Source organism: Streptomyces tibetensis, assembly GCF_007655005.1.
Lineage (GTDB): Bacteria > Actinomycetota > Actinomycetes > Streptomycetales > Streptomycetaceae > Streptomyces > Streptomyces tibetensis.
The window spans coordinates 1-57671 of record NZ_SZVW01000004.1; the positions used below are offsets into that span (position 1 = coordinate 1).

The window sequence follows — 57671 nt, forward strand, 5'->3', positions numbered from 1 at the left end:
CGGGCCTGATCCCCGGTCAGCGGGGTTTGTCTTTGCGGCTGTTGGGCCGTTCCGACGTGTCCAACCTTAGCGCGCCCTCTCGGCGATTCCCAAATCGACGCCGTTGGAGTCGATCAGGCCGTCGAGTCCCAATTCGAATTGAATTCGGACGTGCCGAAATCAATCCCATCGGGAGGTCGAGCTGGTGGTTGGGTGCCGCTGCTGCGGCGGATGTGCTGCCGAAGAACCGTTACGGCTCCGTGGCAACCCGAAGAACTTTACGGATCCGCCAGGGGGGTGTCAAGCGGCCCTGTCAAGATCTTTTCGGCCCCGGGGTCAGTCCAGGTCGGTGAGGCGTCCGCCGGCGTCCGGCTGGGCGTGCTCGACCCGGCGCAGCAGACGCGTGAGCACTTCGCCCAGCGCCGTGCGCTCGTCGGGTGACAGGTCCTGGAGCAGGTCCTCCTCGAAGACCGTCGCCAGGCGCATTGCCTCCAGCCACTTCTCTCGCCCCTCGGATGTCAGCTCCACGATGACTCGGACACGGTTCGACTCGTCTCGCTCACGGGTCACCAGAGATTCGGCGACCATGCGGTCGATCCGGTGGGTCATCGCGGCCGGGGTGAGGCCGAGGCGCTTGGCGAGGTCGCTGGGGCCCAGGCGGTAGGGGGCCCCGGAGAGGACGAGGGCCTTGAGGACCTCCCACTCCGTGTTGCTGATGCCGAGGGTCGAGGTCTGCCGGCCGTAGGCGACGTTCATACGGCGGTTCAGGCGGGAGAGGGCCGAGACGATCTGCTCGACCTGCGGGTCGAGGTCCTGGAACTCGCGCTGGTACGCGGCGATCTGCTCTTCGAGGGTCGGCTCGCTGGGGCCGGGGGTGTCGCCCATGTGCGCAGTATCGCACGCTCGTTCTTTGCCTTGAAGTTCTTGGGTATGTACTCTTTAGGTTCGAACTTTAGTTTCGAAGTCTTCACTCCTAACTAGTGAGAGAGGTGAACGTGACCAGGGCGATGGGCGCCGCGATGCGCCGGATTCACGTGGGTAACGCACTCAGCGCGTTCGGGCTCGGCTTCACGGTCCCGTACCTGTACGTCTATGTGGCGCAGGTGCGAGGGCTGGGGGCCATGACGGCGGGTCTCGTACTCGCCGTCTTCGCTGTGGCCGCGCTGGTCGTGCTGCCGTTCGCCGGGCGGGCCATCGTCCGGCGCGGCCCGCTGCCGGTGCTGCTCGCCGCCCTGGTCACCGCCGCTCTGGGTGCCCTCAGTCTGGGGATCGCGAGCAGTGCGGCTGCCGTGCTGGTCTCGGCCTCCCTGCTGGGGGCCGGTCAGGCCGTGATGCAGCCGGCCCTCGCGACGATGATCGTCGACTGCTCCTCGGCGGAGACGCGGTCGCGTGCCTTCGCCATGCAGTTCTTCCTGCAGAACCTCGGGCTCGGTGTCGGTGGCCTCATCGGCGGTCACCTCGTCGACACCACGAGCGCGGCCTCCTTCACGCTGCTCTTCGCGATCGAGGCGGCGATGTTCCTGCTGCTGGTCGTGGTGATGGCGACGGTGCGGATGCCGCACGCGCCGCGGATCGGGGACGCGCCCACGGCCGCGGGACGGAGCAGCTGGAAGCAGTTGCTGGGCAACCGGGCCATGGTGCAGCTGTGTGTGCTGGGCTTCGTGCTGTTCTTCGCCTGCTACGGGCAGTTCGAGTCGGGGCTGAGTGCGTACGGGGTCGAGGCGGCCGGGATCTCGACGTCCGCGCTCGGGACCGCGCTCGCCGCCAACACGATGATGATCGTCGTCGCGCAGTTCGCCGTGCTGCGGTTCGTGGAGCGGCGCCGGCGGTCGCGGGTGATCGCCGCTGTCGGGCTGATCTGGGCCGTGGCGTGGGTCGTCGCCGGGTACGCGGGGCTCGGGCACGGGAGCCAGGAGATGGCGACGGCGGCGTTCGTCTCGACGTACGCACTGTTCGGGCTGGGTGAGGCGATGCTGTCGCCGACCGTGGCCCCGCTGGTCGCGGATCTCGCGCCGGAGGGGATGGCCGGGCAGTACAACTCCGCGTTCGCCCTGGTCAAGCAGCTCGCGCTGGCCGTCGGGCCGGCGGTGGGCGGGCCGCTGGGGGCCTCGCTGCACGCGCCGTACATCGTGGCGTTCCTGGTGTTCTCGCTGGGGATCACCGTCCTGGCTGTGCGGTTGGGGCGGCAGCTGACCGATGTGCAGGATCAGCCATCGCTCGGGAAGAGCCGGGTCGTGGCGCGGGGCGGGGCTCCTGTCTCCGCGGACGTCTGATCCACGTCCCCTCTATGTGACCCGCGGGCGCGGCAGGGCGAACTCGCACCAGACCGCCTTGCCGCCGCCGGGTGTGCGGCGGCAGCCCCAGTTCGACGCGATCGTGGCCACGATCGCGATGCCCCGGCCCGATTCGTCGCCCGGTTCCGCGCGGCGGCGTCTGGGGAGGTGGTCGTCGCCGTCGGTGACCTCGATGATCAGGCGTCTGTCCGTGCGGCGCAGGCGCAGCCGCATCGGCGGGGTGCCGTGCTGGAGGGAGTTGGCGACCAGTTCGCTGGTGGCCAGCACGCCCAGGTCGTGCAGGTCGGCGGGGAAGCGCCAGCTGGTCAGGACGCCGGAGGCGAAGGCACGCGCGCGGGGGGCCGCCTCCACTCCGCCCAGCAGTTCCAGGGCGGCGTTGCGGAAGAGCTCGCTGTCCGCTCCCGTGCGGGCGGGGTGCTGGAGGACCAGGACGGCCACGTCGTCGTCGTGGTCGGGGGTCACTCCCGCGGAGCGGACCAGGCGGTCGCAGACGACCTGGGGGGTGCCGGTGGCGCCGGACAGGGCGCGTTCCAGGGCGGCGATGCCCTCGTCCAGGTCCGCGTCGCGCCGCTCGACCAGGCCGTCCGTGTAGAGGACGGCCGTGGAGCCGGGGGCAAGGGGGATCGAGCCCGAGGCGTGCATCCATCCGCCGGTGCCGAGCGGGGGGCCGGTGGGTTCCTCGGCGCGCAGGACCGTGCCGTTCTCGTCGCGGACGAGGATCGGGAGGTGGCCCGCCGAGGAGTAGATCAGCTTGCCCTCGTTCGGGTCGTGGATGGCGTACGCGCACGTGGCGATCTGGTTGGCGTCGATCTCGGATGCCAGACCGTCCAGGAGCTGGAGGATCTCGTGCGGGGGGAGGTCGAGGCGCGCGTAGGCGCGGACCGCCGTGCGCAGCTGGCCCATGACCGCCGCAGCGCGGACGCCTCTGCCCATGACGTCGCCGATGACCAGGGCCGTGCGGCCGCCGCCCAGGGTGATGACGTCGTACCAGTCGCCGCCGACCGCGGCTTCCGTGCCGCCTGGGTGGTAGGTGGCGGCGATGCGCAGGTCGTCCGGTTGTTCGAGTTCCTGCGGGAGCAGTGAGCGCTGGAGGGTGACGGCCGTTTCGCGCTGGCGGCGTTCGCTGGCGCGCAGGCGCTCCGCGGCTTCGGCGTGGTCGGTGACGTCGGTGGCGAAGACGAGGACGCCGCGGCCGTCGCTGCCGCCCTTGCCGTCGCCCTGGGCGACCGGGGTGCACGTGAAGCTGTAGGAGCGGCCGTCGGGGGCCTTGCGGGACTTGACCGTGCGCGATTTGCCGCTGCGCTGGACCTGGTCCAGGAGGGGGAACAGACCGAGGGCGTCCAGCTCGGGAAGGGCCTCTCGGGCGCGTTCACCCAGGGGGCGGACGCCGAATGCGGTCGTGTAGGCGTCGTTGACGTAGGCGATGCGGTGGTCGGGGCCGTGGACCAGGGCGACGAGGGACGGGACGCGGTCGAGGACCTCACGCACCCGCAGTTCGTCGACGGCGGGAACGGACGGTGTCTCGTCGGTCAGTTGTTCGGCGCGGGCGGCGGGTACGGAGCCTTCCCCCCGCCGGTCCGGGGAGGCCGTCTGCTCGGTCCGCGCTGCGGCGCGGCGCTGCGTTCCGGGGAGCCGGGCGCTCCAGCGCGTGAAGTTCACGAATCCTTGCCTCGTGTAGTGGTCGGCGGCCGGCACCGGAACCGGCCGGGGCCCCGGGGGCCCGCACCGGGGCGAGTGGTGGCGTACCCGCGGTGGTGGACCAGTCTGGCAGGGCGCGGACCGGACCAACATCCGTCAGACGCCGGGCCGGCCGCTGGAGTTCCTGGGTCCGGTCAGGACGACCCCTTCGGGTTGTGCGGGGGGTCTTGAGAAGGCTTTCCACCGGCCGCGAGTTCGAACTCAGCCCGGGGGTGTTCGAGTGAACCCAGGGAGACGATCTCCCGTTTGAACAGGCCGGCCAGCGTCCATTCGGCCAGCACCCGCGCCTTGCGGTTGAAGGTGGGCACACGGCTGAGGTGGTAGGCGCGGTGCATGAACCAGGCGGGATAGCCCTTGAGCTTGCGTCCGTAGACGTGGGCGACGCCCTTGTGCAGGCCCAGTGAGGCGACCGAACCGGCGTAGGCGTGTTCGTAGGTCTCCAGTGGTTCGCCGCGCAGGGAGTGCACGATGTTGTCGGCGAGGACCTTGGCCTGGCGGACCGCGTGCTGGGCGTTGGGGGCGCAGTCGCGGCCCGGTTCTGCGGCGGTGACGTCGGGGACGGCGGCGGCGTCTCCCGCGGCCCACGCGTGCGTGGTGCCGTCGACCGTCAGTTCCGGCGTGCACTTCAGACGTCCGCGGCCGTTGCGGGGCAGGTCGGAGGCGGCGAGCACCGGGTGGGGTTTCACGCCGGCCGTCCAGACGACCGTACGGGTGGGGAAGCGGGCACCGTCGCTGAGGACGGCGACCCGGTCGGCGCAGGACTCCAGGCGCGTGTGGAGGCGGACGTCGATGTTGCGGCGGCGCAGCTCGGTGACGGTGTAGCGGCCCATCTCCTCGCCGACCTCGGGCAGGATGCGGTCCGAGGCCTCGACGAGGATCCACTTCATGTCCTCGGGCTGGACGTTGTGGTAGTAGCGCGCGGCGTAGCGGGCCATGTCCTCCAGTTCGCCGAGCGCCTCCACGCCCGCGAAGCCGCCGCCGACGAAGACGAAGGTGAGGGCGGCGTCGCGGATGGCGGGGTCGCGGGTGGAGGAGGCGATGTCCATCTGCTCGATGACGTGGTTGCGCAGGCCGATGGCCTCCTCGACGGTCTTGAAGCCGATGCCGTGGTCGGCCAGGCCGGGGATCGGCAGGGTGCGCGAGACGGAGCCGGGGGCGAGGACGAGCTGGTCGTAGGACAGTCGCTGTGCGCCCGTGCCCTCCTCCGCGGTGGCGAGGGTGGTGATGCTGGCGGTGCGTTTGGCGTGGTCGACGGCGGTGGCCTCGCCGATCAGGACCCGGCACCGGTCGAGGACGCGGCGCAGCGGTACGACGACGTGGCGAGGGGAGATGGCGCCCGCGGCGGCCTCGGGGAGGAACGGCTGGTAGGTCATGTACGGGTCGGGGGTGACGACGGTGATCTCCACCTCGCCCCGGTCCAGCTCCCGTTTCAGTCTGCGCTGCAGGCGCAGGGCCGTGTACATCCCGACGTAGCCACCACCGACAACGAGAATGCGCGCACGTTCCTTCACCATCCCATGACGCACCCGTCGCTTGCGTTTGTCCACAGCCTCGACGAATTGTGTGACCGGAGCGGGAGAGCGCGCGGAGTTGGCCGGATTAGTGACCTGTGGCGCATTCGCACAGGTCAGGATGGGTGGTGCAGGAAGCGCGCGGGGGCACATTCAGGACGTATGCGGCCCGTACTCCGATCGGTGGGCGCTCTGTGCGGAACGTGCCCCTTCTGAATTGACTCCCTCTCAACTATGTTCGTGTGTCGACGGGGTGTAGGGGGATGCGCTCACCGGGGTCCGCGACGGGCGGGCCGCGAATCGGGCCGGTTCCCGCGTCCCGGCATCGTATGGCGGGGAGTCTCCGGGGGGAGACGTCATTACCGGGGGAATACTTATGCATGTTCAGGACTCTCATTGGTCGCCCGCGTCCGCAGTCGCGGCGGGCGGTATGACGATGAGCGCGGCGGGCAGCGGACGCGACGCGTCGCGGACGACACCGCTGCGTGTGGACGCACAGCGCAATCTGGAGCACGTACTGCGCGCGGCGCGCGAGGTCTTCGGCGAGCTGGGGTACGGCGCGCCGATGGAGGACGTGGCGCGGCGCGCGCGGGTCGGTGTGGGCACGGTGTACCGGCGGTTCCCGAGCAAGGACGTCCTGGTGCGTCGGATAGCCGAGGAGGAGACCTCCCGGCTGACCGACCAGGCGCGTGCGGCGCTCGGGCAGGAGGACGAACCGTGGTCGGCGCTGTCGCGCTTCCTGCGGACGTCGGTGGCCTCCGGCGCGGGGCGGCTGCTGCCGCCGCAGGTGCTGCGGGTCTCCGTCGAGGACGGTGCCGGTGGCCCGCGGGTGCCGCAGCAGCGGACCCAGCCGGGCACGACAGAGCTGCGACTGGTGCCTGACCAGCCCGTCGCGGTCGCTGCGGTACCGGCGGTGGCGGCCGAGGACGACGCCGGGACGGCGGCGCTGCTCGAGGTCGTGGGCCGGCTCGTGGACCGGGCGCGTGCGGCCGGTGAGCTGCGGGCGGACGTGTCGGTGTCGGACGTGCTGCTGGTGATCGCCACGGCCGCGCCCTCACTGCCGGACGCCGCTCAGCAGGCGGCCGCGTCGGCCCGGCTGCTGGACATCCTGCTGGAGGGCCTGCGCTCGCGACCGGCCTGAGCCATTGAGACCCGGGGCGAACAGGGCCCCGGGTCGGGTGGAGCTTCGGGGCTCGGGCGGCACGTCCGGGCCCGGAAGCCCAGGTCGAGTGGAGCTTCGGGGCTCGGGCGGCACGTCCGGGCCCAGAAATCAGGTCTGGTGGAGCTTCCGGGCTCCGGCGGCACGTCCGGGCCGGGAGCGAACCCGGAGCGGAGTGGGAGAGAAGCGCGAGAGCCTTCCCCGAATGAGTGACCGCCAGTACTGCCGTGCGATAAGTCCCCACGGATGGGTGATGGTCCGAACTTCGGGCTTCCGACCATAAGCCCATATGGCACGCTGGCCCGGTGGTCTGGACGGGTTGGACGGCTGCCGGGGGCTTTCCGCGATGAGCGTTGACGGGCGGGACGAGTCGAGCGGCAGCGGACACGGCGACGCGGCCGGCGGTCCGGTCCCGCCGAAGGTGCCGAGTCAGGGCGGGCGCGCGAGCGTGCCGCCCGCCGGGCACCCGGCCGACGGCTCGGTCCCGGCCCAGCGCGACAGGCGCGAGGACGGCGCACTGCCGCCGCACGAGGTTCCGCCGTCCGACGCCGGCCTCATCGACCGTATGCGCGCGGGCGACGACACGGCGTACGAGGAGCTGTACCGGCGCCATGCGCAAGCCGTGCGCCGGTACGCCCGCACCTGCTGCCGTGACGCCCACACGGCGGAGGACCTGACCGCCGAGGTCTTCGCCCGCATGCTCCAGGCCGTGCGCGGCGGCGCGGGCCCCACGCACGCCGTGCGCGCCTACCTGCTCACCTCCGTCCGGCGCGTCGCCGCCTCCTGGACGAGGTCGGCACGGCGCGAGCAGCTCGTCGACGACTTCGCGGTGTTCGCCGCCCAGTCCGCGCACGGGCCCGACGTGTCCGGCGACGACACGCTCGAACTGGGCGCGGACGTCCGGGCGATGCACGAGGCAGAGCAGTCCATGGCCATGCGGGCCTTCCGGTCGCTGCCGGAGCGCTGGCAGGCCGTGCTGTGGCACACGGAGATCGAGGACGAGTCCCCCAGCGAGGTCGCCACGCTGTTCGGGCTGGACGCCAACGGCACCCGCGTACTCGCCAGCCGGGCCCGCGAGGGGCTCAAGCAGGCCTACCTCCAGGCCCACGTCAGCGCCACGCTCACCGCCGACCGGGACTGCGCGCGCTACGCCGACCAGCTCGGCACCTACGCCCGCGGGCGATTGCGCACCCGCGCCGAGCGGGGGCTGCGCAAGCACCTGGACGAATGCGCGAAGTGCCGGCTGGCCGCGCTGCAGATCGAGGAAGTGGCCGGCGGTATTCCGGCCGTCGTGCCGGTCGCCGTCATCGGCTGGTTCGGGGCCGCCGGTTACGCGAAGGCCGCCGGGCTCATCGCCGGCGGTGCGGGAGCGGCCGGTGCGGCGGGGGCGGCAGCGGCGGCGGGCGGCTCGGCCGGTGGGGCAGCCGCATCCGGTGGCGGTTCGGCCGGTTCGGTTGCCGCAACCGGCGGTGGTTCGGCCGGTGGGGCTGGTGCGGCGGGTGGCGGTTCGGCCGGTGGCGGAGGTGGGGCGGTCTCCGAGGGGGTCGGCGCGCCGGTGAAGGCCGGTATCGCGGCCGGTGTGGTCGCCGTGGGTGTGGTGGCGGCGGTCGTGATGGCACTGGCCGGCAACGAGAAGCCGAAGGCAGAGGCCCAGGCCGACCCCTCACCCCCTCCGCCGTCGTCGGTGGTGCGCCCGGGTGAGCCCACACCCACGCCCTCGCCCTCCTCCGTACAACCCGGACCGGGGCCGCGGCCGCCGGGGATCACGCCCGCGCGTGCCGAGACGCCCGCGCCGACACCGAGCCCCAGAACCAGCCCGAGTCCGGACCCGGAAGCGGCCCCGACACCCACCCGGACGCCCGCTCCACCGCCCGCGTCTCCGAAGCCGACTCCGCCCCCTGCCCCCACACCGACGCCCACTCCCCCGCAGCCCCCGCCACCCCCGCCCGCCCCGGTCCTCTACCAGTGGAGCGAACTGTCGTACGACGTCAGCGGCGACGGGACGAAGCCCGAGATGCGGATCGGTTCGAGCAGCTGGGTCTGGCAGCGGTCCGGCCTGTCGGTCGGCGGCCGGCGCTACGCCCACGGCGTCACCGTGCACGGCCGCTCGTCCGTCACGATCGACCTCAACCGCGCCTGCTCGTCGTACGACGCGCTCGTGGGAGTGGACGACATGACGTTGAGGCTCGGCAAGGTGCACTTCTCCGTCTACGCCGACGGGGCCCGGCTGTGGCGGTCCCCGCTGGTCGAGGGCGGTGATCCGGCCGTGTCCGTCCATGTGAACCTCACCGGCCGCAGTACGGTCCGGCTGGTGGTGGAACCGCGCAGCGCCTTCGACGACCTGATGCCGGTGGACTGGGCGGAGTCCCGGTTCACCTGCGGCTGACGGTACGACTGCGGCTGGCGCCGCGGCTTCGGCTTCGGCTTCGGCTTCGGCTTCGGCTTCGGCTTCGGCTTCGGCTTCGGCTTCGGCTTCGGCTTCGGCTTCGGCTTCGGCTGCGGCTTCGGCTTCGGCTTCGGCTTCGGCTGACGTTACGTCGGCTCACGGCACGTCGGCTCACGGCACCCGGTCGGGGGCATGCGTGCGGCACGCCTCCTCCAGTTCGCGCAGCACGTCGTCCGCGGTGAGAACCGTGCCCCGGGCGCGCTCCGCCTCGCACCGGGCGCTCCCCAGAGCCGCACGCGTGGCGGCTTCGGCCCGTTCCGCCGGGGCGCGCTCCGGAATGGAGCGCGGGCGGCCCGACCGCCAGTGGTCGCCGGCGCCGAGCAGCCGGGCCGCGCGCGCAAAGTCGCCGACATCGGCCAGCAGTTTCGCCGCGCCGTCCACGACCGTGGCCCGGACCACGTCCGAGCACCGCTTGTCCACGGCTTCGTGGAAGGCGGCGGTGACCTTGGCCAGAGCGGACCGCGGGCCGGACTCCTGCGCGCTGATCACGGCGTCGAGCAGGAGCAGCATCACCATGAACTGGGGTGGCGGGGTGCCGGGGGCGGTGTTGGCGCGGGCCTCCTCGCACCACGCGCGCGCCCGTTCGGTGTGGCCGTCCTCGAGGGCCATCTGGGTGCGCATCAGCAGGACGTACGCCTTGGAGTCCCGCACTCCGTACCGCTCGGCGGCGGCGGTGGCCTCGTCCAGCGAGGACAGCGCGGACACCCGGTCGCCCGCACGGTAGGCGATCTCGGCGAGCCGGGCGATGAGGAACGGCGACTCGGCGTAGGCGCCCACCTCGTAGGCGAGCCTCAGCGCCTCCTCGTACTCCCCCTTGGCCTCCTCGAAACGGCTGCGCACCATGGCGGCCTCGCCCGCCGCGCTGCACACCTGGGCGCGCAGCCAGCGGTCGCCCGCGCGGCGGCTGAGGACCCGCAGTTCCGCGAGGTCGTCGTCGACGCCTTCCAGGGCGCCGGGTCCGTCGACGACCGTGTGCGCGCGGAACATCAGGGCGACGGAGATCTCCCAGTCACCGCCGTACGCACGGCAGTTGTCGACGGCGGCGTCCAGGACGGTCCGGACCTCGCTCGGGTCGCCCAGGAAGGAGGAGAGGATCGGGCAGACCAGTCCCGGGATACGGGCCGCGTGCGGGCCGCCTTCCCGGTAGTGGTCCCACACCCGCTCGATGTAGGGCAGCCGCTCGGCGGCGAACGTCTTCATGGGCGCGACCTCGGTCATGAAGAACAGATGCAGCAGGCGCACGTCCATCCGCAGGGCGTGCAGCGGATGCCCCGCCTCCCCGTCCGGCGCGGCGAGGAAGTGGTCGAGATGGCCGGCCTCCGGCTCGGCGCCGGGCGGTATACGGCCCGCGGTGTCCAGGGCCACACCGAGGCGCAGGGTCCGCTCGAGCCACTCCATGCCCTCGTGCCGGTAGTTGCGCAGCCACCAGAACCAGCCCATGGCCAGGGCGAGAGCGGCGGCCTCCGCCTCTTCCCCGGCGGCGAGGGCCCGGTCGAGGGCCGCGCGGATGTTGTCCAGCTCGCTCTCCAGGCGGGAGATCCAAGGCAGTTGGCCGGCGGAGCGCAGCTGCGGATCGGCCCGCTCGGCGAGCGCACGCGCCCAGGCGCGGTGCCGGAGTTCGGCGGTGGTGCGCAGCCGCGGGGTGTCGGCGGCGCGCTCGACGGCGTACTCGTGGATGGTCTCCAGCATTCGGTACCGCATGCCGGAGGAGCCGTCGTCCGGGCCGGGGGCCGCCACGACGAGGGACTTGTCGACGAGGGCCCCGATCAGCTCGGCGGCGGGGCCGGAGCACACGGCCTCGGCTGCCGTGAGGTCCCAGCCGCCCGCGAACACGGACACCTCGCGCAGCATCGTCCGCTCGGCGTCGTCGAGGAGGTCCCACGACCAGTCGACGACGGCGCGCAGGGTCTGCTGGCGGGGCAGGGCCGTACGACTCCCGGAGGTGAGGAGGCGGAAGCGGTCGTCGAGGCGGTCGGCGATCTGCCGGGGTGTGAGCAGCCGGAGCCGCGCCGCCGCCAGTTCGATGGCGAGCGGCAGCCCGTCCAGCCGCCGGCAGATCTCCGCCACCGCCTGCTCGTCGCGGAGCACGGCCTGCGCGTCGGGACGGACGGCGGTGGCTCGCTCCGCGAACAGCCGGCGGGCGTGGTCGGGGCGCAGGGGCTCGACCGGGCGGACCGACTCGCCCGGGACACCCAGGGGTTCGCGGCTGGTGGCCAGGATCGTGAGCCCTGGGCAGCGGGTCAGCAGGGTCTCCGCGAGGTGGGCGGCGGCGCCGATGACATGTTCGCAGTTGTCAAGGATCAGAAGGAGGCTGCGCGGCGCGCAGAACTCCACGAGCAGCTCGACCGGGTCGTCCTGCACGGCCGTGAGCTCGCTGGTCATGAGCACGGTCTCGCGCAGACCGAGCGCGCTGACCACTGCTCCCGGCACCGCCTCGGGCCGGTCGAGCGGGGCGAGCTCGGCCAGCCATGCCTGCGGGAGCCCGGCGGCGGCTTCCTCGGCGAGGCGGGTCTTGCCAGAGCCGCCCGGTCCGGTGAGGGTGACGAGTCGGGCCCTGTGCATGTCGGAACGGATGGCGTCGATCTCGGGTTCCCGGCCGACGAAAGAGGTCAGACGCGGGCGGATGGCCCCCGGCCGGGTGCGCTCGCGCTCCGGCGGCGCGGGCGGGCGCTTGTCGTCCTTCGTGGCGGAGTCGAGCAGTTCGGCGTGGAGGGCCCGCAGCCGGGGCCCGGGGTCGGTGCCGAGGCCTTCGGCCAGGGCGCGGCGGGCGGTCTCGTACGCGGCGAGGGCGTCGGCCTCCCGTCCGGTGTCGCGCAGGGCCCGGATGAGGAGGGCGTGCAGCGGCTCGTCGTAGGGGTGTACGGCGGTCAGTTCGCGCAGTTCGGGTACGACGTCCGGCCCGCGTCCCAGCCGTAGCCGGGCCTCCGCTCTGGCCCGGGTCGCCTCCAGGCGGCTGGCCTCCGGGCGGGTGGCAGCGGAGCGGTCGGGGAGGTCGGCGAGGGCCGGGCCGTGCCAGAGGGCGAGGGCGGCGTCGAGGTGCCGTTCCGCGAGGGCGGGGTCGTCGTCGGTCAGGGCGTCGATGCCCTGCTGGACGAGCCGTTCGAAGACGAAGAGGTCGATGTCGTCCTTGCCGGCCGCGAGTCGGTAGCCGCCCGTCTCGGAGGTGACGGCGCCCTTGCCGAGAACCCTGCGGAGACGGCCGACGAGGGCCTGGAGGGCGGCGGGGGCGTCCTGGGGCGGGTCCTCAGCCCAGACCTCGTCGATCAGCGCCCGGGGAGTGACGACGCGGGAGGGGCGCAGGGCGAGGGCGGTGAGCAGGGCGCGGAGGCGGGGGCCGCCGATGGGTACGGCCGAGCCGTGCTCGTCCTCTGCCGTGGTGACGCCCAGGATTCTGTACCGCACGGGGTCATTGTCGCCGGGGTGGTGGTGAGGGGCGGAAGGTTTTCGGTGCGGGGCGTTGCTCGGGGGTGTGCGCGCGGGTCCACGCACCAGCGCTACACCCGCCGCGGGTGTGTGCGCAGGTCCACGCACCAGCGCTACACCCGCCGCCCTCCACCGGCCCCCGCCCCCAACGCCCCCCGCTGTGGTGCGATCCCCGCCGGGACGGCCCGCTGCCGCGCCGGTGTGCCCGTCCAGCAGGTGCCGCGGCGGGCCAGGAGGCGGCGCAGCCACAGCTCCAGGGAGACCAGGTCCGCGAGGCCGTCCAGGGGCAGGGGTTCGCCCGCCGCCGCGCCGCGCAACGCCTTGCGGACCACACGGGCCTCGACCAGGCCCGCCTCCGCCAGCAGCGGGGTGTCGAACAGGGCGACCAGGGAGTCCGCCGCCACGCGCAGCCCCGTGCGCTCCGCGGCCGCAGCCGTCGCCTGGGTCGGAGCGCCCCAGCCGGGCGGCAGTTCGCGGACCCCGGCCCCTTCCAGCACCGTACGCAGGATCGCCGCCCGCGACCCCGGCCGCACCCGCAGCGCCTCGGGCAGGGCCCGGGCCGCGCGGACGACCTGGTTGTCGAGGAACGGCGCGTGCAGCCGCTGGAAGCGGACCTCCGCCGCCTGTTCCAGCACCCGCAGGTCCGCCGCATGGCGTCCCAGCGCCGCACGCGCGCGGAAGTCTCCCGGCCGCTGTCCCGGCCCGACCAGCTCCGACCGGTGGGTGGACGCCTGAAGGCGAACCGATACTTCAGCGAGCGCCTCACCGGTCAGCCAGCGCGCCGCCGGCCCGGGTCTTCCCCAGGTCAGCGCGGCGAGCGACGCGTCCAGCGCACCGCCGGGCGCGTCGAGGCCGTCGTCGGAGCGGGGATCGAGCAGCCGCTCGGCGAGGGCCTCGAGCCCCGACCGGTACGGCGTACGGGACAACCGCCGCGCCGCCGCGTACACGCGCGCGGGCACCAGCACCGACCCGTCGGCCTTGGCGAGGGCGGCGACGGGCCGTACGAGATGCCGCCGCCGGCGGTCCATCAGCAGGTCGGCGAGGCGGGCGGGATGGGCGTCCAGGACCTGGCGCGCGCCGTAGCCCGTGAAGTGGTCCGCGCTGCCGGCCGCCAGCCGGGCCCGATGGCGCGCCGCCGACACCAGGCACGGACCGGGTTCGTCCGTCAGGGGCCCGTCCAGGTCGGCGTAAGGGAGGGCCTCCTCGCCGCCCGCCACGACGACGTGGTGCAGCCGCGGGTTCGCGGCCAGCGCGCCCGCCCGCTCCAGTTCCGCCTCCCGGCCGCCGACGGCGAGGTCGTTGAACGTGACGGCCACCAGCCGCTCCCCCGCCCCCGTGCGGTGCCCCAGCACCGTGCCGGGCATCCCGGGCAGGCCCGCGGCCAGCAGCGCCAGTGCCCCGGAGGCGGGCCCGCCGGACAGGTCCGCGCCGATTCCCGGCACCGGCATCCCGCGCGCGGCCCGCCGCTCGGCGGGCCCCATGCCGGGCACCGGACCGGGGTCGATGTCGGCGCCGGGGACGTGCCGCGGCGCGGACAGCCGCGTCCGCACGGCCTCCACGAGCGCCTCGCGCACCGCGTCGACCGCGCTGTCGGGATCCGCCGGGGGCGCCGCCACGGCCAGCGAGGCGACCGGCTCGTACCCGGCGATCTCGCGCGCCCCGGCGCGCAGGATGAGGGCGTGCCCGGGCGGAATGCGCTTCACGCCGTCGTACGGCGTGGAGTCGTGCAGCGCGGCCGGCACGTCAGGAGCCGCCAGCAGCGCGGCGAGATGCCCGAAGTCGAGGTTGGCCTCGATGAGGTCGGCCAGCGGCAGCGCGGCGGTCGCGTACGCCGTACCGCCGGCCCAGGGCGTGTGGAACACCGGCCGCGCGCCCGCGAGATCACCGCAGACGGTGATCCGCCTGCCGACCTGGACGATCGCGGTGTAGCTGCCGGGCCAGGCGGTCAGGTGCCGAAGTGCGCCGCCGCGCGCGGCGAACAGCGCGACGCGCAGCTGCTCGTCGGTGGCGCCGCAGATGCCGAGGACGGCGATCCTGGTCCGGTCGTCGGCCTTCACGACCCGCACCTCGTCGGGGCGCCAGTCGCCGACCGCCCACAGCGGATCGGGGTCGCCCCACAGGAGTTGGGACCCCACCGGGTGCAGCGTCTCACCCTCGCTGCCGGTCGCCCCCGCCGAACCGGCAGCGACGGCTCCCGCGGCGGTGCTGCTCCATCCCACCAACCACCGCATCGCCGCCTCCACAGGCTGTGGACAACCAGTGCACCGTACGAACCGGTTCACCATGCTGCCATGAAGGAGGCGTTCCAGAGGGTGCCGACGCCGCTTGCGCTCCGCCGAATGCGCCCCGGCGGAGCCACCCGCACGGTCGCGAACACCCCGAACACCCGCACGCGACAAGAAGATCCGGGCGGAAAGCCGGACGAACCGACGGCTGCCCGCACGGAAGACGAAACGGAAGACGAAACGGGAGACGGGACGAAAGGCCGGACGGAGATCACGACGTACCAGACGCCGAAGGAAGACACTCGAGGCGCCGGAAGGAGCGGAGCAGAACGAAGAAGCGGCGAAGAATCAAGGCACGCCAGCGACATGTCTGCAGTCATACTGCGACGCGAATGCGCCCCCGGAACGCGCCCTAATCACGCCCGACGCGCCCTCAACTGCCATGGTCGGAGCCCTGATTGCCCGCGACCGGCGGGGGCGATTTTCGGCCAAATCGGAGTCACGCGAGCAGCCTCGAACACTCTCCGTACAGGCGTGGCACCCTGTCATCCGGTCGCGCAGTCCGGGAGACGGAGCACGCCTCCCGGACCGTTCCGCCGCCCGCGGGGATGTAGGCGGCGGTGTCCCCCAGCCCACTGGATCCAGTACAGCGGGCCGACCCACGCAATGACCATGGAACCGCTCCCGCGATGGCCGGAGAAGAGCGCACGGGCAGGCGCACGGCCACACAGCGGGAGCACGTCGCAACAGCCCGTATCTGAACCGCACTTCAGTACGGACCACAATCCCGCCAACCGGAACAATGCCCCTTAACGCTTGGGATGCGGCGAACTACGCTGGGTTTACGAATGCCGCGTGGTTATGCCAGTGCGGCAGCCGTCTGTGTCGAGGGGTGGCTCATGTCCAGGGAGCAACGCGGGCCGAACGAAAAACTCGGCGCCGTTCTCGCCCTCGCGGGAATCTCCAACGCGGGCCTCGCGCGGCGCGTCAACGACCTCGGCGCCCAGCGCGGTCTGACGCTTCGCTATGACAAGACGTCGGTGGCGCGCTGGGTGTCGAAGGGCATGGTGCCGCAGGGTGCCGCCCCGCACCTCATCGCCGCCGCCATCGGCCAGAAACTCGGCCGCCCGGTGCCGCTGCACGAGATCGGCCTGGCGGACGCGGACCCCGCGCCCGAGGTCGGCCTCGCCTTCCCGCGCGACGTCGGCCAGGCGGTGCGATCCGCGACCGACCTGTACCGCCTCGACCTCGCCGGCCGCCGGGCCGGCTCCGGCGGCATCTGGCAGTCGCTGGCGGGATCGTTCGCGGTGAGCGCATACGCAACGCCCGCCTCACGATGGCTGATAACCCCGGCCGACAGTTCGGTCGCGCGTGACGTGGGCCCCGGCGAGGGCTCCGGTGCACCGCTCAAAGTCGGCCACAGCGATGTGCAGAAGCTGCGGGAGGCCGCCGAGGACGCGCGGCGCTGGGACTCCAAGTACGGCGGCGGCGACTGGCGTTCGTCGATGGTCCCCGAATGCTTAAGGGTGGAGGCGGCCCCCCTACTGCTCGGCTCGTACTCCGACGAGGTCGGCCGGGCCCTCTTCGGCGCTTCCGCCGAACTCACCCGCCTGGCGGGCTGGATGGCCTTCGACACGGGCCAGCAGGAAGCGGCCCAGCGCTACTACATCCAGGCCCTGCGCCTGGCCCGGGCGGCGGCGGACGTCCCCCTCGGGGGCTACGTGCTGGCCACCATGTCCCTCCAGGCCACCTACCGCGGCTTCGGCGACGAGGGCGTGGACCTCGCCCAGGCCGCCCTGGAACGCAACCGGGGTCTGGCGACGGCCCGCACCATGAGCTTCTTCCGCCTCGTCGAGGCTCGCGCGCACGCACGCGCGAACGACGCCCAGGCGGCCGGCGGCGCCCTGAAGGCGGCCGAGAGCTGGCTGGAGCGCGCCCGCCCCGGCGACAACGACCCGAGCTGGCTCGGCTTCTACTCCTACGACCGTTTCGCCGCCGACGCCGCCGAGTGCTACCGCGACCTCAAGGCGCCCCGCCAGGTCCGCCGCTTCACCGAACAGGCCCTGTCGCAGCCCACGGAGGAGTTCGTCCGCTCGCACGGTCTGCGCCTGGTCGTCTCCGCGGTCGCCGAACTGGAGTCGGGCAACCTCGACGCGGCGTGCGAGCAGGGAGTACGGGCGGTGGAGGTCGCCGGACGGATCTCCTCGGCCCGTACCACCGAGTACGTGAAGGACCTCCTGCACCGGCTGGAACCGTACGGCGACGAGCCACGGGTGGTGGAGCTCCGTGAGCGTGCACGACCGCTGCTGATGACTCCCGCCTGAGCGTGTGCCGGGTCGCTGTGATCGTGCGGCCGGGGGCCGGTCGTGGCTGATCGCGCAGTTCCCCGCGCCCTCGGAGAGCGACGGCCCTCCCGGCGTTTGAAGCCGCTGTCAGTGGCGCAGTGCACTATCGGTAGCGGGAGGTGGTGCAGGTGCGGATGGCGTACGACTGTGACGTGCTGGTGATCGGCGGCGGCATCGTCGGTCTGTCGACGGCGTACGCGATCACCCGCGCCGCACCGGGCACACGTGTCACCGTCCTGGAGAAGGAGCCGGGCCCGGCCCGCCACCAGACCGGTCGCAACAGCGGCGTCATCCACAGCGGCATCTACTACCGCCCCGGCTCCCTCAAGGCCCGCTACGCGGTGCGGGGCGCGGCGGAGATGGTCAAGTTCTGCGCCGAGTACGGCATCCCGCACGCGGTCACCGGCAAGCTGATCGTCGCCACCGACCGCTCGGAGCTGCCCCGCCTGCACGCGCTCGTGCAGCGCGGCCGGAACAACGGGATTCCGGTGCGGGAGCTGGGCGCGTCCCAGATCGAGGAGTACGAGCCCGAGGTGCGCGGGCTCGCCGCGATACACGTCGGGACGACCGGCATCTGCGACTTCGTCGCCGTCGCTCGCCAGCTGGCCCACGGCTCGGGCGCGGAGATCCGCTACGGCACCCGGGTCGTGCGCGTCGACCGGCGCCCCGAGCGGGGAGTCGCCGTGCTCACGGCCGCGGGGGACGTCGTGCGCGGGCGGGTCCTGGTGAACTGCGCGGGGCTGCGGTGCGACGAGATCGCCCGGCTCACCGGGGACGACCCGGACGTCCGGATCGTGCCGTTCCGGGGCGAGTACTACGAGCTGGCCCGGCCGGAGCTGGTGCGCGGCCTGGTCTACCCCGTGCCCGACCCCGCGTTCCCCTTCCTCGGGGTGCATCTCACACGGGGCATCGACGGGGGCGTCCATGTCGGGCCGAACGCGGTTCCGGCCCTGGCCCGCGAGGGATACGGCTGGGGCACGGTGAGCCTGCGCGAGCTGGGCTCGACCCTGACCTGGCCAGGCTCCTGGCAGATAGCCCGCCGCCACTGGCGGTACGGGGCGGGTGAGCTGCGCCGCTCCCTGTCCAAGAGGGCGTTCACACAGGCGGTGGGCAGGCTGCTGCCCGGGGTGTGTGAGGACGACCTGGTCCCGACGGCCGCGGGTGTGCGCGCACAGGCGGTCCTCCGCGACGGAACCCTGGTCGACGACTTCCTGATCCGCGAGGGCGCTCGCACGGTGCACGTCCTGAACGCACCGTCTCCTGCGGCCACCGCGTCCCTGCCGATCGGCCGGGAGGTGGCTCGCAGGGCACTGAGCGCACTGTGAGACCTGCGAGGCTCGGCGTTCCTGCCGGCGCCGAGTGGGTCCGCAACCCGGCGGCACGGGGCACCCGGCGTTGCTGCTGAGGCCGGGTGGGTCCGACCCGGCGGATCGCGACACCCGGCGTTGCTGCCGCAGGCCGAGTGGGTCCGCAACCCCGCGGATCGGGACACCCGGCATTGCTGCCGAGGCCGAGTGGGTCCGCAACCCCGCGGATCGGGACACCCGGCATTGCTGCCGAGGCCGAGTGGATCCGCAACCCCGCGGATCGGGACACCCGGCATTGCTGCCGAGGCCGAGTGGGTCCGCAACCCCGCGGATCGGGACCCCCGGCGTTGCTGCCGAGGCCGAGTGGGTCCGCAACCCGGCGGCAGGACTGCCCGCAGCCAGGGCGGCCGGCGTGGCCCGCAGCCGCGCGAGACGACGCCCGAACGGCGCGCCTGCGGCGCGAGCCACGACGCTCCCGCGGCCGCCGTCGTACGGAAGGGGACGTGTCGGGGGGTGTCCGCCCGCAGCGGTTGGCGCGTCGACGCCAGTCAGTCGGTAAAAGGGTCCATCGCGCCGTTCCGAGGACGGACACCCCCCGGCGCGGCCCCGACCCACCACCGGCCGACGCGCCACCACCGGCCGACGCGCCACCGGCCCCGACCCACCACCGGCGCCGACGCGCCACACCGCAGCCGTAAAATCAGAGGCACTGTGTCTGACTCCGCGAACACCCCCGAAGACCCGAACCCGCACACGGACCCGCACACGGACCGGCAGCCGCACACGAACCCGCAGCCGCACCCGCACCCGGACCCGCACACCCCCGGCGTCTCCGTCCGCAGCACCCGGGCCAAGGGAGAGCCGCGCTTCCCCGACGGGCCGAAGGCCGATCCCGCCGGTTCGCACTTCGAGCGGCGGATCCGCAGTTTCCAGCCCCGTCGCAGCCGTGTCACCGCCGGTCAGGCGGACGCGCTGCAGCGCCTGTGGCCCAAGTGGGGCCTCGACATCGACGGCAGCCGCACCCTCGACCTGCCCGAGCTGTTCGGCAACGACAACCCCGTCGTCCTGGAGATCGGCTTCGGCATGGGCGAGGCCACCGCCCAGATGGCCGCGGCCGACCCCGCCACGAACATCCTCGCGGTCGACGTCCACACCCCCGGCCAGGGCAACCTGCTCAACCTCGCCGACCGCAACGGCCTGTCCAACATCCGCGTCGGCAACGGCGACGCGATCATCCTCCTGCGCGAGATGCTCGCCCCGGACTCCCTCGGCGGCCTCCGCGTCTACTTCCCCGACCCCTGGCCCAAGAAGCGGCACCACAAGCGCAGGATCATCCAGCCCGACTTCCTCACCCTCGCCGCCACCCGGCTCCGGCCCGGCGCGCTCGTCCACTGCGCCACCGACTGGGAGCCGTACGCCGAGCAGATGCTCGACGTTCTCACCACGCACCCCGACTTCGAGAACACACAGGCGGACGGCGGTTTCGCGCCGCGCCCCGACTTCCGTCCGCTGACCCGTTTCGAGGGCCAGGGACTGGACAAGGGACATGTCGTGAACGACCTCCTCTTCCGCCGCGTACAGCACGTGGACCAGCCCCCCGCCGGCGCCTGACCACCCCTGGCACCTTTCCCGCCTGCGGACAGCGCCCATCCGTCGTTAGGGTCAATTCCGTGGCCACCAGCCCCCCGCATCCGTCGTACCCGAGCGGTCCCACCGACGGCGTCCCCTTCGCCGGCCCAGGCACGGCCGGCTCCCTGCGGCACGCCCACTGGTGGCAGCGCGCCTGGGTGCGCTACGGCGCGCTGAGCACGCTCCTCGCAATATCCGGCCTGGTCATCCTCGCCCTGGTCCGTGAGGAGACCGGCACAGAGGGGTTCCTGGTCGGGCTGGGGCTGGCCGTCCTGCCGGTCCCTCTGCTGATCGCCGCGTTCCGCTGGCTGGACCGCGTCGAGCCCGGCCCCTGGCGGAACCTGGTGTTCTGCTTCGCCTGGGGCGCCTGCGCGGCGGCGCTCATAGCGATCGTCGCCAACAGCTTCGCGACGAGATGGATAGCGACGGCGACGGCGGACCCGTCCAGCGCGGACACCCTCGGCGCGACCGTGATAGCGCCGGTGGTCGAGGAGTCGGCCAAGGCGGCGGCCGTGCTCCTGGTCTTCCTCTTCCGGCGCCGCGACTTCACCGGCATCGTCGACGGCGTCGTCATAGCCGGTGTGACGGCCACCGGCTTCGCCTTCACCGAGAACATCCTCTACCTGGGCACCGCGTTCGGCACCGACCAGCTCACCGGCGGCACCGGCATCGCCTCCGTCACGGCGGCGACCTTCTTCGTGCGCATCATCATGTCGCCGTTCGCGCATCCGCTGTTCACGGTCCTCACCGGCATCGGCTTCGGCCTCTCCGCGATCTCGGCGGCCCGCCGGCCCGTCCGCCGGATCGTCTTCCCGCTGTCCGGGCTGCTGCTCGCGATGGGCATGCACGCGATGTGGAACGGCTCCTCGGCGTTCGGCGAGTACGGGTTCTTCGCCGTGTACGCGGCGTTCATGGTGCCGATCTTCGGGCTGCTGACCTGGCTGGTGATCTGGACGCGGCAGCGGGAGCTGAAGACCGTACGGGCGGAGCTGCCCGCCTACGCCGTGGCCGGCTGGCTGACCCCGGCCGAGCCGTACGCGCTCGGCTCGATGCGGGCCCGGCGGATCGCCCGCCAGTACGCCCGTCGCCACGCGGGCAGGGCGGCGGCCCGGGAGGTGGCCCGGTACGAGGCGTACGCGACGTCCCTGGCGTTCCTGCGGCACCGGGCCCGGCGGGGCGGCGCCCGGGCGGACTTCGCCGTGCGGGAGCGGGAGCTGCTCGGCGAACTGTGGCGACGCCGGGAGGTGTCCCGCCCCGCGCTGGACCACGCGGCCCGGATCACCGCCCCACCGGTCCCGGTGGTGGCCCCGCCCTGGCCGGTCCACGGGGTGTACGGGTACGGCTACGGCCACCAGCCGACGCCGTACCCCGCGTACAACCCGTACCGCACCTAGGCCCCGAACCGCACCCCGCAGAGCCAACCGACGCTCAAACCGAGACCCGCGTCAGCCGCTCAAACGCTCAAACCGAGCCCCACGTCAGCCGCTCAAACGCTCAAACCGAGGCCCGCGTCAGCTGCTCGACCTCGGCCTCCGAGAGCGTCAGCTCGCCCACGCCGACCAGTGCGGGCAGCTGCTCCACCGTCCGTGCGGAAGCGATCGGCGCCGCGACGGTGGGCTGGGCGGCGAGCCAGGCGAGAGCCACCGTGGCCACGGGCGCGTCGTGCGCCCCGGCGATCTCGTCGAGGGCGGCGAGCACCCGCTGCCCCCGCTCGGTCTCCAGATGCTTGGCGGCACCGCTCGCCCGCGCGCTCTCGACGGTCGTACCGGGCCGGTACTTGCCCGTGAGGAAGCCGGACGCGAGCGCGTAGTACGGAACGGCCGCGAGGCCGGCCCGCTCGGCGAGATCCTGGAGCTCACCCTCGTACGTGTCGCGGGAGACCAGGTTGTAGTGCGGCTGGAGAGCCACGTACCGGGCGAGCCCCTCGCGGTCGGAGAACTCCAGGGACTCCCGCAGCCGCTCGGCGGAGATGTTGGAGGCGGCGATGTGCCGCACCTTCCCGGCCTTCACAAGGCTGTCGAGCGCGCCGATGATCTCCTCGACGGGCACGTCGGGCTGGTCGAAGTGGGTGTAGTAGAGGTCGATGTAGTCGGTGCGCAGGCGCCGCAGGGAGGCGTCGGCGGCGGCCGTGATGTTGGCGGCGGACAGTCCTTGGAAGTCGGGGTGCTGGCTGACCTTCGTGGCGACGACGACGTCGGAGCGGTTGCCGCGGGCCTCGAGCCACTTGCCGAGGATGGTCTCGGATTCCCCGCCCCGGTTGCCGTCGACCCACGCCGAGTAGACGTCGGCGGTGTCGACGAAGTTGCCGCCGGCGGCGGTGTAGGCGTCGAGCACGGCGAACGACTGGTCCTCGTCGGCGGTCCAGCCGAAGACGTTGCCGCCGAGGGCGAGCGGGAAGACCTCGAGGTCGGAAGAGCCGAGCTTGCGCAGAGAAGTCATGCTTCACCTCAACGCCCAGAGAGGAACGCCTCATTCCGCGGCGAACGCAAAGGCCCTGTAAACACTTTGGCTTGGTATGCGCCGCCGTACACGCCGGAACGCCGACGGCCCTGACGTCGGGGTGTCGTCGTCAGGGCCGTCGGTGCTTCAACGCATGCGTAGCGCTTACGGGTTCAGTCCCTTGCCGCGCAGCCACGCCATCGGGTCGATGCCGCTCGCGGCCCCGCCGGTGTGGACCTCGAGGTGCAGGTGCGCCCCGGTGACGTTGCCGGTGGCGCCCACGCGGCCGATCACGTCGCCGGTGCTGACCTTCTGGCCGACGCTGACGCCGATGGAGGACTGGTGCGCGTACCAGATCTCGGTGCCGTCATCGAGGGTGAGGACGGTCTTGTAGCCGTACGAGCCGTTCCAGCCCGCCTCGGTGATGGTGCCGCTGTGCACGGCCTTGATCGGCGTGCCCGTGGGGGCGGCGAAGTCGAGGCCGGTGTGGTGGCCGGAGGACCAGTAGGCGCCGGCCTGGCCGAAGGTGGAGGTGAGGGTGTACGAGGAGGTCGGCAGCGTGAACTGCTTGGCGAGGGAGGCGAGCCGCTCGGCCTCGGCCTTCTTCTCGGCCTCCTCCTCCGCCTTCTTCTTGGCCTCGGCGGCCTTGGCCTTGGCTTCCTGCTCCGCCTTGGCGACGGCGTCCGCCGCCGCCTTCTCGGCGGCGGCCGCGGCGTCCTGGGCGGCCTTGGTCTCGATCTGGTCCTGCTGGTGCTCGACCTGGGCCATGATCCGGGCGCGCAGCGCGTCACCGGCTCCGGCGTGGGCGCCGGACGTGTCCTTCGCGGTCTCCGCCGTGGCGGTGCCGAGGCTGCTGAGCGGGGTGGCGGAACCTTCGGGGGTGTCGTCGTCCGAGATGAGGGAACCCACCGAGGGCAGGTCCGGCACGGAGATGGACACCGGGGGCTTGCCGGTCTGGGCGCTGGCCATGCCGCCGGCACCCACGGCGGCTATGACGCCGACGCCCAGGACGGTGGAGCTGCGGGCGAGGCCTCCGCCGCGCTGCTTGGTGACGCGATGCCGGCCACGGACGGGACGGATGGACTCCTCGGTGGGGTTCCACTCCTGGAACGGGCCCTCGTCGGTGCGCTGAGCGCTGTAGCCGAAGGTGTCGCTGTCGCGCTTCGGCGCGTACGGGGCCGCGGGGGCAGGCCGGTTGGACGCCACGTGGGCGTACTCCTTTCCTTCCTTCTCGCCTACCGGGTTAGCTGACGGGTTCGGAGCAGGAAGGTCTCCTACGCGCGTATACCTGCCGTGCTTCCACGGCGGTATCCGCCCGATTCACCCCAAGTGGTGGTTCCCCGGTTCCCTTTCGGGATTCGGCGCGTGCGCACGGAGCCGCCTTCTGTGACGGCTGGGACGACCGCGCTGCGTTATCGAACGTTAATGGAGGCACGAGGGGTATTCCAGCGATTCCACTTGATCATTAACCTTTTCGCGCGGACTTACCTGTCATGACCGGCTTAAATCGGGCGAGTTGACCGGTCCGCAAGTGACTGACGAGTTTTGACGGTGTGTCAGTTGTTATGCGGAACGGGGTGGTTCGCTCACCGAACGTGATGAGGTACCGAGAAAAGCACCGAGGGCCGGAATCCTTTTGGATTCCGGCCCTCGGCCTTCAGTAGCGGGGACAGGATTTGAACCTGCGACCTCTGGGTTATGAGCCCAGCGAGCTACCGAGCTGCTCCACCCCGCGTCGTTGTGTCACCAGTGTACGCCATCCGCGGGACAGCTCGCACACACCCACCGTTCCGGCCCGCGCTCAGCTCAGCAGGTGGCGGTTCGGGGCCTTGGCCTGCTCCCCGTGCTCCGGGAGGACGAGGACCTCCACCCCCTGGGCCGCCAGGAGGCCACTGCCGTCGGCATCCGTCACGAAGGTGTCCGGCTCGCGCCAGGCCGTGACGACCCGTCGGACGCCCGCGTCGAGGATCAGCCGGGCGCAGGGTGCGGGTCGGGAGGCGCGGCGGGCGCACGGCTCCAGGCTGCTGTACACCGTCGCGCCGGGCAGGCGCGGGTCGGCCGGGTCGAGCTTGGCGAGGGCCGCCTCCTCGGCGTGCACCACCGGGTCGCCGCCCTCGCGGGAGTGGCCCCGGGCCAGTTCCGTGCCGTCGGCGCCGACCACGACCGCGCCCACACTGAACGCGGTGTCCGACGGCGGACAGTGCTCGGCCAGCTCACAGGCGCGGGCCAGCCAGTGGTGGTCGGCGGCGGTGGGCAGGGCGCCGGTGCCCGGGGCGGTCGGCTCGTAGCGCATCAGGACGACGTCCTCGATCCGCCGCGACTCCAGCAGCCGGAGCCGGCCGCCCTGGTAGCCACCGGGGCCGAAGAGCCGGGGCGCCCGGGGGTCGCCCACGAAGAGCGGGGCGAGGACCAGCTGGAGCTCGTCGGCCAGGCCCTGGGTGAGGAGCTGGGTGTGGATCAGGCCGCCGCCCTCGACCATGAGCCGCCTCACGCCCCGGACGTCGTGCAGGTGCGTCAGCAGCCGCCGCCAGTCGAGGTCGGCGCCGAGCGGGACGACGTCGGTGGCCAGATCCAGGGCCCGGGCGCGTGCGGCACCCTGGTCGGTCGTGTAGAGGACCTTGTCGCCGCCGGTGTGCCAGAAGCGGGCGTCCGGGTCGAGGTCGCCGGAGCCGCTGACCGTGACCTTGAGGGGGTACTCGGGCTTGCCGGCGCCCGTGCGGGCGGACCGGCGCTGCTCCGAGTTCACCAGCAGGCGCGGGTTGTCGGCGCGGATGGTGCCGGCGCCGATCAGGATCGCGTCGACGGAGGCCCGCACCTCGTCGACCCGGTCGAAGTCGGCCGGGCCGGACAGGAGCAGCCGGTCGGGTCCGGTGTCGTCCAGGTAGCCGTCGAGGGAGACGGCGGCGGACAGCAGGACGTACGGGTGGGGCATCGGTGCTCCGCGGCTGGTCGGGACGGCGGGACGGGACAGGCCTTGGTTCAAGTTTGAAACAAACCTACACTGGCGGCATGACGACTCGCTGGCTCACCCCCGAGGAGCAGCGCGCCTGGCGCGCCTACATGGCCGCCTCGCTGCTCCTGGAGGACGCGATCGACCGGCAGCTCCAGCAGGACGCCGGCATGCCGCACCTGTACTACTCCATCCTGTCCGTCCTGTCGGAGTCCCCGGAGCGGCGGCTGCGCATGACCGATCTCGCGGAGCGGCTGAAGATCACGCGCAGCCGGCTGACGTACGCGGTCACGCGGCTGGAGAAGGACGGCATGCTGCGGCGCGAGGCCTGCCGGTACGACAAGCGGGGCAGCGTCGCGGCGCTGACCGACGAGGGCTTCGCCGTGCTGGAGCGCGCGGCGCCCGGGCATGTCGAGACCGTGCGGAGCTCCCTGTTCGACCGCCTCAGCGAGGAGCAGGTGGGGCAGCTGGAGGAGATCTCGGCGGCGATCGCGCAGGGGCTGCAGGAGGACGGGGCGCGGGCGGCGGCGGACGAGGTGCCGTGGCGGCGGAGGTCGTCCACGGCCTGTTCGTGACGCGCGCCACACCGGCCCGGATTCTCGTTGCTTCAAATTTAAAGCACGAGTAGGGTTCCGATCGTGGATCTGCTTCAAATCTGAAGCAGTACGGCTGTGCAGCCGAACAGGAAACGGAACCCGGAGGCCCCGCATGTCCGACACCCCCGCCGTCATCGCCACCCCACGCTCCCGCGTCCGGGTCCCGCTGCGTTTCCACGACGGCTACGAGGCGGACGCCGAGCTCGTCACCTTCCACGGCCTGGCCGACGGTCAGGAGCACGTGGCCGTGATCCTCGGCGAGCCCGGCCCGGTCCCGCTGGTGCGGCTGCACTCCGAGTGCCTGACCGGGGACGTGTTCGGCTCCGCCCGCTGCGACTGCGGCCCGCAGCTGCGCGAGGCGGTCGAGAGCATCGCCGAACGCGGCGGGGTCTTGCTGTACCTCCGGCAGGAGGGCCGCGGCATCGGCCTCTACAACAAGCTCGACGCGTACGCCCTGCAGGACGAGGGGCTCGACACGTACGAGGCGAACGCGGCCCTCGGGCTGCCGGAGGACGCCCGCGACTACACGGCGGCGGCCCAGATGCTCCGGGCCCTGGGCATCGGCGAACTGGACCTGCTCTCCAACAACCCCGACAAGGCGGGCCAGTTGCGCTCCCTGGGCGTCGACGTCCGCGAGCGGATCCCCACGGGCGTCTTCACCACCGCCCACAACGTCCGCTACCTGCGCGCGAAGGTCCTCCAGACCCAGCACACGCTGCCGCTCGCCGCACTGGCGGAGCTCAACGCCGGCTGAGCGGTCGCCGGTCCGGCCGGGCACTGAACGGGGCTGCTTGCCCCTCGCTTCCTCGGGTACAGCCTTTGCAAGAGGGTGACCTCATCAATACCCGGAGCTTTTTGGAAGTGACCGTTCGTGACCGATCTCGGCGGCCCCGGCAACCACCGGGCGAAGGGACCGGACGAGGGCCCGGAGGCCGTCGCCGCGCAGATCGCCGATGCCGTGGAGAGTCTGGCGGAGCTGTGGTCGATCGCCGCCCAGGAGGCGTCCCTGCGCCTGTCACCGCACCAGTTGCGGGCCCTGCGCACCGTGCAGGCGGCGCCCGGCCTGAACCTGACGGCCCTCGCGGACGGCCTGGACATCGGCCTCCCCACGGCCAGCCGCCTCTGCGACCGCCTGGCGGCGGCGGGCCTCCTGGAACGGACCCCGCACCCCGACACCCGCCGCGTGGTGCAACTGTGGCTCACCTCACACGGGCGGCGCGTGCTGTGCGATGTCGCCGGCCGCCGCGCCCAGGCCCTGGCCACAGCCCTGGCGGCGATGGAACCGGCCGAACGGTCGGCGCTGAGCAGGGGGTTGCGGGGGTTTATGGCAGCCCGGGACACGGTGGTACCGGGCGTCGACGGGACCGAGTGAGTCCAGGGAGAGGTACGGACGGCGAACGCCACCGGTGACCGGTGAGCCCGGTCAGCGCGGCCTCACCGAAGCGGCGCGGCGCGGCGCGGATGCCCTCAGACCCCCGCCCCATGACGCCACACACCACCGGCGCCTCGCCGCAACGCCCTCGCACCCACCACCGGCGATGCCGGCACCGCCCTCAGACCCCCGCCCCATGACCGCACACACCACCGGCGCTTCGCCGCAACGCCCTCAGACCCCCGAGCCATGGCGGCTCACGCCGCCGGCGGTGAGGACCGCCACGCAGGTGTCGTCCCGCACCGGGCGGGCCGCGCTCCCCGCGTCCCGGAGGACCACCGCGGCGGCCACCGCCGGGTCGCAGCCGGGCAGTACGTCGTCGTCGGGCGGCGTCCAGCGGCTGGGCAGGCCGTCGCTGTGCAGCACCAGCAGACTGTCCGCGTGCCAGGGCACCCGCTGCACGGGCACGGACGCCGGCGCCTGCGCGCCCACGATGCCGGGGTGGGACAGCAGCGGCTTCCACGTGCCGTCGGTTCGCAGCCGGCCACCGACGTTGCCGATCCCGGCGAAACTCAACTGCCCTTGGCGTACATCCAGTTGTGCCACGGCGACGGCCGCGCCCCGGGTGGGGCGCAGGGCCCGGCCCAGACTGCGCAGGATCTCGGCCGGCGGCAGCTCCGCCAGACCGCGCAGCCCCTCCACCGCCGCCGTGGAGGCCTCGGCGGCCTTCTCCCCGTGACCGAGCCCGTCGGCGAGCAGCAGGGTCAGACGGTCGCCGGAGCGCACCCGGGCCCAGGCATCCCCCGACTGCTCGGCCCGGCCCAGGGGGACGTTGACACCCCCGGCGCGCGGCCCCGGCGGGGGCGGCCCCTGGTTGCGGACGGCCGGCTCGTGGCCGATTCGGGCCATCACGACCGTGCCCCGGCCCGGCGCGCTGTGCAGATCGAAGTCGTTCGCTATGCGCCGGCACGTCCCGAGTCCGGCTCCGAGCGAGGCGGCGACGGTCGTGGTGTAGCCGTCGCGCATCGCCGCCGCGACGTCCGGGATGCCGGGTCCGTGGTCGAGCGAGACGAGCTGCACGGCCTTCCGGGGGCCGTCGTCGTGCGCCCGCTCGACGAGGTTGATCAGCACACGGCCACCCTCCGCGTGCCGCAGCAGGTTGGTCGCCAGCTCCGTCGCCACGAGCGCGGCGGTCGCGGTGCGGTTCGGGGGCAGGCCGGCGCGGGCACTGGCCTCCTCGGCCGCCACCCGCACGTCCCGCACCCGCGTCGAATCGTCCTCCACCGGCATGTCCCAGACCCTGCTCATCGCGGCACCGTCCGGGCGGGCGGCACGACGGTGGCCCAGGCCGTGACGGTGACGGTGGTCCCCTCACCGGGCGTGCTGTCCACCTCGAACTCCTGCACCAGCCGCTTGGCGCCGCTCAGGCCGAGCCCGAGCCCCCCGCCGCTGGTGTAGCCGTCGGTGAGCGCCTGGTCCAGGTCGCGGATGCCGGGACCGGAGTCGACGAAGGCCAGCCGCAGCCCCTGCGACGAGCCGGCGTCCAGCGGGGTGAGCTCCACATGGCCGCCCCCGCCGTGGACGAGGGTGTTGCGGGCCAGTTCGCTCGCCGCGGTGACGAGCTTGGTCTGCTGCACGAGCCCGAAGCCGAGCTCGGCGGCGGCCTGCCGAACCTGCTGCCGAACCCACGCCAGATCGGCGTCCGAGCCGATCGGCAGGCTGGCCGGGCCGGCATGGCGGGAAGCCTGCATCACGGACTCCCCTCGCCCCGGCGCGTGGTCACGCCGAGCATCTCCATCGCACGTTCGACGTCCAGGGCCGTCCGCATGCCGGGCAGGGTGAGCCCCAGCTCGACCAGGGTGATCGCCACCGCCGGGCGCATCCCGGCCAGGACCGTACGGGCCGCCAGCAGCTTGGCTCCGGCGGCGATCTCGGCGAGAACCCGGCCGAGGAAGGAGTCGACGATCTCCACACCGGAGATGTCGATCACGACCCCACTCACCCGACTGTCCGAGATCCGGGCCGTGATGTCCTGCTGGAGCTGCTCGGCCATCCCGTCGTGCAACTCCCCCTGGAGGGTGACCAGCAGGACATCGCCCAGCTGGAGGACCGGCACGGTGAAGCCGTGCCCGCCCGCGGGCCCGTGTCCCGCGAACCCGGTCACCGCGTGCCCGCGTCCGCTGCCGCGCCGGCCGCCCTCAGCGGTGCGATCTCGACCCCCTGCTCGCTCAGCGCGTAGGCGAGCGCGTCCTCCAGGCTGGAGCGGGTGAGCACCGTGCCGAGGTCGATGCCCAGGTGGACGATGGTCTGCGCGATCGCGGGCCGGATGCCGGAGACGATGCACTCGGCGCCCATCAGCCGCGCCGCCGCCACGGTCTTCATCAGGTGCTGGGCGACCAGCGAGTCGACCGTGGGCACGCCGGTGATGTCGAGGATGGCGTAGCGGGCGCGCTCGGCGACGATCGCGTCCAGCAGGCTCTCCATGACCACCTGGCTGCGCGCGCTGTCCAGCGTGCCGATCAGCGGTACGGCGACCGTGCTCTCCCAGAGCTTGATCACCGGGGTGGCCACCTCGTGCAGCTGCTCGCGCTGCCGGGCGATCAGCTCCTCGCCCGCGCTGACCGTCGTCTCCATCACGACCAGGCGCAGCGTGCCCATGAGCACCGTCAGCGCCACCACGGCCTCCTGGGCCTCGGGTGCGTACGGCTCCCCGAACTCGGCGCGCAGCAGTTCGGTCACCGGCTCGCGCAGCGCGGCGACCTCGTCGGCGACCCCGTCCGGGTCGATGCCCGTCCGGGCGCGGGAGGCGGCCATCCGCCCCAGCTGGTCGCGCACGGCCTCGAATCCGGACGCCCGGATGTCGTCCACCCGCCCGGACGCCGCCACGGCCGCCAGGGCCGCGGTCACGGCCCTGCCCGCCTCCACCGCCTCGTCCCGGGACACGGTGAAGACCGTGCGGAACAGCGCGGCGTCCGCCCACCGTTGGGCGATCTGCTCCCGGCGCCGTTCCAGGAAGGCGCTCACCTGGTAGGCGACAGGCTCCTGTTCCGCGTTCTCTTCCGACACCGACACTTGCATCGCTCCCTTGCACGGGCCGCCGAACCGAGGTCGCGCCACGGCGCCTCAGCCGTTACTTGCCGTATGACAAACATTAGTGCCGGCGCACGGCACCACCAAACAATTGCCCGCTGTCGCCCCCGACCTGCGGCTGCCCCGTCCCTTATCGCCCACGCCAGTCCAGACACACCACGAGGGCGTCGTCGTCCGGGGTGGACGCGCCACGGTGGCCCGTCAGTTCGCGCAGGAGGGCCCGGGGCACCTCGGCGGCCGGCAGCAGCCGGGTCGCCTGGATCGCCCGGGCCAGGGCGGTGTCCCAGCAGTAGGTCTCACCGCCCGGGGAGGCGACGTCGTAGACCCCGTCGCTGACGATGACCAGCCGGTCGCCCGGCTCGACCCGGAACTCCTGGATCACGTAGTCGGTCTCCTCGAACATGCCGAGCGGCAACTGGGCTTCGAAGGGCACCCACTCCACCGCGCCCCGGCGCAGCCGCAGCATCTGCGGCGACCCGGCGTCCACCGCCCGGACCCGGCCGGTGGCCAGGTCGAAGTCGAGCATCAGCACCGAGAGGTAGCAGCGGCCCCGGTAGTGCGCGTACACCGCCTGGTCGGCCAGGGCCGCCTGGTCGTCGATGGACAGCCCGGCCCGGCGCGCGTTGCGCAGGGCGTTGATCGCCAGGTTCGTCAGCAGGGAGGCCTCTATGCCCTCGCCCATGCCGTTGGTGACGTAGAGGCTGAGCCGGTCGGCCGAGGCGGACCAGTCGAAGTTGTCGCCGAAGATCGCGTACGCCGGCTCCAACTGCGCGCCCAGGTCGTACTCGGGGCGGGCGCAGGAGCGGCCCGGCAGCAGCTGCCACTGCATCTCGGCGGCCAGCGTGAGCCGGTCCCGGCGGCGCGCCTGGAGATACAGGTCGGTGTCCCGCTCGGCCACGACGACCTCGTGCCCGAGCACCTGGGCGATCTCGGCCAGCTCGCCGAGGTGGTCCTCGGCGTGCTCCGCGCCCGGCAGGGTCACGGTCAGCACCCCTAGGCGGTCGCCGCGCACGGTGACCGGCAGATGCACCCGGGCGAGGTCGCCCGAAAGGGACTCCACGTACGGCTCCTGCGCACCGAAGGCCCGGCCCGCCGGGCTGTTGTGCGCGGACACCGGCTGGAGGGTGTGCGGCAGCACGGACACCGGCTGTAGCACCGTCAGTCCGTAGTCGGCCAGGAAAAGCTCGACGGAGTCCGCCGCGTACTGATCGGTCAGTACACGACGGACCGCGTCCAGCAGTTGATGGGGCGCCGCCGTGCGCAGGGCGCGCTCGGCGGCCACGAATCTGCTCGTGATCGTGTTCACGGGGGTTTGTTCACCATCCTCGGTGGGACGCCGACGCGTCCTCGGAAATCGGTCCTTGCCCACGGGCCGGGGATGCGGGCCCCGGGTGGTTCACTTCACGCCTGGTGCCGCGACGGGCGCCGCTCGTCCCATCGGGCCGAAGCCCTCTGCCGCGGCACTAGTACGCTGACGGCCATCCCGGTGCCTGCGAGAGTGTGACTGTGACTTCCCTCCGACCCCGCCCTGAGCCGACAGAGGTCGCCCGTGTGACCTCCACGGCCGCGGAGTTGCTGGAGGTCCTCTGGGGCCGGGCCTCGACCGCGCCGGCCTCCGCGTCCCAGCTGCGGGTGCTGCTCATGCTCGAACACCACGAGGGCATCAACCTGCGCACGCTCGCCGACTCCCTCGCCTCCACACCGCCCTCGACCAGTCGGCTGTGCGACCGGCTGCAGGCCGCCGGGTTCGTCGAACGCGAGGTGAGTCCGGCCGACCGACGCGAGGTCCGCCTGCACCTCAGCGGCCGGGGCCGCGCCTTCCTGGCCGACCTGCGGGTGCGCCGGGAGGAGGCGCTGAGCGCGGTGCTCGACCAGATGCCCGCGGCGAAGCGGGTCGCACTGCTGCAGGGGCTGGAGGCGTTCTGCGACGCGGCGGCGGCCCAGATACACGCCGGCTCCGAAGACTCCCGCTCGCCCGGTGCCCAAACTGCCTGAATGACGTACCGTCGCACGGAGTCGTTCCTTCCGGTCTCTTCCCCGCGCACGTCCGGCATGCCTAGGCTGTTGCTCTCCACCTATAGTTGTCAATCGGCAACTGTCCGCTCCGCGAACCCCTGGGTCTTCTCTCGCGCACCCCACCGCCCACCCTCCCTGCCCGAACCGTCGCAGCACAGGTCCGGGTACCCCGTCACCGCCTCGACCTGCGCCGACTGTGGTCAACGTCTCGCCGGGGCATATGCGGGGCATGACCGCGGCGAGGGCGGGTAGCGGCGCTGGAGGTGGCCTGTCGGGGGATCGGAGCGGGCCGGACTGACAGGGAGGGCCCGTGACGGCGACCATGCGCATCGGCACGACGACGGATTCCGCCACCTACACCGGTGAGGAGCTGCCGCAGATCGCCGAGCCCCAGAAGATCGCCCCGCAGGACGCGCGCGAGCTGACCGGACAGTTCCTCGCCCGGCTCGCCGTGCTCGAGGAGGGCACGCCCGAGTACCAGTACACCCGCAACACGCTCATTGAGATGAACATGTCGCTGGTGCGCTTCGCCGCCCGCCGGTTCCGCACCAGCGGCCAGTCGATGGAGGACGTCGTCCAGGTCGGCGTGATCGGCCTGATCAAGGCCATCGACCGGTTCGAGGTCTCCCGCGAGGTGCAGTTCACCAGCTTCGCGGTGCCGTACATCATCGGCGAGATCAAGCGCTTCTTCCGTGACACGTCCTGGGCCGTGCATGTGCCGCGCCGCCTGCAGGAGGCCCGTACGGAACTCGCCAAGGCGACCGAGGAACTGGCCTCCCGCCTCGGCCGCGCCCCGAAGGTGGCCGAACTGGCCGCCCTGATGAACCTGTCGGAGGAGGAGGTCGTCGAAGCCCAGATCGCGGCCAACGGCTACCTGTCCTCCTCCCTCGACGCGACGGTCACCGGCGACCCGGACGAGAGCGAGACGACCCTGTCGGAGTTCATCGGCGAGGAGGACCCGGCCCTCGAACTCGTCGAGGACTTCCACGCCCTGGCCCCCCTGGTCGCCGAACTCGACGAACGCCAGCGCCTCATCCTCCACCTGCGCTTCGTGGAGGAGCTGACCCAGGCGGAGATCGGCGCCCGGCTCGGCATCTCGCAGATGCACGTCTCCCGGCTGATCTCCCGCACGGTGGCACGGCTGCGGTCGGGGATGCTGACCACCGGCTGACCCAGCCCCCGCAACGACAAGAGCCCCGGTCCGGAGACGATCCGAACCGGGGCTTCCTTGTATGCCCGGCCTGACCGGGGCCGCAGATCGTCCTCGCCGGTGTGTGCCGAAGGGGCCGGGGCCAGGGACAGCGGCGCGGCAGGAAAGTGCCGACCCCCGTGCAGGAAGCTGACATGGGCAACAGGCCCGACGCTGCTGTTGCGATGGCATCGTTTCCCCGTCAGAACGACCCGTCAGGTCAAGGGGGAAGCAAGTGAACGCGCAGTCCAGGCGTCATTCGGTTCGCGTCAGGTCGATCGTCGTCCTGGCCGTGTCCGCGGTCGTGGGCTGGGGATCGACGGGTACAGCCGGTGCCACCGCGGAGCAGCGGCCCGTGCTGTCGGCGTCAACGCATGCGAACGCTTCGCACGACCTGGTGGGGCGGGCGCTCGGGAAATTCTGCAGGAAGCACACGGGCGACCACTGGCTGCCGCCCGTCAACCGGCTGTGCAAGCCGGTCAACGGCTGGCAGTGAGCTGACGGACCAGAAGAAGAACAACGGGAGAAGAACAGTGAAGAAGGCAATTGCCGGTGCCGGTGTCGTTCTCGGCGGCGTCGCCGCCCTGCTCGCCATGCAGGCTCCTGCCCAGGCCGCGGCGCCGTCGGTGACCGCCTCCGCCGCCCAGCCGGCCAAGGCGAAGACCGACGAGAAGCAGCCGATGTGGCTGGGCTCCGTGGCCAAGGCCGCGGTCGTCCATGGCAGGGCGCTGGCCGGCACGCAGGCCATCCGCAGCCAGGTCGGCAACGTGGTCCGGATCGCGAGCCTCGGTTCCGCCCCGGCGGACACCACCAGCGAGGGCGCGCCGTCCGTCGAAGAGGTCTTCGACAAGTGACGAGTCCTCTCGTGATCAGGAGGGTGGTGCTGCTCGGCGGCGCCGCCCTCCTGGGCCTTCACTTCGCTCTCGCTTCCTTCTCCCAAGCCCCTGCCACCCCGTTGAAGGTCCAGCACTTCGACAAGGTGAAGGGCTACCTGAACCCCTACTTCGTGCAGAACTGGATGCTCTTCGCGCCGGATCCGCTCGCCGACGACCGTGGCGTGCTGGCCCGGGCCCAGTGCCGGGACGGGAGCGTCACCGACTACCACGACGTCACCACCACCTACGTGCGCAAGGCACAGGAGAGCAGGTTCTTCCCCTCCCGCATGTCGCGGCTGGTCTCCGCGCCGATGCAGTCCATCAACGCGACCGACCCGCTGCTCGACCGGCTGCGGGAGAAGCACAAGGACGACATCGCGAAGGACCAGAAGGACGGCAAGGGCAAGGTCCGCCTGATGCCGGAGGAGCAGCAGGCGCAGGACAACGCGGTCCGCTTCCTCTCCCGTTACTCACTGACCCAGATGCCCGACGCCTGCGGCGGTGATCCGCAGCGGATCCAGGTACGCATGTACGTGCGCGAACTGCCGCCCTGGTCGAAGCGCAACGCCCCGGCCAAGGCGGTCAAGGACACGGCGCAGGTGCAGGACTTCGGTTGGCTGAAGGTGGGCGAACTGCGGTGAGAACCTCACTTCGCGCGCGGCTGCGCGCCCGGGCGAGCCGTTCCATGACCTCGCTCGACCGGCTCGGCTCCACGTCGTTCGCCGTCCTGGGAGTCTCCGGCACGCGAGTCCTGCTCGGCTTCGTCGGCTTCATGTTCTACGCCTCGCAGTACGCCGACCGGCACTTCCTCTTCGGCCCCTCGGGCGTCGAGTCCTGGAGCCGTTTCCGCACCGTTCTGGACGAGACGGGCACCTTCAGCCTCTACGCGGTCAGCACCTCGACGGCCTGGTTCGAGCTGGTCTTCCACCTCGGCATGCTGCTGGCGCTGGCGGTCACGCTGGGCGTGGGAGGACGGCCGGTGCTCGCCCTGCACTGGGTGTTCCTGTGGTCGGTGTACCAGCGGGACCAGTTCCTGCTCGACGGCGGCGACAACCTGGCGTATCTCGTCATCCCCATGCTGATGCTCACCCGCTGCTACGACCGGCTCTCGCTGACGAGCGGTCTGGCCGGGCGGGTCACGGACCGGCTGCCCGCCCGTGTGCGCGCCGCGCAGACTCCGCTGCACAACCTGGGCGTGCTCGCGATCGCGGCGCAGATCTGCCTCGTGTACGTCACCAGCGGCCTCTACAAGGTGCAGGGCAAACTGTGGCAGGACGGCACGGCGCTCTTCTACATCATGCGCATCCCCGAGTTCGAACTCCCGGGATTCTCACGGCTGGTGTACGAGAACGACCTGCTGGTGATCGGCGGCACGTACGCCACCACCCTGTTCCTGGTCTACTTCCCGCTGGGCGTGCTCGTGCGGAAGCTACGCCCCTGGGCGGCCGTGGCGTCGATCGGCTTCCACCTGTCGATCGCCTTCTTCATGGGGCTCACCGGGTTCGCCCTCACGATGGTGGCCTGCGACCTGATCTTCCTGAGCCGGCCGCTCGCCGCGGCGATCCGACTGGCGGGCCGGGTCCGCGACCGCGTCGCGGCGTCCCTACGGGAACGGGCCGGATGGCCGGAACGGTCCGCCGTCACGGCGACGCGGACGGCCTCCGCCGAGAATGCAGGCTGATCGTCCGGGGCCGGGCGCAGGCGGCCGGGCCGCCCGTCCGGACGGGACGTACGACACGAACGGGAGTCAACTGTGGCGATGGTCGGACTGTTCTGGATCACCGCGGACGCGGTGTACGTGGGTGCCCCGCCGGGCACCGAGGGCCGCGCGGTCCGGCTGACAGAGAAGGGCGTGGAGGCCGGCGTGGCCGGTGGCCACCGGGTGTGGACGTGGGAGGATCTGCGCTCCGCGACCGTCGAGGGCGCCCCGGTCCACGGCGCTTCCCGTCGACGGCTGGCCTTGGCCGTGGACATCGTGCTCACGGCGGCACTGGGCGGCACCGGCGAACCGAGACAGATGCTGCTGCGGCTCGAAACCGCCTCCGGCGCCGAGGAGCTGGCCGTCCACTCGGCCGCCGCCGGTGCGTACGACAAGGAGGAGTTCGCCCTCTCCCAGGCTCTGCTCGCCCGGTTTGTCGACGGCAGCGCGTCTCCCCGGACGCTCACGGAGTGGGGCCGGGTCGCCGGCGATACGACCCCGAAGTCGCCCGAGCGTCAGGCGCTGCTGCGGAACTGGACCGGCGGATGAGGCGGTTCCCGCGCCCCGCTCCGACATGCGCGATCTCCGGCACCGGCCCCGTACGGGCCGAACACGGCCACGACCCGGACGCCTACGTGGAGATCGGCTCCGTCACCAAGGTGCTCACCGGAACCCTGCTGGCACGGCTGGCCGAGGCCGGGCGGCTCGACCCCGACGACCGGCTGGCCGCATGGCTTCCGGCCGTTCCCGCCGGGTCGGAGATCACGCTGCGGCAGTTGGCGGACCACACATCGGGCCTGCCCCGCCTGCACCCGCAGCCGTCGTCGACCGACCCCCGCGACCCGTACGCGACCCTCGACCCCGAGGAGTTCGACAGGATCCTGCGGCAACTCGACACGATCGCCGCGCGGAAGCCCGGCGCCGGCGAGGAATACTCCAACCTCGGCTACGCCGTCCTCGGCGCCGCCCTGGAGGCAGCCGGCAGGGGCACGTACGAGGAACTGCTGCGCACGCACGTGCTTGCGCCGCTCGGCGTCGACGAGGTCACCGCCGACCCGCCCGCTGACCGGACACTGACCGCCCGCGGCCTGTTCGGGCGGCCCCGCGCCCCCTGGACGATGACCGGACCGATCCTGCCCGCGGGCGGCCTGTGGGCCACCCCCCGGGCCGTGGCGAAGCTCGTGAAGGGCATGCTGGTGGACCGTGCACTGGGCGAACCCGCGGTGTCCTGGCAGAACGCGGGCGAGTTGCGCTGGCACAACGGAGCGACGCGGGACGCGTCCGTCTTCGCCGGAGCCTTCCCCGGCACCACCGCCTGGGCAGTCGTGCACCGGCTCGGCGGCCGGCCCGACCGGACGGACCGGGCCGGGCTGAAACTGCTCGCCGAGGCGAAGAAGGCCCCGCAGGGCCGAGGACCCGAAAGGCCGGCAGCCGGATGACGGACTTCGACGTCGCTGTCGTCGGCAGCGGCCCCAACGGACTCGCCGCCGCGGTCACCATGGCCCGCGCCGGTCTGCGCGTCGAAATCCGCGAACGTGCCGACGACATCGGCGGCGGACTGCGCACCGCCCCACTGTTCGACAGCGAGGTCGTGCACGACATCTGCGCCGCGGTGCACCCCATGGCCCCCGCCTCGCCGTTCTTCCGGGAGTTCGACCTCGCCGCCCGCGGGGTGGAACTCCTCCACCCCGCGATCGCCTACGCCCAACTCATCGACGAACGAACCGTCGCACTGGCGCACCGCGACCTCGCGGCCACCTGTGCCGGACTCGGCGCCGACGGTGACCGGTGGCGCAGGCTCATGGAGCCCCTGGTCGCGCACAGCACAGGCGTCGTCGACTTCATACTGTCCGGGCAGCGGTCCTGGCCCGACGACCTCGCCGCCCCGGCTCTGCTGGCGTCGCGCGTCCTGCGCCACGGCAGCCCCTTCCACGGGTTTGCGACCGAGGAGGCGGCCGCGCTGCTCACCGGCGTGGCCGCGCACGCGGTCGGGCGGCTGCCCAGCCTCGCCTCCGGCGCTACAGCTCTGCTGCTCGGGCACCTCGGCCACAGCACGGGGTGGCCGCTGCCGAAGGGCGGCAGCGGCGTCATCGCCCACGCACTCGCCGACGACCTGGTGACGCACGGCGGCCGCATCCGCACCGGAGCGCCTGTCGCCGACGTGCGGGAGCTGCGGGGCGCACGGGCCGTTCTGCTGGACGTGGCGCCGAAGGGGTTACTCGCCCTCGCCGGGGACAGGCTGCCGGCCCGCTACGCAAAGGCCCTGGCGCGCTTCCGGTACGGCCCCGGCGCGGCGAAGGCGGACTTCCTGGTTTCCGCGCCGATCCCCTGGCGCGACCCCGAGGTCGGCCGCGCGGGCACGGTTCACCTAGGTGGCAGCCGCGCCACGATGCTGCGGCAGGAGACCCTCGCAGCGCGCGGCGTCCCGACCGCCGAACCGTTCGTCATGCTCGTCGATCCCGCCGTCACCGACCCTCGACGGGAGGTGCGGGGCAGGCGGCCGGTCTGGGCGTACGCGCACGTGCCCAACGGCGACACGCGTGATCCGCTGCCCATGATCCGGGCCGCGATCGAGCGGCACGCTCCCGGCTTCACGGACACGGTCCTGGCCGAACGGGCCGTCACTGCCGCGGGCTTGGAGGCGTACAACCCGAACTACGTGGGCGGCGACATCCTGGCGGGGGCCATCACGCTCACCCAGTCGCTGCTGCGCCCCGTGCCCCGGTTCGACCCCTACCGGACCCCGCTGCGCGGGGTGTACGTGTGCTCGGCGTCCACACCGCCCGGACCCGGGGTGCACGGCATGTCCGGCTACTGGGCTGCGCGTTCCGCCCTGCGGCACGAGTTCGGCATCCGTACGGCTCCGGTCCTCGGCCCCGCGTCATGAGCGGCGGGAACGGCGGCCTCGAGACGGAGATCCGTGTCGTGCGCGTGGCTGCGGACTCGCCCGCCGCTCCCCTGGTGGTGATCCGCCTGCTGGCCCTGCTGCCACCGCAATGGCCCTGCTCCACGCATGTGTCGGCGGACCGGATCACACTGCGGGTCGCGGCCGGTCCGGATGCGGCGCGCGCGGCCGTGGCCGGGGCGCTGCGGGACCGCGCGCTGCGCGGCTGGTCCCTGCCCGACGCGAAGTTCGTCTTCTGACCTCTGCCCGCTCAGGGCCTGCGGGTGCCTCTCCGGCAGGGCGTTGCGTTCGTTCACGGGCTCTCACCGGTGAGGGGTCAGATCCAGCCGCGCTCGCGAGCCAGGAGTGCGGCCTGCGGCCGCCCCGCCGCGCCGAGCAGCTGCATCAGGTCGGCCACGTGGCGGCGATACGTGCGGACGGAGATGCCGAGTTCGCGGGCGCCGATCTCGTCCTTGCTGACCCGGCACATCGATTCCAGGACGCGCTGTTCCAGCTCGGTCGGCTGGTCGCGGCCGTCGCCGTCCTCCTCGTACGGCGAAAGGGGCTCCGCCTCGCTCCAGATCTTCTCGAACAGGGCGAGCACATTGGCGACGAGACCGTCCTCACGGACGAGCAGTGCGCCGCGTGCGGTGTCGTCGGGGTCCACGGGCACCAGGGCGATACTGCGGTCGTAGACGAGGATGCGCTCGGTGACGGTCTGCGCGACCCGGATCTGCGCGCCCTGCGAGGCGAGTTCGCGCAGGTAGCCGACGGTGGGCGGATGGTCGAGCGCCGTGCACGGCAGGACGCTGCGGATCCGCACGCCGCGCCGCAGGCAGCGCTGGTCGAGGGGACGGGCGTGGGCGATGTTCTCAGGCGTCAGCTCGACGTACGGCTCGACCGAGAGGATCTCCTCGCGTGCGAAGAAGGCCAAGTCGTCGATCCGGTCGCGGATGCGCTCGACGTCCGCCAGCCGCTCGATGCGCGGAGCGGAAGCGGCCTCCTGGGGCTGCTCCTGGCGCAGCTCGGCGACCAGGTGCCGGGCTTGCGTGACCCGGGCAAGCTCCCTGTGGAGCTCCCGCAGACACAGGTCGGTCAGGCGCTCCACGGTGGTCTCCGGGTCCGCGGCCGCGAGCGCGCCCGGTCCCGTGCGGTTCAGCACCCCCAGCGTGCACAGGCGGTGCACGCTCTCGCCCACCTCACGCTGATCCAGTCCCAGCAGTGTGTGGATCTCATCGTCGGAGGTGTCCGGATTCCTCAGGAAGTGCCGGTACACGGCCTCTTCGGGGGCGGAGAGCCCGAGCCCGGACATGTCGAATCCCATGTGCGTCGCCCCCATTCATACGCAACCCCGAACGACCCTGCGCACGGCGGACAGGATGGTCGGTCCCGCCCCGGCGCGCGGCCGCTCCGCGACCGGGAGTCTAACCCGCCCGGACACCGGGCGAGTTCGGCGTCGCGTGGGCCGGCGGGGGTCGTCGTCCTGCGCGGGCCAGGCGACGCCGCCTGGTGCGCGACGTCGTGCGCCACACGGCCGGCGCGGAAGCCATGGGCTATGGGTCGAGGCCGTTGTCGGGGCGGAAGGGGACTCGTGTGACGTCATGGCGCGAGGGTGACGCGCACCACGGGACCGTCACCGCCGTACCCGCACCCCCGGCCCAGCCGAGTCGGCGCGTATTCATGAAGCACTCCCGGACCGGTTCCGCTCACGCAAAGCCCCGAAAACGCGGCAGCGCCCCAGCCAGCCGAAGCAGACCCGAGCGCCGCATCGCAGGTCAGAGGGGGTTTTCCCCTCCCCGCGTCCGTAGGCCCTGTGGGACTCGAACCCACAACCAATGGATTAAAAGTCCACTGCTCTGCCAATTGAGCTAAGGGCCCAGGCGATGTCGCCCCCACGAGCATAGCCGGACGACGCCGAGTCTCCGATCGGGTATCCGGGTCCCGGCCGTGGCGAAGGGACGAACAGGGCCGATGGGGGGCCGAAAGGAGCCACGGATCGACCTGGTTCGGGCGTGTCCGCACCCGCCCCGCTGAGCCCGCCCCCGACGACAGAGCGCCGTGGCCCGCCCGTTGGGACGGGGCCACGGCGCTCCTCATGCGCTGATGTCAGCCGTTGCGCTTCCAGCGCGGCTTGTCCTCGCGACGCTGGAACGAACCGCCGCCGCGGTGGTCGTCACGACGGCCGGAGGGGCGGTCGTGACCGGAGGAGCGGAAGCCGGGGCGGTCGCCCTGACGGTCACGGTTGAAGGGGCGGTCGCTGCCACGGTGACCACCGCGCTCGTCCCGGCGCTCGAAGGAGCGGCCCGGACGGTCGTCCCGGCGGAAGCCACCGCCACGGTGGTCGTCACGCCGCTCGAAACCACGACCACCCCGGTCGCCACGACGCGCGAACGAACGACCACCACGGTCCTCACGACGGTCGTCCCGACGGAAGCCACCACCACGGCTGTCGTCACGACGCTCGCACGAACGGCCACCACGGTCATCCCGACGGTCGTCCCGGCGGACGCCACCGCCACGGTGGTCGTCACGCCGCTCGAAACCACGACCACCCCGGTCGCCACGACGCGCGAACGAACGACCACCACGGTCCTCACGACGGTCGTCCCGACGGAAGCCACCACCACGGTTGTCGTCACGACGCTCGAAACCACGACCACCACGGTCGTCACGGTCCGCCCGATCGACGTCCTGCGCCGCCGGCTGCTCGGGCACGGACGCCTCGGCCGCCGCGGCCACCACCGCCGCCTGGGCCTCGGCCACCGCAGCCTCGGGGTCCTCACCCTGCTCGCGGGCGATCCGGGCGATCAGGCGGTCGGCCTCCTCGCGCAGCTCGTTCGCACGCCGCTGCGCCCGCTCCAGCTCCTTGGTGAGCTGGGCGACCTCACGCTCGGCCTGCTGCGCGGCGTTGCCCACGGACTCGGCCTGGACCTCGGTCATCGACCGGGCGCCGGTGATCTCGGCGACCTCCGGGTCGAAGGCGCCGGCACCCTGGATGATGTGGCGCGAGGCGTCGACGCCCGCGTCCTCCATCAGCCGGAAGATCTGACGCCGCTGGTGCGGCAGCGACAGCGACACGACGGTGCCGGAGCGGCCCGCACGCGCGGTACGGCCGGACCGGTGCAGGTAGTCCTTGTGGTCCCCGGCCGGGTCCACGTTCAGCACCAGGTCGATGCCGTCGACGTGGATACCGCGGGCGGCGACGTCGGTCGCGACGAGCGCGTTGACGTAGCCCTTCTTGAAGTCCTCCAGCACGCGGGTGCGCGCGCCCTGCGTCATACCGCCGTGCAGCGCGTCGGCCTTCACACCGGCGTCGCACAGCTGCTCGGCGATGCGGTCGGCGCCCAGCTGGGTGCGGACGAAGATGATCGTGCGGCCCTTGCGGGAGGCGATCGCGGCGGTGACCGGCGCCTTGTCCTTGGGCTTCACGATGAGGATGTGGTGCGACATGGTCGTGACGTTGCCCTGGGCGCTGTCGACCTCGTGCGTGACCGGGTTGCTCAGGTAGCGCTTGACCAGCGTGGAGATCTCGTTCTCCATCGTGGCCGAGAACAGCATGCGCTGGCCGCCGGCCGGGACCTGGTCGAGCAGCTCGGTGACCTCGGGCAGGAAGCCCAGGTCGGACATCTGGTCGGCCTCGTCGAGGACGGCGACCTCGACGTTCTCCAGGGAGCAGGCGCCGCGGTTGATGATGTCGCGCAGCCGGCCCGGGGTGGCGACGAGGACGTCGACGCCGCGCTCCAGGGCGTAGATCTGGTTGCCCATCGACGTACCGCCGCAGACGACCTTCATCTTCAGGCCGACGACGTCGCCGTACGGCTGGAGAGCGTCCGCGACCTGCATCGCGAGCTCACGGGTCGGGGTGAGGATGACCGCGCGCGGCTTGTGCTTCTCGGTGCGGCCGCCGGCGAGACGCGCCAGGGTCGGCAGACCGAAGGAGAGGGTCTTGCCGGAGCCGGTGCGGCCACGGCCGAGGATGTCCTTGCCGGCCAGGGCGTCCGGGATGGTCGCGGCCTGGATCGGGAAGGGGGTGGTCACACCGTTCTGCGCGAGCTTGCGCACAACGCCTTCGGGGAGACCGAGGTCCGCGAAAGTGACCTCGGGGGCGTCCTCGGCTGCCTCGTTCTCGGGCACGACGACGTGATCAGTACTGGCGATGGACATGCGAATGCGAAACCTTCCGGAGTCTCAGTCGGCACGCGCCCGTCAACTCCGTGATTCGCGAATCGCAATACGACCGCCTCAATGCGGTCCACCACGGCAAGGGAGAGTACGCGCCACACGGCGCGCTCTGCAGTGGCGCCGGGCAAGATGGGATCAAACGATCTGCCACCATACGCACTCCGGGCCCCCTAAGGCAAACCGGACTGTGTAGGAGACAGTGGGCCACTGTCCGAGGCCGGACAGCATCCAAGACTCTCCAACCACCCTCCAGCCGGGATTGTTCCCGCCCCGGAAGAAAAATTTCCCACCCCACCCGCGCACCCCCGCGCCACCCGCACATCCACCCCCCTATGCCGACGCCCCACGCCCCACCCCCCTATGCCGGCGCCCCACCCCCCTATGCCGGCGCCCCCGCCTCCGGCGCCGGCTCCCGCTGCTCGAGCTGCGGCCCCGGCGGCTCGTGCGCCGACGACGACGGCTCCGGCGTCGGCTCGGGAGACGTCGTCGGCTCCTGCGGCGTCGGCGTTGGCTCCGGCTCGACGGTCCGGGTGGGCGTCGGCGGCGCCGGCGGCTTCGGTGTCGGCCGGGCCGGCTTCCCCGGCTTGTCACCCCCCGCCCCGGGCGGACTCACCTCAGCGCTCGGCGACACCTCGGGCGCAGCCGACTTCCCCGCCCCGGCGCCCTTGCCCTTCTTGTCCTTCCTGCCCTTGTCGCGCCCCCGCTCGCCGTCGGCCCCGACCGCACCCGAGTTCGCGCCGCCCCCCGACACCGCCGGACCACCCCCGGGCGCCTCGCCACCCCGCTGCCCGGCGGAATGCGACGGCTTGACGCTCCCGCCCGCGTCGTCGTCGCCGACACTCATGCAGCCGGCGGCAGCGGCGACCGCCACGACCGTGACGGCCAGTCGGACGGGTACGTACAAGGGGCGCACGGGGCCACCTCCGGAACGGGTGAGGGAGTCAACACCTCCAACTCCCGCCGCCCACAAGAGGACACGCGCCCCGTATTCACAACCCGGTCAGCCGTACCCCAGGGCGTGAAGACGCTCGTCGTCGATGCCGAAATGGTGCGCGATCTCATGCACCACCGTGATCTCCGTCTCCGCGACGACATCCTCCCGCGACTCGCACATCCGCAGCGTCGGATTCCGGTACACCGTGATGCGGTCCGGCAGCACACCGGCGTACCACTCACCCCGGTCGGTCAGCGGAGTCCCCTCGTACAGCCCGAGCAGCTCGGGATCGTCCGCCGGCGGCTCGTCCTCCACGAACACCGCGACGTTGTCCATCAGTCGCGTCAACTCCGGCGGAATCCGGTCGAGCGCCTCGGCGACCAGCTCCTCGAACTCCTCGCGCGTCATCTCCAGCACAGGCCCATTGTCGGCCACGACCCCGCCGTACGAGAGCCTCCCGGCGCCGCATATCCGGCCGCGGACTTGGGCATACGGGATCAATGGCCCGCGTCCCCGCCGCAGTCCTGAGCGTCCTGAACCCCTTCCGCAAGGCCCCGCACGCCCTCACCCGCCGCTACCGCTCACGCCAGACACCCGCCACGATCGAACTGGTGGCGCAACCCCACCCATGGATCCGCGCGGTGGGACTCGTGGCCGTCGTACTGCTCGGCGCCTGGCTGGGCCTGCTGGTCGTGGGCAACGTCCGGGTCCCCGTCGGCCCCATGGACACCACCATGACCCTGCGCCCGTCCTTCACCGGCGGCACCAGGATCAACATCTCCCCCCTCGGCGCCCTCCAGCTCGACAGCCACATCGCCCCCGTCCGCCTGGACGTGAACGTCGACCAGCTCGACCCCGACCGCGCCCAAGCCCTCGTCGACCACCCCGAACGCCTCTCCGGCCTCCAGGACGAAGTCACCCAGGACGTCGGCCGCGGCACCCTCGACCTCGCCGTACGCTCCGGCGTCGCCGTCGTCGCCGGAGCCACCGCCCTCGGCCTCGCCGTCTACCGCCGACCCCGGCGCGCCCTGGCCGCCGGCGGCCTCGCCCTCACCCTCCTCGCCGCCTCGGGCGGCACGGCCTACGCCACCTGGCGCCCCGACTCCGTCCTCGAACCCAAGTTCTCCGGCCTGCTCACCTCGGCCCCCTCCCTGGTCGGCAACGCGCGCAGCATCGTCACGGAATTCGACGTCTACCAGAAGGAATTGGCCCGCCTCGTCACCAACGTCACCAAGCTCTACGACGCCACCTCGACGCTCCCGGCCTACGCGCCCGACCCCTCCACCATCCGGGTCCTGCACGTCTCCGACATCCACCTCAACCCGGCGAGCTGGAAGATCATCGCCTCGCTCGTGGAGCAGTACCAGGTCGACGTGATCGTCGACTCCGGCGACACGATGGACCACGGCACCGCCGCCGAGAACGGCTTCCTGGACCCCATCGAGGACCTCGGGGCCCCGTATGTCTGGGTCCGCGGCAACCACGACTCGATGATCACCCAGCGCTATATGCAGGGCCTGAAGAACGTCCACGTCCTGGACGACGGCAATGCACAGACGATCAAGGGCCTGCGCTTCGCCGGCATCGGCGACCCGCAGTTCACCCCCGACCGCTCACAGCAGACCGGCGCCCGGCAGTCCCAGGAACTGGCCGGCGCCCGCCTCGCCACGGCCCTGCGCGACCAGAGCACCGCAGGCACCCCCGTGGACGTCGCCATCGCCCACGAACCCTCAGCCGCCCGCGAGGTCGACGGCGAGGTCCCCCTGGCCCTGGCGGGCCACCTCCACCACGACGAGATGGAGATGCTCCCCTACGGCACCCGGCTGCGCATCGAGGGCTCCACGGGCGGCAGCGGGCTGCGCGCCATCGAGGGCAAGCACCCCGACCCCATCGAGGCGTCGATCCTGTACTTCGACCGGGACACCCGCCACCTCCAGGCCTGGGACGAGATCGAACTGGGCGGGCTCGGCCTCACGACGGCGGAGGTCAGCCGCCACCTCCCGGAGGAGAACCAGCCCGGCGCGACACCCTCCCCCGGCACCCCTTCGGGGGCCACCCCGTCGCCCTCCCCCTAAACCGTTTTGGCGATAGCTCCCGCCATCCCATATGCTTCTCACGTCCCCGACGCGCTGAGAAGCGCGCAGGCGGGCCGATAGCCCTCATCGTCTAGCGGCCTAGGACGCCGCCCTTTCAAGGCGGTAGCACGGGTTCGAATCCCGTTGGGGGCACGCACCACCCTGTGCGACACTGTCGTACGAAGCTTGGTCCTGTGGAGCAGTTTGGAGTGCTCGCCACCCTGTCAAGGTGGAGGCCGCGGGTTCAAATCCCGTCAGGACCGCTGAGGTTTCACGTGAAACCTCGTGGCTGGGTAGCTCAGTTGGTACGAGCGTCCGCCTGAAAAGCGGAAGGTCGCCGGTTCGACCCCGGCCCCAGCCACAACTAAGGCCCCGATCTTCGGATCGGGGCCTTGTTGCATGTCTTGTGTCATCGCGCCCGTGGTACGAGCGTCCGCGTCCGCTGCCAGGACCCTTCAACCGCGGCGTACGAGCGTCCGAGCCCGCTACCGAACAAGTACCCCGGCTTGCAGCTCGCCCCCGTCGATGGCCTCGGCGGAAGCCGCGCATCCAGCCCTACGCGATCAGCGTAGGGCGATGGGTTTTTCGGTGGCTCTGCGGAAGCGTTGGGAGCCCGGTTCGCCGAGGTTTCCGGCTTTGAGGTTGCCGGCGAGGGCGGTGTAGGCGTCGCTGGTCTTCTTGATGACGTGCTGGGCGGCCTGGGCGCCGAGGGACCAGCGGGTTTTGAGCTGGGTGTAGGTCAGGGCGCGCAGTTCGCGGTTTCGTTTGATTCCGGTGGTGAAGGCGGTGTGGGAGACGTGGTTGGCTGCCGCGTTGCAGGCGTGGAGGGTTGCCTGTAGTGCCGACGCCTGTTCGGGGGTCGGGAGGAGTTTGACGCGGATGACCAGCTTCACGTGCAGGAATCTAGGGCGGGGTCGGGGTTGTGGTCACGTGATCGAACGCCGACCACTCGATCGAATGACTGCTCGGTCAATCGCTCGAAGATCGTCTGCGTGGGCTGGTCGAAATCCGTTCGCCTCCGTTTTGCAGGGGATGAGATCCTGGATCCCGTATGTCTACGCACCCTGCCCCCGCCCTCGGCGCCCTCGCCCCCCGCCTGACCGAGCTGTCCCTGCGCGACGCGCACCGGCTCGGGCGCAGGCTCGAAGGTGCGCGCAAGATCCGTAAGCCGGAGGCGCAGGCCGCCGTGCTCGCCGAGATCGAGGCGGAGGTCGGCAAGGCAGAGGAACGGATGGCCGGTCGGCGTGCCCTCGTGCCCGAGGTCACGTACCCCGAGCAGTTGCCGGTCAGCCAGAAGAAGGACGAGATCGCCGACGCCATCCGCGACCATCAGGTCGTGATCGTCGCCGGCGAGACCGGCTCCGGCAAGACGACGCAGATCCCGAAGATCTGTCTGGAGCTCGGGCGCGGCGTACGCGGCATGATCGGGCACACCCAGCCCCGCAGGATCGCGGCCCGGACGGTCGCCGAGCGTGTCGCCGAGGAGCTGGACACTCCGCTCGGGGAGGCCGTCGGCTGGAAGGTGCGGTTCACCGACCAGGTGAACCAGGACGCGACCTTCGTCAAGCTCATGACGGACGGCATCCTGCTGGCCGAGATCCAGACCGACCGTGAGCTGCGCGCCTACGACACGATCATCATCGACGAGGCGCACGAGCGGTCTCTCAACATCGACTTCCTGCTGGGCTATCTCGCGCAGCTGCTGCCGAAGCGTCCGGATCTCAAGGTCGTCATCACCTCGGCCACGATCGACCCGGAGCGCTTCTCGCGGCATTTCGGCGACGCCCCGATCGTCGAGGTGAGCGGCCGTACGTATCCCGTGGAGGTCCGCTACCGGCCGCTGCTGGAGGAGGACGGCGACGACGCCGACCGCGATCAGATCACCGCGATCACCGATGCCGTGGAGGAGCTTCAGAGGGAGGGGAAGGGCGACATCCTCGTCTTCCTCTCCGGTGAGCGGGAGATCCGGGACACGGCCGACGCCCTCACCAAGAAGAACTACCGGTTCACGGAGATCCTGCCGCTCTACGCCCGGCTCTCCCATGCGGAGCAGCACCGTGTCTTCCAGCAGCACACCGGCCGCAGGATCGTTCTGGCCACGAATGTCGCCGAGACCTCGCTGACCGTCCCGGGGATCAAGTACGTGATCGACCCCGGTTTCGCGCGGATCTCGCGTTACAGCCATCGCACCAAGGTCCAGCGACTGCCCATCGAGCCGGTCTCGCAGGCGAGTGCCAACCAGCGCAAGGGCCGCTGTGGGCGTACGTCCGACGGCATCTGCATCCGGTTGTACAGCGAGGACGATTTCAACGCCCGGCCGGAGTTCACTGACGCGGAGATCCTCCGGACGAACCTCGCCTCCGTCATCCTGCAGATGACCGCGGCCGGCCTGGGTGACATCGAGAAGTTCCCGTTCATCGACCCGCCGGACCACCGCAACATCCGTGACGGTGTGCAGCTGCTCCAGGAGCTGAACGCCCTCGACCCGGTGCAGAAGGACCCGCGCAAGCGGCTCACGGAGACCGGCCGCAAGCTGGCGCAGCTGCCCGTCGACCCGCGGTTGGCCCGGATGGTCCTGGAGGCGGACAGGAACGGCTGTGTGCGTGAGGTCATGGTGATAGCCGCCGCGCTGTCCATCCAGGACCCGCGTGAGCGCCCCGCCGACAAGCAGGCGCAGGCCGATCAGCAGCACGCCCGCTTCAAGGACGAGACCAGCGACTTCCTGGCCTACCTCAATCTCTGGCGTTATCTCCGTGAGCAGCAGAAGGAGCGCGGGTCGTCCTCTTTCCGCCGGATGTGCAAGCAGGAGTACCTCAACTTCCTTCGCATTCGTGAATGGCAGGACATTTACACGCAGTTGCGCACGGTCGCGAAGCAGATGGGCATCCATCTCAACGAGGACGACGCCCCGGCCGACCGCATCCATCTCTCCCTGTTGGCGGGTCTTCTGTCGCACATCGGCATGAAGGACGTGAAGGAGGGCGCGAAGAACGAGTATCTGGGCGCCCGGAACGCCAAGTTCGCGGTCTTCCCGGGCTCGGCCCTGTTCAAGAAGCCCCCGCGGTTCGTGATGTCCGCCGAGCTCGTCGAGACGTCCCGCCTCTGGGCGCGCGTCAACGCGAGGATCGAGCCCGAGTGGGTCGAGCCGCTCGCCGCGCACCTCGTCAAGCGCACCTACAGCGAACCGCACTGGGAGAAGGACCAGGCCGCGGTGATGGCGTACGAGAAGGTCACGCTGTACGGCGTGCCGATCGTGGCGCAGCGGAAGGTCAACTACGGGCGGATCGATCCGGAGATCAGCCGTGAGCTGTTCATCCGGAACGCGCTGGTGGAGGGGGACTGGCGCACGCACCACAAGTTCTTCTCGGACAATCGCCGGCTCCTCACCGAGGTCGAGGAGCTGGAGCACCGGGCCCGGCGCCGGGACATCCTGGTCGACGACGAGACCCTGTTCGACTTCTACGACCAGCGGATTCCCGAACACGTCGTCTCCGGTGCCCACTTCGACTCCTGGTGGAAGCACAAGCGGCACGAGCAGCCCGACTTCCTCGACTTCGAGCGCGAGATGCTCATCAACGAGAAGGCGGGCGAGGTCACCAAGGCCGACTACCCCGACTCGTGGCGCCAGGGCGGTCTGAAGTTCCGGGTGACGTACCAGTTCGAGCCGGGGGCGGACGCCGACGGCGTGACCGTGCACATCCCGCTGCAGGTCCTCAATCAGGTCACGGACGAGGGCTTCGACTGGCAGATCCCGGGGCTGCGCGAGGAGCTGGTGACGGAGCTGATCCGGTCCCTGCCCAAGCCGATCCGGCGGAACTACGTTCCCGCGCCGAACTTCGCGAAGGCGTTCCTGGACCGGGCCGTGCCCCTCCAGGAGCCCTTGACCACGACCATGACCCGTGAGCTGCGGCTCATGGTGGGCGTGCCCTTCGAGGCGGACGACTTCGATCTGTCGAAGGTCCCCGACCATCTGAAGGTCACGTTCCGGATCGTCGACGAGCGGCGCCGCAAGCTGGCCGAGGACAAGGACCTGGAGGCTCTGAAGCTCAGGCTGCGCCCGAAGGCCCGCAAGGCGCTCTCCCAGGCGGCCGCGGCGACCGCGGAACGCTCCGGCGGTGAGTCCCTGGAGCGCTCGGGTCTGACCGACTGGACGATCGGCACACTCACCCGGGTCTTCGAGACCCGTCGGGCCGGTCAGCCGGTGAAGGCGTATCCGGCGCTGGTCGACGACGGCGACACGGTCTCCGTGCGTCTCTTCGACACCGAGGCGGAACAGGCGCAGGCGATGTGGAAGGGCACGCGCCGGCTGATCCTGCGCAACATCCCGGTGAACCCGGCGAAGTTCACGAGCGATCGCTTGACGAACGCGCAGAAGCTGGCCCTGTCCGCCAACCCGCACGGCTCGATTCAGGGCCTGTTCGACGACTGCGCGATGGCCGCCGCCGACAAGCTGATCGGGGACTTCGGCGGGCCGGCGTGGGACGAGGAGTCGTACCGGAAGCTGTACGACAGGGTGCGTGCCGAGATCGTCGACACGACCGTCCGTACGGTGGACCAGGTGCAGCAGGTCCTGGCGGCCTGGCAGGCCTGCGAGCGGCGCCTGAAGGCCGTACGCAGCCCGGCGCTGCTGGCGAACCTCCAGGACGTACGGGGGCAGCTGGACGCCCTTGTGAGGCCGGGCTTCGTGACGGAGGCGGGGCTGCGGCGCATGCCGGACCTGATGCGCTATCTGGTGGCGGCCGACCGGCGGCTGCAGCAGATGCCGACGAACGTCCAGCGGGACACCACGCGGATGCTGAAGGTCCACGAGATGCGGGACGAGTACGCCTGGCTGCTGGAGCAGCTGCCGCAGGGCCGGCCGGTCCCGTCGTCGGTTCTGGACATCCGCTGGATGATCGAGGAGCTCCGGGTCAGCTATTTCGCCCACGCGCTGGGCACGGCGTACCCCGTCTCCGACAAGCGGATCGTGAAGGCGATCGACGCGGCGGCGCCGTAACAGGCCCGGCACGCTGGGTGAGTTCGACCCTGGGCTCACCCTCCTGTACAGTCTCTTCTCGCAGCGCAACGCACGAATAGCGCCGCGAAACCTGGTCCTGTGGAGCAGTTTGGAGTGCTCGCCACCCTGTCAAGGTGGAGGCCGCGGGTTCAAATCCCGTCAGGACCGCAGTGCGACATGAGGGCCCGCCCCCGTAAGGGTGCGGGCTCTTACGCGTCCCCCTACCCGTCCGTGCCCCTCGCCACCGCGTCGAGGTGGAGGCCGCGCCCGCGGCGCAGCCGCGATCGGGTACAGCACATCCCGTCAGGACCGCAGAGAAAGAGCCCGGATCTTCGGATCCGGGCTCTTTGCGTTGCGCCCGGGCCTTCCGGGCCGGCCTCTTCCCGCGCCCGGGCCGTCGGGTCCGGACCTTATGTGCGCGCTGACCTCCGCACACAGCCCCGGGCCCCCACACGCCGTCTTGACGCCCCCTCATTCCCTCGGTACCCCAGAACCAGGGCCGTTCCCCGTACGGCCTCCTGGAGGTGGCGTATGGCGGCAGCGGCCAGGCACGAGACGCGGGCCCTGCTCCGCGCGCACCTGTCGGCCGCGTCGTCGTACCGGCACCTCACACGGCACTGCCCGATCTGCCACCGGCTGCTGCGGCTGGCGATGGAGTCCGCGCCGCACACCGCCCGGACCGCGGCGCCGCCCCGGGAGGACGAGAGCCCGGCACCGGCTTGATCCACGAGCGGTCTCAACACCCGTACGCACGCGGGCTGCTGGAGCAGGGAGGCTTCTTTACCTCACTCGAGGCGGAGCTAACAAGCCGCTTGGTATGTGACGGGTGTCACCGCATGAGTTTCGGAAAGTGGGTTACTTACACCCCGCCTACAAAGGGTCAATTTAATATGTGCAATTGCACCCTGCCCGGGGTGCCGCGCACGGGGGATCCGACACCCCTCCCCAGGCTCCTACAAGGCCGCTCACAGCCGGATCGGCAGAACCGTCGTGGGCGCACAAAAAAGATCGCGCTGGACCCGGCGGAGTCCAGCGCGATCGACGACGCACCCTGTTGCATGCCTGAGAAGCTCTGACCGGCGTGGGCGGGGGGCCTGTTGGGGCAGGACCCGCGTCGTGTGGAGCTGTGGTTCCGGGCGCCGCGACCAGTGGGGGACCAGCCGGTTTGCCCGGTTATTCAGTTGTTCAGGCCTCGCTGCGCTGCTGCGGGATACCCGCGAGCAGAGCGCGGACCTCGGCCTCGCGGTAGCGCCGATGCCCGCCGAGCGTGCGGATCGACGTGAGCTTGCCGGCCTTCGCCCACCGCGTGACCGTCTTCGGGTCCACACGGAACATGGTGGCGACCTCAGCCGGGGTCAGCAGCGGCTCGGCATCAGGGGTGCGAGCGGTCATGAGCGGCCTCCTCGGGAGAACCGAACCTTCTCGGTTCTTTCCTCTAAATTCTGCACCTTGACCCGCGTTGCCCGAAATGGCGGACGCGAGTCGAGTCGGTTATAGGACGAACGGCTTGTCCTCGGCACTACAACTACACCATCTGTCCAGCCGCGTCGGCCAAACCGATGGAATTGCCCCTCCAGGTGTTCATCAGCGACGGAAGCCGATGGACCATGCCATAGCGGACAGTCACACCGCTGTGACGATCAGTCACAGCGTGATCAGGAAGTCACCAGACCCCCCAAAGCGTGCAATGCTGAGATTCCGCCCATAGTGCAGCACCATGGGACGGAAGGAGCCCTCCCCGGACTCCTTGTCCTATTTTGGCATGAGGAGGGGCAAGGGACGCAAGAGCCTCGTACGTGTAGTCCGTCACGCTTGGCCTACTTGAGAGGTCTGCCCGGATCGGGTCCTACGTCCCTTGTTGACGAAGCCTCAGGAGACGCACGGCCCGCTTCAGGAACTCGGTGCGAGGACGAAACCCCAAATCGGGCGGTTCGTCAAACGTCAGTTCGTGACCGGATGCGAGCGGTGTGTACGGACATCAAGGTCAGGGGTCAGTTGGCCGACCGCAGATCCCGCACCGAGCGCCAGCGCTCCACGAGCCGGGCGTACGCCTTCCCCGCGGCCTCCCCGTCGCCCCTGCGCAGGGCGGCGATGCCCTCGGCCACGTCCGCGGCCGAATGATCGTCCTCCAGGGCCCCCGCCGGCAGCGCGTGCACCAGGCCGCCGTAGTCCAGCTCCACGAGGGAGCGCGGGTGGAACTCCTCGAGCCAGCGCCCGACGTCCATCAGGCCGTCGATCAGCGGCCCCTCGTCCATGGCCTCCTTCAGGGCGCGCAGCCCCCGGGCCACGCGCCGGCGGGCCTGGACCATGGGGGTGCGGTAGCGCAGCACCGGCGGGCCGCCGACCGAGGCGCCGCTGTCGTACTCGCGCTCCTCGTCGGAGACCAGCACGAACCAGTTGATCGGCACCTGCCAGGTGGCCGTGCGGATCCACGGCCGGGCGTCCGGGTTGATCGCCAGCCAGCGCTCGTAGTCCTGGGCCGCCTGGCGCCGCAGGACCGGGGGCAGGACCGCGTCCATGACCGGAGGGGGGAGCTCCTCGGAGAGCTCGTCCAGGGCCAGCCAGCCACGCAGCCGGGTGCGCCAGGGGCAGACACAGACGACGCCGTCGACATCGAGTACGAAGGCGTCCTCGCTCTCGTGCACCGGCACCGGGACCGGCGGGACGGGCGCCAAGTCGGCCAGCGCACGGCGGAGTTCGTCCTGGTAGGTGGGACGGTCGGCACGGCGGGCGTAGCGTGCCCACTGGCTGCGCTCCGGCTCGGGGAAGGCGGCCAGCGGTTCGTACACGCGCAGATAGGTCGCGTAGGGGACGATCACCGAGGTCACCTTGGGCACGCCTGCTCCCTCCCCCGCGCACCGCCGCGAAAACCTGCGGAACCCACTCACGATCGCGCGGGAAATCTATGCAAATCGTCGCACGGGTGTACTCCGGTCGGAGGTGATCCTGTGCACTGTGCGGTCGGCGGGCCCGCCAGGCTCTAATCTCATGCTCAACAGTCCCCGCCACCCGCACGAGGGCTGGTCTCCACCCGCCGCACCTACTCAGGAGTCACCACAGTGACCGACGTAACCGGCGCACCTGCTGATGTACTGCACACCCTGTTCCACTCGGACCAGGGCGGACATGAGCAAGTCGTGCTCTGCCAGGACCGCGCGAGCGGCCTCAAGGCCGTCATCGCCCTCCACTCCACCGCCCTGGGCCCCGCGCTCGGCGGTACGCGCTTCTACCCGTACGCGAACGAGGCCGAGGCCGTCGCCGACGCGCTGAACCTCGCCCGCGGGATGTCGTACAAGAACGCCATGGCCGGTCTCGACCACGGCGGCGGCAAGGCCGTGATCATCGGCGACCCGGAGAAGATCAAGAGCGACGAGCTGCTCCTCGCCTACGGCCGGTTCGTGGCCTCGCTCGGCGGCCGGTACGTCACCGCCTGCGACGTCGGCACGTATGTCGCCGACATGGATGTCGTGGCCCGCGAGTGCCGCTGGACGACCGGCCGCTCCCCCGAGAACGGCGGCGCCGGTGACTCCTCCGTCCTCACCGCCTACGGCGTCTACCAGGGCATGCGCGCCTCCGCGCAGCACCTGTGGGGCGACCCCTCGCTGCGGGGCAGGCGGGTCGGCATCGCCGGTGTCGGCAAGGTCGGCCACCACCTGGTGGAGCACCTGCGTGCGGAAGGCGCCGAGGTCGTCATCACGGACGTGCGCGAGGACGCCGTGGGCCGGATCCTCGCCGCGCACCCGACGGGCGTCACGGCCGTCGCCGACACCGCGACCCTGATCCGCGCCGAGGGCCTCGACATCTACGCCCCTTGCGCGCTCGGCGGTGCCCTGAACGACGACACCGTGCCGGCGCTGACCGCCAAGGTGGTCTGCGGCGCCGCCAACAACCAGCTCGCCCACCCGGGCGTGGAGAAGGACCTCGCCGACCGCGGGATCCTCTACGCGCCGGACTACGTGGTCAACGCCGGCGGCGTCATCCAGGTCGCCGACGAGCTGCACGGCTTCGACTTCGAGCGGTGCAAGGCGAAGGCGTCGAAGATCTTCGACACCACGCTGGCCATATTCGCACGTGCGAAGGAGGACGGCATTCCGCCGGCCGCGGCGGCCGACCGGATCGCCGAGCAGCGGATGCACGACGCGGCCCTGGCCCGCCGGGCGCGCTGACTCCGGGCGCTACGGGACTGATCCACGGAGTTTCGTACGTTTGGCCGGTACCCGTCGGTGGGCAGTTAGAGAGAACTCTCACTTCTACCGGCGGGTCGACCGCCGATAAGTGGTTAAAATCGCGGTTGACCAGCGAGGACGGGGCGCCTCGAAGGTTCTGGGCGCGGGCACGTCATGCGGGCGACGTACCGTATGGGCGCGGGCTCAGGTACCGTGGAAGCCCTACGGACCGGTCTCTCCGCGGAGAGTCCGTGCCGGACCATGAACGCGTGTCAAGACTCTGGGGCCGTCGAGCCCCGTCGTTGAGGGGGTCGAGCCATGGGGCGCGGCCGGGCCAAGGCCAAGCAGACGAAGGTCGCCCGCCAGCTGAAGTACAACAGCGGTGGGACTGACCTCTCACGCCTGGCCGAGGAGCTGGGTGCATCGCCTTCGAATCCGCAGCCGCCTAACGGCGCGCCGCCAATCGAAGACGATGATCAGGACGACGACCTGTACGCACGGTACGCCGACCTCTATGAGGACGACGACGAGGACGAGGACGACCAGTCCTCGCAGCATCGTCGCGGCGCTTGACCCTGCACTAGAGCACTAACCCGGTCGGTGACTCCGGTCACCGACCGGGTTCTGTGCTGCCTGCAGGGCCATGACCCCGTGTCTCAGCTCGCGTAGTCACCGATCAGGGCGGCACCGGTGGGGTGCTCGCCCCGGTCCGTGATCTCTCCGGCCACCCAGGCGTCCACGCCACGGTCGGCGAGGGTCGCCAGGGCCACGTCCACGGACTCCTGCGGCACGATCGCGATCATGCCGACGCCCATGTTCAGGGTCTTCTCGAGCTCCAGGCGCTCGACGCTGCCCGTGCGGCCGACCAGGTCGAAGATCGGGGCCGGGGTCCAGGTGGAGCGGTCCACGATCGCGTGCAGGTCGTCGGGGATGACCCGGGCGAGGTTGGCCGCGAGGCCGCCGCCGGTGATGTGGCTGAAAGCGTGCACCTCGGTGGTGCGCATCAGGGCCAGGCAGTCCAGCGAGTAGATCTTGGTGGGCTCCAGCAGCTCCTCGCCGAGGGTCCGGCCGAGCTCCTCGATGTGCGCGTCCAGCGCCAGGCCCGCCTGGTTCAGCAGGACGTGGCGGACGAGGGAGTACCCGTTCGAGTGAAGCCCGGAGGACGCCATGGCGATCACCGCGTCACCCGTCCGGATGCGATCCGCGCCGAGCAGCCGGTCGGCCTCCACGACGCCCGTACCGGCGCCGGCGACGTCGAAGTCGTCCTCGCCCAGCAGGCCCGGGTGCTCGGCCGTCTCGCCGCCGACCAGGGCGCATCCGGCCAGTACACAGCCCTCGGCGATGCCCTTGACGATGGCGGCGACCCGCTCGGGGTGGACCTTGCCGACGCAGATGTAGTCGGTCATGAACAGCGGCTCGGCGCCGCAGACCACGATGTCGTCCATGACCATGGCGACCAGGTCGTGGCCGATGCTGTCGTAGACGCCCAGCTGCCGGGCGATGTCGACCTTGGTGCCGACGCCGTCCGTGGCGGAGGCGAGCAGCGGCCGCTCGTAGTTCTTCAGGGCGGAGGCGTCGAAGAGGCCGGCGAAGCCGCCGAGGCCGCCGAGGACCTCGGGGCGCTGGGCCTTCTTCACCCACTCCTTCATCAGTTCGACGGCGCGGTCGCCCGCTTCGATGTCGACGCCCGCGGCTGCGTAGCTGGCACCAGTTGTGTCAGGCATGACGATGAGAACCTTCGTGTTGTACGGCAGGCGTTTTTAAAAAGGCCAGCACGGGCCGTCTACGGGCGGCGGATCGCGTCGGCGGCGGCCGTGGCGGCCGGGCCGGCGGCCAGCTCCGTCTCCAGCAGCTGCTTGCCGAGCAGCTCGGGGTCCGGGAGCTCCATCGGGTACTCGCCGTCGAAGCAGGCGCGGCAGAGGTTCGGCTTGGCGATGGTGGTCGCCTCGATCATGCCGTCGATGGAGATGTAGGCCAGGGAGTCGGCGCCCAGTGAGGTGCCGATCTCGTCGATCGTCATGCCGTTGGCGATGAGCTCGGCGCGGGTGGCGAAGTCGATGCCGAAGAAGCAGGGCCACTTCACCGGCGGCGAGGAGATCCGGATGTGGACCTCGGCGGCGCCCGCCTCGCGGAGCATGCGGACCAGGGCCCGCTGGGTGTTGCCGCGCACGATCGAGTCGTCGACGACGACC

At 71.5% G+C, this 57671-nt stretch carries 47 protein-coding genes, 6 tRNA genes and 1 riboswitch (1 of these 54 running past the window's edge); of the genes, 29 read left to right on the forward strand and 24 right to left on the reverse strand.

Annotated features, from left to right (window positions below; all coding sequences use genetic code 11):
* Positions 1-315: 315 nt before the first annotated feature.
* Positions 316-864 carry a MarR family winged helix-turn-helix transcriptional regulator gene (locus FDO69_RS07135; RefSeq protein ID WP_104778914.1) on the reverse strand — a complete coding sequence of 183 codons (549 nt, stop codon included), beginning with the start codon at positions 862-864 and terminating at the stop codon, positions 316-318.
* 122 nt (positions 865-986) lie between these two features.
* Here FDO69_RS07135 and FDO69_RS07140 point away from each other — a divergent pair, with 122 nt between their 5' ends.
* Positions 987-2252, forward strand: coding sequence for an MFS transporter (locus tag FDO69_RS07140; RefSeq protein ID WP_104778915.1), 1266 nt, complete (start codon positions 987-989; stop codon positions 2250-2252).
* A 12-nt stretch (positions 2253-2264) separates the two neighbouring features.
* On the opposite strand, the gene FDO69_RS07145 is transcribed toward FDO69_RS07140, so the two are convergent.
* Positions 2265-3932 carry an ATP-binding SpoIIE family protein phosphatase gene (locus FDO69_RS07145; protein WP_104778916.1) on the reverse strand — a complete coding sequence of 556 codons (1668 nt, stop codon included), beginning with the start codon at positions 3930-3932 and terminating at the stop codon, positions 2265-2267.
* A gap of 173 nt (positions 3933-4105) precedes the next feature.
* Entirely contained in the window at positions 4106-5485 is a 1380-nt protein-coding gene (locus FDO69_RS07150) for an NAD(P)/FAD-dependent oxidoreductase (RefSeq protein WP_104778917.1), read from the reverse strand.
* 373 nt (positions 5486-5858) lie between these two features.
* Between FDO69_RS07150 and FDO69_RS07155 the strand changes: the two genes are divergently transcribed.
* Positions 5859-6623, forward strand: coding sequence for a TetR/AcrR family transcriptional regulator (locus FDO69_RS07155; protein ID WP_104778918.1), 765 nt, complete (start codon positions 5859-5861; stop codon positions 6621-6623).
* Between the two features lie 364 nt (positions 6624-6987).
* Positions 6988-9027, forward strand: a complete 2040-nt coding sequence (locus FDO69_RS07160) for a sigma-70 family RNA polymerase sigma factor (RefSeq protein ID WP_104778919.1) — start codon at positions 6988-6990, stop codon at positions 9025-9027.
* Positions 9028-9198: 171 nt separating this feature from the next.
* On the opposite strand, the gene FDO69_RS07165 is transcribed toward FDO69_RS07160, so the two are convergent.
* Both FDO69_RS07165 and FDO69_RS07170 read right to left on the reverse strand, forming a co-directional pair.
* Entirely contained in the window at positions 9199-12489 is a 3291-nt protein-coding gene (locus tag FDO69_RS07165; RefSeq protein WP_104778920.1) for an AfsR/SARP family transcriptional regulator, read from the reverse strand.
* A gap of 134 nt (positions 12490-12623) precedes the next feature.
* Complete coding sequence (locus tag FDO69_RS07170) at positions 12624-14741, reverse strand: asparagine synthase-related protein (protein ID WP_104778921.1); 2118 nt, start codon at positions 14739-14741, stop codon at positions 12624-12626.
* Positions 14742-15634: 893 nt separating this feature from the next.
* On the opposite strand from FDO69_RS07170, the gene FDO69_RS07175 reads away from it, so the two are divergent.
* From FDO69_RS07175 to FDO69_RS07190, 4 genes are all read left to right on the forward strand, one after another.
* A complete protein-coding gene (locus FDO69_RS07175) occupies positions 15635-17059 on the forward strand; it encodes an NsdA family TPR-like regulatory protein (protein ID WP_104778922.1) in 1425 nt (474 codons plus the stop codon).
* A 155-nt stretch (positions 17060-17214) separates the two neighbouring features.
* Positions 17215-18405, forward strand: coding sequence for an L-2-hydroxyglutarate oxidase (gene lhgO, locus FDO69_RS07180; protein ID WP_104779264.1), 1191 nt, complete (start codon positions 17215-17217; stop codon positions 18403-18405).
* 693 nt (positions 18406-19098) lie between these two features.
* Positions 19099-19998, forward strand: coding sequence for a tRNA (guanosine(46)-N7)-methyltransferase TrmB (trmB, locus tag FDO69_RS07185; protein ID WP_104778923.1), 900 nt, complete (start codon positions 19099-19101; stop codon positions 19996-19998).
* A 59-nt stretch (positions 19999-20057) separates the two neighbouring features.
* Positions 20058-21410, forward strand: coding sequence for a PrsW family intramembrane metalloprotease (locus tag FDO69_RS07190; RefSeq protein ID WP_104778924.1), 1353 nt, complete (start codon positions 20058-20060; stop codon positions 21408-21410).
* Positions 21411-21510: 100 nt separating this feature from the next.
* Here the strand turns inward: FDO69_RS07190 and FDO69_RS07195 are convergent, their stop codons facing one another.
* The 4 genes from FDO69_RS07195 to FDO69_RS07210 form a co-directional block, all read right to left on the reverse strand.
* A complete protein-coding gene (locus tag FDO69_RS07195; RefSeq protein ID WP_104778925.1) occupies positions 21511-22455 on the reverse strand; it encodes an aldo/keto reductase in 945 nt (314 codons plus the stop codon).
* A 165-nt stretch (positions 22456-22620) separates the two neighbouring features.
* Complete coding sequence (locus FDO69_RS07200) at positions 22621-23661, reverse strand: M23 family metallopeptidase (RefSeq protein ID WP_104778926.1); 1041 nt, start codon at positions 23659-23661, stop codon at positions 22621-22623.
* Positions 23662-23672: 11 nt separating this feature from the next.
* Positions 23673-23829: riboswitch (cyclic di-AMP (ydaO/yuaA leader) on the reverse strand.
* A 287-nt stretch (positions 23830-24116) separates the two neighbouring features.
* Positions 24117-24190: transfer RNA gene (locus tag FDO69_RS07205), tRNA-Met, on the reverse strand.
* 66 nt (positions 24191-24256) lie between these two features.
* Positions 24257-25387: a dihydrofolate reductase family protein gene (locus tag FDO69_RS07210; protein WP_104778927.1), complete on the reverse strand. Its 1131-nt coding sequence runs from the start codon at positions 25385-25387 to the stop codon at positions 24257-24259.
* A 77-nt stretch (positions 25388-25464) separates the two neighbouring features.
* Here FDO69_RS07210 and FDO69_RS07215 point away from each other — a divergent pair, with 77 nt between their 5' ends.
* The 3 genes from FDO69_RS07215 (at position 25465) to FDO69_RS07225 (ending at position 27373) form a co-directional block, all read left to right on the forward strand.
* A complete protein-coding gene (locus FDO69_RS07215; protein WP_104778928.1) occupies positions 25465-25980 on the forward strand; it encodes a MarR family winged helix-turn-helix transcriptional regulator in 516 nt (171 codons plus the stop codon).
* Between the two features lie 133 nt (positions 25981-26113).
* Positions 26114-26755, forward strand: coding sequence for a GTP cyclohydrolase II (locus FDO69_RS07220; protein ID WP_104778929.1), 642 nt, complete (start codon positions 26114-26116; stop codon positions 26753-26755).
* A gap of 117 nt (positions 26756-26872) precedes the next feature.
* Entirely contained in the window at positions 26873-27373 is a 501-nt protein-coding gene (locus tag FDO69_RS07225; RefSeq protein ID WP_104778930.1) for a MarR family winged helix-turn-helix transcriptional regulator, read from the forward strand.
* 234 nt (positions 27374-27607) lie between these two features.
* Here the strand turns inward: FDO69_RS07225 and FDO69_RS07230 are convergent, their stop codons facing one another.
* From FDO69_RS07230 to FDO69_RS07250, 5 genes are all read right to left on the reverse strand, one after another.
* Positions 27608-28681 carry an ATP-binding SpoIIE family protein phosphatase gene (locus FDO69_RS07230; protein WP_104778931.1) on the reverse strand — a complete coding sequence of 358 codons (1074 nt, stop codon included), beginning with the start codon at positions 28679-28681 and terminating at the stop codon, positions 27608-27610.
* On the reverse strand, positions 28678-29124 hold the full coding sequence (locus FDO69_RS07235) for an anti-sigma regulatory factor (protein ID WP_104778932.1): 447 nt from the start codon (positions 29122-29124) through the stop codon (positions 28678-28680). The genes FDO69_RS07230 and FDO69_RS07235 overlap by 4 nt, the downstream gene beginning before the upstream one ends.
* Positions 29124-29537 carry an STAS domain-containing protein gene (locus FDO69_RS07240; protein WP_104778933.1) on the reverse strand — a complete coding sequence of 138 codons (414 nt, stop codon included), beginning with the start codon at positions 29535-29537 and terminating at the stop codon, positions 29124-29126. The genes FDO69_RS07235 and FDO69_RS07240 overlap by 1 nt, the downstream gene beginning before the upstream one ends.
* Positions 29534-30445, reverse strand: a complete 912-nt coding sequence (locus FDO69_RS07245; RefSeq protein WP_420878492.1) for an STAS domain-containing protein — start codon at positions 30443-30445, stop codon at positions 29534-29536. Before FDO69_RS07245 ends, FDO69_RS07240 begins: the two co-directional genes overlap by 4 nt.
* 148 nt (positions 30446-30593) lie before the next feature.
* Positions 30594-31769, reverse strand: a complete 1176-nt coding sequence (locus FDO69_RS07250; RefSeq protein ID WP_104778935.1) for a PP2C family protein-serine/threonine phosphatase — start codon at positions 31767-31769, stop codon at positions 30594-30596.
* Positions 31770-31963: 194 nt separating this feature from the next.
* Here FDO69_RS07250 and FDO69_RS07255 point away from each other — a divergent pair, with 194 nt between their 5' ends.
* The 10 genes from FDO69_RS07255 to FDO69_RS07300 all read left to right on the forward strand — a co-directional run bounded on the left by FDO69_RS07255 (position 31964) and on the right by FDO69_RS07300 (position 39386).
* A complete protein-coding gene (locus FDO69_RS07255) occupies positions 31964-32458 on the forward strand; it encodes a MarR family transcriptional regulator (RefSeq protein ID WP_104778936.1) in 495 nt (164 codons plus the stop codon).
* Positions 32459-32801: 343 nt separating this feature from the next.
* Positions 32802-33650, forward strand: a complete 849-nt coding sequence (locus tag FDO69_RS07260) for an RNA polymerase sigma factor SigF (protein ID WP_104779265.1) — start codon at positions 32802-32804, stop codon at positions 33648-33650.
* A 253-nt stretch (positions 33651-33903) separates the two neighbouring features.
* Positions 33904-34164: a hypothetical protein gene (locus FDO69_RS07265; protein WP_104778937.1), complete on the forward strand. Its 261-nt coding sequence runs from the start codon at positions 33904-33906 to the stop codon at positions 34162-34164.
* A 37-nt stretch (positions 34165-34201) separates the two neighbouring features.
* Entirely contained in the window at positions 34202-34522 is a 321-nt protein-coding gene (locus FDO69_RS07270; protein WP_104778938.1) for a hypothetical protein, read from the forward strand.
* Complete coding sequence (locus FDO69_RS07275; protein WP_138430068.1) at positions 34519-35184, forward strand: DUF5819 family protein; 666 nt, start codon at positions 34519-34521, stop codon at positions 35182-35184. Before FDO69_RS07270 ends, FDO69_RS07275 begins: the two co-directional genes overlap by 4 nt.
* Positions 35181-36224, forward strand: coding sequence for an HTTM domain-containing protein (locus FDO69_RS07280; protein WP_234387866.1), 1044 nt, complete (start codon positions 35181-35183; stop codon positions 36222-36224). Before FDO69_RS07275 ends, FDO69_RS07280 begins: the two co-directional genes overlap by 4 nt.
* A 72-nt stretch (positions 36225-36296) precedes the next feature.
* On the forward strand, positions 36297-36791 hold the full coding sequence (locus FDO69_RS07285; protein WP_138430070.1) for a hypothetical protein: 495 nt from the start codon (positions 36297-36299) through the stop codon (positions 36789-36791).
* Complete coding sequence (locus FDO69_RS07290; protein ID WP_104778942.1) at positions 36788-37681, forward strand: serine hydrolase domain-containing protein; 894 nt, start codon at positions 36788-36790, stop codon at positions 37679-37681. Before FDO69_RS07285 ends, FDO69_RS07290 begins: the two co-directional genes overlap by 4 nt.
* Entirely contained in the window at positions 37678-39129 is a 1452-nt protein-coding gene (locus FDO69_RS07295) for a phytoene desaturase family protein (protein WP_104778943.1), read from the forward strand. The genes FDO69_RS07290 and FDO69_RS07295 overlap by 4 nt, the downstream gene beginning before the upstream one ends.
* Positions 39126-39386 (forward strand): hypothetical protein, encoded by a 261-nt coding sequence (locus FDO69_RS07300; RefSeq protein WP_104778944.1) that lies wholly within the window; start codon positions 39126-39128, stop codon positions 39384-39386. Before FDO69_RS07295 ends, FDO69_RS07300 begins: the two co-directional genes overlap by 4 nt.
* Positions 39387-39463: 77 nt before the next feature.
* Here FDO69_RS07300 and FDO69_RS07305 read toward each other — a convergent pair whose 3' ends face one another.
* The 5 genes from FDO69_RS07305 to FDO69_RS07325 all read right to left on the reverse strand — a co-directional run bounded on the left by FDO69_RS07305 (position 39464) and on the right by FDO69_RS07325 (position 44659).
* Positions 39464-40450 carry a helix-turn-helix transcriptional regulator gene (locus FDO69_RS07305; protein WP_104778945.1) on the reverse strand — a complete coding sequence of 329 codons (987 nt, stop codon included), beginning with the start codon at positions 40448-40450 and terminating at the stop codon, positions 39464-39466.
* Between the two features lie 481 nt (positions 40451-40931).
* Positions 40932-41004, reverse strand: a tRNA-Lys gene (locus FDO69_RS07310).
* 228 nt (positions 41005-41232) lie between these two features.
* On the reverse strand, positions 41233-43290 hold the full coding sequence (locus FDO69_RS07315; protein ID WP_104778946.1) for a DEAD/DEAH box helicase: 2058 nt from the start codon (positions 43288-43290) through the stop codon (positions 41233-41235).
* 397 nt (positions 43291-43687) lie between these two features.
* A complete protein-coding gene (locus FDO69_RS07320) occupies positions 43688-44221 on the reverse strand; it encodes a hypothetical protein (RefSeq protein ID WP_104778947.1) in 534 nt (177 codons plus the stop codon).
* Positions 44222-44308: 87 nt separating this feature from the next.
* Complete coding sequence (locus tag FDO69_RS07325; protein ID WP_031137833.1) at positions 44309-44659, reverse strand: metallopeptidase family protein; 351 nt, start codon at positions 44657-44659, stop codon at positions 44309-44311.
* Positions 44660-44742: 83 nt separating this feature from the next.
* Between FDO69_RS07325 and FDO69_RS07330 the strand changes: the two genes are divergently transcribed.
* The 4 genes from FDO69_RS07330 to FDO69_RS07345 all read left to right on the forward strand — a co-directional run bounded on the left by FDO69_RS07330 (position 44743) and on the right by FDO69_RS07345 (position 46678).
* Positions 44743-46317, forward strand: coding sequence for a metallophosphoesterase family protein (locus tag FDO69_RS07330; RefSeq protein WP_167526540.1), 1575 nt, complete (start codon positions 44743-44745; stop codon positions 46315-46317).
* Positions 46318-46397: 80 nt separating this feature from the next.
* Positions 46398-46470: transfer RNA gene (locus tag FDO69_RS07335), tRNA-Glu, on the forward strand.
* Positions 46471-46505: 35 nt separating this feature from the next.
* Positions 46506-46580: transfer RNA gene (locus tag FDO69_RS07340), tRNA-Asp, on the forward strand.
* A gap of 24 nt (positions 46581-46604) precedes the next feature.
* Positions 46605-46678: transfer RNA gene (locus tag FDO69_RS07345), tRNA-Phe, on the forward strand.
* A gap of 202 nt (positions 46679-46880) precedes the next feature.
* Here FDO69_RS07345 and FDO69_RS07350 read toward each other — a convergent pair.
* On the reverse strand, positions 46881-47210 hold the full coding sequence (locus tag FDO69_RS07350; RefSeq protein ID WP_324826346.1) for a hypothetical protein: 330 nt from the start codon (positions 47208-47210) through the stop codon (positions 46881-46883).
* 158 nt (positions 47211-47368) lie between these two features.
* Here FDO69_RS07350 and hrpA point away from each other — a divergent pair, with 158 nt between their 5' ends.
* The 3 genes from hrpA to FDO69_RS07365 all read left to right on the forward strand — a co-directional run bounded on the left by hrpA (position 47369) and on the right by FDO69_RS07365 (position 52036).
* Positions 47369-51313 carry an ATP-dependent RNA helicase HrpA gene (hrpA, locus tag FDO69_RS07355; protein ID WP_104778948.1) on the forward strand — a complete coding sequence of 1315 codons (3945 nt, stop codon included), beginning with the start codon at positions 47369-47371 and terminating at the stop codon, positions 51311-51313.
* A gap of 93 nt (positions 51314-51406) precedes the next feature.
* Positions 51407-51481: transfer RNA gene (locus FDO69_RS07360), tRNA-Asp, on the forward strand.
* 363 nt (positions 51482-51844) lie between these two features.
* Entirely contained in the window at positions 51845-52036 is a 192-nt protein-coding gene (locus tag FDO69_RS07365) for a DUF6274 family protein (protein WP_104778949.1), read from the forward strand.
* A gap of 462 nt (positions 52037-52498) precedes the next feature.
* On the opposite strand, the gene bldC is transcribed toward FDO69_RS07365, so the two are convergent.
* Positions 52499-52705, reverse strand: coding sequence for a developmental transcriptional regulator BldC (gene bldC / locus FDO69_RS07370; protein WP_003949541.1), 207 nt, complete (start codon positions 52703-52705; stop codon positions 52499-52501).
* Positions 52706-53304: 599 nt separating this feature from the next.
* Positions 53305-54150, reverse strand: a complete 846-nt coding sequence (locus FDO69_RS07375) for a DUF8083 family protein (RefSeq protein ID WP_104778950.1) — start codon at positions 54148-54150, stop codon at positions 53305-53307.
* Positions 54151-54372: 222 nt separating this feature from the next.
* On the opposite strand from FDO69_RS07375, the gene FDO69_RS07380 reads away from it, so the two are divergent.
* Positions 54373-55479, forward strand: coding sequence for a Leu/Phe/Val dehydrogenase (locus tag FDO69_RS07380; protein ID WP_104778951.1), 1107 nt, complete (start codon positions 54373-54375; stop codon positions 55477-55479).
* Between the two features lie 318 nt (positions 55480-55797).
* Positions 55798-56052: a DUF3073 domain-containing protein gene (locus FDO69_RS07385; RefSeq protein ID WP_104778952.1), complete on the forward strand. Its 255-nt coding sequence runs from the start codon at positions 55798-55800 to the stop codon at positions 56050-56052.
* 83 nt (positions 56053-56135) lie between these two features.
* Here the strand turns inward: FDO69_RS07385 and purM are convergent, their stop codons facing one another.
* Both purM and purF read right to left on the reverse strand, forming a co-directional pair.
* Positions 56136-57203 carry a phosphoribosylformylglycinamidine cyclo-ligase gene (gene purM / locus FDO69_RS07390; protein ID WP_104778953.1) on the reverse strand — a complete coding sequence of 356 codons (1068 nt, stop codon included), beginning with the start codon at positions 57201-57203 and terminating at the stop codon, positions 56136-56138.
* A 59-nt stretch (positions 57204-57262) separates the two neighbouring features.
* On the reverse strand, positions 57263-57671 hold the end of the coding sequence (gene purF / locus FDO69_RS07395) for an amidophosphoribosyltransferase (RefSeq protein ID WP_104778954.1). It continues 1121 nt past the right edge of the window; 409 of the gene's 1530 nt are visible here — the last part of the coding sequence; its start codon lies beyond the right edge, outside the window; its stop codon occupies positions 57263-57265.

Bases quoted from the DNA above. Each gene is read 5' to 3' on its own strand.
- FDO69_RS07135 (WP_104778914.1), bottom strand. From the start codon at position 864: ATGGGCGACACCCCCGGCCCCAGCGAGCCGACCCTCGAAGAGCAGATC.
- FDO69_RS07140 (WP_104778915.1), top strand. From the start codon at position 987: ATGGGCGCCGCGATGCGCCGGATTCACGTGGGTAACGCACTCAGCGCG.
- FDO69_RS07150 (WP_104778917.1), bottom strand. From the start codon at position 5,485: ATGGTGAAGGAACGTGCGCGCATTCTCGTTGTCGGTGGTGGCTACGTC.
- FDO69_RS07155 (WP_104778918.1), top strand. From the start codon at position 5,859: ATGCATGTTCAGGACTCTCATTGGTCGCCCGCGTCCGCAGTCGCGGCG.
- FDO69_RS07160 (WP_104778919.1), top strand. From the start codon at position 6,988: ATGAGCGTTGACGGGCGGGACGAGTCGAGCGGCAGCGGACACGGCGAC.
- FDO69_RS07170 (WP_104778921.1), bottom strand. From the start codon at position 14,741: ATGCGGTGGTTGGTGGGATGGAGCAGCACCGCCGCGGGAGCCGTCGCT.
- FDO69_RS07175 (WP_104778922.1), top strand. From the start codon at position 15,635: ATGTCCAGGGAGCAACGCGGGCCGAACGAAAAACTCGGCGCCGTTCTC.
- lhgO (WP_104779264.1), top strand. From the start codon at position 17,215: ATGGCGTACGACTGTGACGTGCTGGTGATCGGCGGCGGCATCGTCGGT.
- FDO69_RS07195 (WP_104778925.1), bottom strand. From the start codon at position 22,455: ATGACTTCTCTGCGCAAGCTCGGCTCTTCCGACCTCGAGGTCTTCCCG.
- FDO69_RS07210 (WP_104778927.1), bottom strand. From the start codon at position 25,387: ATGCCCCACCCGTACGTCCTGCTGTCCGCCGCCGTCTCCCTCGACGGC.
- FDO69_RS07215 (WP_104778928.1), top strand. From the start codon at position 25,465: ATGACGACTCGCTGGCTCACCCCCGAGGAGCAGCGCGCCTGGCGCGCC.
- FDO69_RS07220 (WP_104778929.1), top strand. From the start codon at position 26,114: ATGTCCGACACCCCCGCCGTCATCGCCACCCCACGCTCCCGCGTCCGG.
- FDO69_RS07230 (WP_104778931.1), bottom strand. From the start codon at position 28,681: ATGAGCAGGGTCTGGGACATGCCGGTGGAGGACGATTCGACGCGGGTG.
- FDO69_RS07235 (WP_104778932.1), bottom strand. From the start codon at position 29,124: ATGCAGGCTTCCCGCCATGCCGGCCCGGCCAGCCTGCCGATCGGCTCG.
- FDO69_RS07260 (WP_104779265.1), top strand. From the start codon at position 32,802: ATGCGCATCGGCACGACGACGGATTCCGCCACCTACACCGGTGAGGAG.
- FDO69_RS07290 (WP_104778942.1), top strand. From the start codon at position 36,788: ATGAGGCGGTTCCCGCGCCCCGCTCCGACATGCGCGATCTCCGGCACC.
- FDO69_RS07295 (WP_104778943.1), top strand. From the start codon at position 37,678: ATGACGGACTTCGACGTCGCTGTCGTCGGCAGCGGCCCCAACGGACTC.
- FDO69_RS07300 (WP_104778944.1), top strand. From the start codon at position 39,126: ATGAGCGGCGGGAACGGCGGCCTCGAGACGGAGATCCGTGTCGTGCGC.
- FDO69_RS07305 (WP_104778945.1), bottom strand. From the start codon at position 40,450: ATGGGATTCGACATGTCCGGGCTCGGGCTCTCCGCCCCCGAAGAGGCC.
- FDO69_RS07315 (WP_104778946.1), bottom strand. From the start codon at position 43,290: ATGTCCATCGCCAGTACTGATCACGTCGTCGTGCCCGAGAACGAGGCA.
- FDO69_RS07330 (WP_167526540.1), top strand. From the start codon at position 44,743: ATGGCCCGCGTCCCCGCCGCAGTCCTGAGCGTCCTGAACCCCTTCCGC.
- hrpA (WP_104778948.1), top strand. From the start codon at position 47,369: ATGTCTACGCACCCTGCCCCCGCCCTCGGCGCCCTCGCCCCCCGCCTG.
- FDO69_RS07365 (WP_104778949.1), top strand. From the start codon at position 51,845: ATGGCGGCAGCGGCCAGGCACGAGACGCGGGCCCTGCTCCGCGCGCAC.
- bldC (WP_003949541.1), bottom strand. From the start codon at position 52,705: ATGACCGCTCGCACCCCTGATGCCGAGCCGCTGCTGACCCCGGCTGAG.
- FDO69_RS07385 (WP_104778952.1), top strand. From the start codon at position 55,798: ATGGGGCGCGGCCGGGCCAAGGCCAAGCAGACGAAGGTCGCCCGCCAG.
- purM (WP_104778953.1), bottom strand. From the start codon at position 57,203: ATGCCTGACACAACTGGTGCCAGCTACGCAGCCGCGGGCGTCGACATC.